Below are 54,378 nucleotides of genomic sequence, written 5' to 3'. Positions count from 1 at the left end.
CCCAGGTGCGCGGCTTCGTCCAGCGGCACCTGGGCGATGCCACGCTGAGCCCGCAGACGATCGCCGACGCGCACCACGTCTCGGTGCGTACCCTGCACCGGCTCTTCGAGGCGGAGGAGGCCACCGTGGCGTCGTACGTGCGGGACCTGCGCCTGGAGCGGTGCCGCCGCGACCTCGCCGACCCGGCGCAGGCGCACCGGCCGGTCCAGGCCGTCGCCGCCCGCTGGGGCTTCCGCGACAAGGCGGTCTTCAGCCGCGCCTTCCGCGCCGCCTACGGCGAGACCCCGCAGGGCTACCGCGCGGCCGGGCGGGAACAGGCACGGATCGTCAACGACGCGGCGTCCGTCGTCAACTCGACGTCGACATACTGACTGCGGGCCGGCGGCCGGCAGTCGCGTGTCGACCACCGGGTAACGGGGGACCGCGGCGTGGCGCCCGTGACGTCCGCGTCACGGGCGGCCGCCCCGGTGCCGCGTGGGAGACGCCGCCGCCCGGCTTTCCCCCGGCCGCACCGACCCCGGCCCCGCCGCTCACTCCCCCCCAGGACCGGCGACGGGGCCGGTCAGGCCTCCTCCAGCAGCTCCAGGACCGTCCGCTCCGCCTCGGGCTTCGGGGTGCCCGGCCGGACCGGCGCCACCACCCCGTCGTGGTAGAGGTCGACCACCCGCGGGTCCACGTAGGAGGTCCGGGCCACGGTCGGGGTGTTGCCCAGCAGCTCGGCCACCTCCTTCATCACCCCGGCGACCGCCCTCCTGCGAGCCGCCGCGGAACGCTGCACGCCGGCGGTGGCCAGCTCGGTCGCCGCCAGCACCGTCGCATGCCACGTACGGAAGTCCTTCGCGGTCATCTCCCCGCCGCTGCCGTCGCGCAGGTACTCGTTGACCTCGTCGCTGCGCACGTCGCGCCACTGCCGCCCGTCCCAGTAGCCGAAGAGGCGTTCCTCCGCCCGACGCCGCCGGCGCAGGTTGGTCAGCACCCGGCACAGCTCCGCGTCCTCGATCCGGCGGACCTGCTCGACGCCGCCCTTGGCGGGGAACTCGAAGACGACACAGCCGCCCCGGGAGCGGGCGTGCTCGGGGCGCAGGGTGGAGACCCCGAAGGTGGCGTCCTCGCCGACCGCGTACTGGTCGTTGCCGACCCGGAACATCCCCATGTCCAGCAGCCGGGCGACGGTGGCCAGCACCCGGTCCCGGTTCAGGCCGCGCTTGCCCAGGTCGTCCGCGATCCGCTCGCGCAGCACCGGCAACCGGTGGGCGACCTCCAGCACGTGGTCGAACTTCGCCTCGTCGCGCCTGCGCCGCCACTCCGGGTGGTAGAGGTACTGCTTGCGTCCGGCCGCGTCGACGCCGGTCGCCTGAATGTGCCCGTTCAGGTACGGCGAGATCCAGACGTCCTGCCAGGCGGGCGGGATGACCAGCCCGCGCAGCCGGGCCAGCTCGTCGCGGTCGCGGACCGGTCCGCCCCGGGCGTCGAGGAACACCCAGCCCTTGCCGGCCCGGCGGCGCCCGTACCCCGCCCGGCCCGGATCACTACGCCGCAATCGCACCGGAGATCCGCACCGCCTCTTCGGCCTCTTCCACGGCGGCCAACACCCGGTCCACCGGCAGCCCCGCCAACGACGGGTGGCTACCCACCCCGGGCCGGGCGGGCCAGTCCCGCGCTCCGCTCCAGAGCACCCGGTGCCGGGGCCGGCCCGCCGGCGGGCCCCACTCGGCCGGCGGGACCGGGCCGAAGAGCAGCACCGAGGGGGTGGCGTAGGCGGTGGCGAGGTGACCGACGCCGGTGTCACCGCTGACCACCAGACGGGCGTGGGCGACCAGGGCGGCCAACTCGCCCAGGTCGGTCCCGCCGGCCAGGACGGCGGACCCGGGCAGTCCGGCTTCGGCGGCCACCCGCTCCGCCAGCTCCCGCTCGTCGGCGGAGCCGGTCACCACCACCCGGTGTCCACGGTCGGCGACTCCCCGGGCGAGGGCGGCGAAGCGGGCGGCCGGCCAGCGCTTCTCGGGCACCTTGCTGCCCGGGTGGACGACGGTGACACCGGTCGGCGTCCGGCCCGCCGCCGGCCGGCGCAGCGCGAGGTCGCCGGGGTCGGCGGGGATGCCGTACCAGGCCAGCAGCCGGCACCAGCGGTGCACCTCGTGCTCCCCGGCGCGCCACCGCGGGCCGTCCAGGTGGCCGGCCTCGGGGCAGCGGAACGCCAGCAGCCGTCCCGCGCCGGCCAGCAGCCGGTGCGAGCGGGGGCCGCGCCCGTGCAGGTTGACCGCGACCGGCGGGGGCGGCCACGGCCGGGGGCCGAGGCCGTCGGTGGGCAGCAGCCGGTCGACGCCGCCGACCAGGTCGACCAGCGGCCCCAGCCAGGCCGGCGCCGCCAGCGCCAGCTCCCGGTCGGGGTACGCGACCCGCAGCGCCCGCAGCGCCGGCACCGCCGTGGCCAGGTCGCCCACGCCGAGGGCGCGGAGCACGAGGATCACGGGTACGAGCTCTCCTGCTCGGCGCAGACCACCAGCTCCCGTACCGCGCAGCCGGACGGCTGGGAGAGCGCGAACATCACCGCGGCGGCGGTGTCGGCCGGATCGTTGAGCGCGGCGTCCGGGCCGGGCCGGTACTGCGGGTGGCGCTCGTCGAAGAAGGCGGTGCGCATCCCGCCGGGGATCAGCAGGGTCACATTGACCCGGCCGGCGAGCTCGGCGGCGAGCGCGCGGGTGAAGCCGACCACCCCGAACTTCGCCGCGCAGTACGCGGTGGCGTCGCTGACCGCCTTCACGCCGAGGGTGGAAGCGACCGTGACGATCCCGCCCCGGGACGCCTCCAGGTACGGCAGCGCCGCCCGGACCACCGCCACCGTGGCGAGCAGGTCGACCGTGACGATCCGCTCCCAGGTCTCCCGGGGCACGTCGGCGAGCTTGCCGGGCACGTCCGTGCCGGCCGCGGTGACCACGGCGTCGAGGCCGCCGGAGCGCTCGGCCAGCTCCCGGGTGGCATCCTCGGCGGCCCGGGTGTCGGCCAGGTCGCACTCGATCCAGGGCACCCCGTCGCCGGGGCGGTGCCGGTCCAGCACCAGCGGCCGGCCGCCGGCCCGGGCAACCGCGGTGACCACCGCCGCACCGAGCCCGTTCGATCCGCCGGTGACCAGGACGGTCGGGCCGGCACCGGGTGGACTGCTGGTCATCGCGTTCCCTCCGCCGTCGGACGCTGCGCACCGGCTGGCCGGACGGCGCCGGTGGGGGCGGCGGGACACGCCCCGGGGCGCTCGCCGCGGGCCGCCGCGATCATGTCGGTGGTGGAGCGCCCGTCCAGGTACGGCACCACCACCGTGTGCCCGCCCCAGCGGCGCAGCGCCTCGGCCTCGGGCAGGGTCGCCGGGTCGCCGCCGCCGGTGGCGTAGTCGCCGCCCTTGACCCAGATGTCCGGGCGCAGCCAGCTCAGCGCCGCGTCGGGGGTCGGCTCGTCGAAGACCAGCACCGCGTCGACGCAGCTCAGCGCCGCGAGCAGTCGACTCCGGTCGCCCTGCGGCACGACCGGCCGCTCCGGCCCCTTCAACCCGGCGACGCTGGCGTCGGAGTTCAGGCAGACGATCAGGCAGTCGCCGAGCTGCCGGGCGGCCTGCAGGGTCGCCACGTGTCCGGCGTGCAGCAGGTCGAAGCAGCCGCCGGTGGCGACCACGGTGCCCCCGGCGGCGCGGACCTCGGCCACCACCGCGCCGGCCGCGGCGGCCCCGATCCGCTCCCCGCCACCGCCCAGCGGCAGCGGCGGGGCGGCGCGGACCTCGGGCGGCAGCGCGGCGGCCACTCCCCCGCCGGCCACGTACGCCGACGCCTCGGCCACCGCCTCCTGCACCGCCTCGGAGACCAGCGCGCCACGGGCCAGCGCGATGCTGGCCGCCGAGGCGAACCGGTCCCCGGCCCCGCAGGTGTCCCCCTCGGCGTTGACCGGGGCGGAGACCACCAGCGGGGTGGCACCGGCGTGGCAGAGCAGCGCGCCGTCGCCGCCCAGGGTCACCGCGACCGCGCCGGCCCGCCACCGCTCGCGCAGCCCCTGCGCGCCCCGGGAGGCGGTGGCCAGCCGGGACGAGCCGGGCGGGGCCTCGGTCAGGTCGCGTACCTCCGCCTCGTTCGGGGTGGCCAGGGTGACCCCGGGCACCGCCGCCGGCCCGCGCGGGTGCGGGTCCCAGACCACCGGCGCGCGGGTCGCGGCGAGCGCGGCGCGCAACGCGGGCTGCCGGGCGACGCCCCGGCCGTAGTCGCTGACCAGCACGGCGGACGCCCCGGCGATCAGCTGGAGCACCGCCTCGGTCGGCTGCCCCGGGTCGGCGGCCGAGCCGCCCCGGTCGTGGCGCAGCAGCACCCGGCCGCGGGCCCGCAGCCGGATCTTCTCCGGGGTGGCCCCCGCCAGGGGCAGCGCGTACACCTGCACGCCGGCCGCGGTGAGCAGGCAGCTGAGCCGGGCCCCACCGGCGTCGTCCGCGAGCGCTGTCACCAGCGCCACCTCCCCGGCGCCCTGGGCGGCGGCGAAGACCGCGGCCAGGCCGGCGCCGCCGGGCCGGTCGGCGTGCGTCGTCTCGTCCAGCACAGGGACGGGCGAGTCCGGGCAGAGCCGGTTCACCACGCCCTCGACGTCGCGGTCCAGCAGGGTGTCGCCGATGACCACCAGGGGTCCCCGCACGGCCGGCCTCCTCATCCCGCCTCGACCCGCCGGTCGCCACCGTCGAGCACCACCTCGACGCCGGTACGGACCGGCGTGGCGGGCCGCCCGACGGTGGCCGGCCCGGCCACCGCCAGCGCCGTCGGCAGGGCCCGGTCGACGTACTCGCAGAGCATGTGGGTGGAGACCAGGTGCAGCTCCTGCACCACCTGGCTCGCCGGCGAGGCGATGGCGAGCGCCTCGTGGCAGGCGTCGGCGAGCGGGTTGGGCGCCGGGCCGGTGAAGGCCCAGCAGCGCAGCCCGGCCTCCCGTCCGGCGCGGGCGGCGGCCAGCAGGTTGGCGCTGGCGCCGCTGGTGGACATCAGCAGCAGGATGTCGTTCTTCCGGCCGTGGGCGCGGACCTGGCGGGCGAAGACCTCGTCGTAGCCGTAGTCGTTGCCGATCGCGGTCAGCGCGGAGGTCTCCGCGTGCAGCGCGATCGCCGACAGCGGCTGCCGGTCGTCGCGGAGCTTGCCGACCAGCTCGGCGGTGAGGTGCTGGGCCTCGGCGGCGCTGCCGCCGTTGCCGGCGACCAGCAGCCGGCCCCCGCCGGCCAGGGTGCCGGCCAGCTCGGTGCCCCACCGGGCCAGCAGCTGCTCCGAGGACCGGTACGGCAGCAGTGCCTCGGCCAGCAGGGTCAGGTGCGTCTCCAGCAGTCCCTCCGTCGCCGGCGTCATCAGGCGACCACCCGGGTCGGCCGGCGCACCGCGGCGACCTCGCCGTACAGCTCCGCCAGCCGCTCGGCGGCGGTCGCCCAGGAGTAGCTGCGCCGGGCCCGTTGCAGCGCCGCCGTGGCGTACCCGAAGCGGCGGATCCGGTCGTCGAGCAGGCGCTGGATCGCCCCGCCCAGGGCCTGCGGGTCGCGGGCCGGGACCAGGTCCCCGGTCACCCCGTCGACCACGGTGTCCTTGATCCCGCCCACGGCCGTGCCGACTACGGGCACGCCGCAGGCCATCGCCTCCAGCGGGGTGAGCCCGAACGGCTCGTACCAGGGGGCGGCGACCAGCAGGTCGGCGGAGCGGTACCAGCGGCCCATCTCCTCCCGCGGCACCGCGCCGACCAGCCTGACCCGGTCGGCCACCCCACAGGTGACGGCGAGGGCGCGCAGCCGGCGGGCGTACGGGTCGGTCTCCAGCAGGCCGGCCGGCGGGCCGCCCACCACCACGCACTCGGCGTCGGGCACCAGGGCCATCGCCCGGATCACCGTCTGGAATCCCTTGCGTTCCACCAGCCGCCCGACGGTGAGGATCCGGGGCCGGTCGGGTTCCCGCTCGGCGGCCGGGCCGAGCGGGGCGAAGCTGGCGAGGTTGACCCCGGACGGGACGACCGTCATCCGGGAGCGCGGGACGCCGAGCCGGACCAGCTCGCCCACCTCGTCCTGGCACTGCGCGACCACCCGGTCGACCGAGCGCCCCAGCTCCCGCTCGTACGCGATCCGCCGCGCCGGGCTGGTGTCCTGCACGCCCTGGTAGCGCCGTTTGACCGTGCCGAGCGCATGGTACGTCTGCACCACCGGCACCCCGGTCTGGCGGCTGGCGGCCAGCGCGGCGAGCCCACTCATCCAGAAGTGCGCGTGGATCACCTCGGGCGCCCAGTCGCCGCCGCGCCACCGTTCCACCAGCCAGCGGCTGAACTCCTTCATGTGCGGCAGCAGCTCGTCCTTGGCCAGCGGCTCGGCCGGACCGGCCGGCACGTGCACCACGTCGTACCCGTCCGGGGCGCGGACCGTGACCGGCAGGTCCACGGCGTCGCGTCGGGTGTAGACCCGGACGTCGTGCCCGGCGGCCGCCAGCGCGGCGGAGAGCTCCGCGACGTGGGTGTTCTGCCCACCGGCGTCCTCACCGCCCAGAATGGCGAGCGGACTGGCGTGCTCGGAGATCATCGCGATGCGCATACTTCCTCCTCCAGCAGGCGGTCCCAGTCGGCGAGGAAACGGTCCAGGCCGTAGCGGGCCCGGGCGGCGGTGCGCGCCTCGGCGCCGGCGCGACGGGCCTCGGCGGGCTGCGCGACGAACCGCCGCGCGGCCTCCAGCAGCGCGTCGACCCGGGTGGAGAGGGCACCGGCCCCGGGCGGCACGGCCTCGACGGCCTCGGTGGTGGCCAGCGCGACGACCGGCATGCCCATCGTCATGGCCTCGACGAGGCTGAGCCCGAGCGACGTCCACCGGCACAGGTGCAGGTACGCCCGCCGCCGCGCCAGCTCGGCGTGCATCCGGTGCTGCGGCACGTCGTCGTGGCTGGTCAGCCGGTCGGCGGGGAGGCCGAGGTGCTCCGCGAGCCCGGCGACCTTCATGCCGAACACGTCCAGCGGGGCGATCTCGGCGAAGCGGGGCAGCAGGTCGCTGCCGGTGACCCGCCAGCGGCGCACCGGCTCGTTGATGACGACCGCGAGCCGGTCCAGGTCGCCGGTCCACTCCACCGCGGGCGGGACCACCCCGTGCTCGACGACGGCGGTGCGGGTGGAGCCGTTGTCCCAGAACAGCTCGTTGAATCCGGTGACGTGGGTGAGCAGCAGGTCGTCGCGGTCGGCCATCGGGTGACGGGTGTTCGGGACATCGCCCTTGGGGGTGTTGTGCTCGACGTAGACCGCCGGCACGTCGCGCCCGGGCCGCCGGCCGAGCCAGTCGCAGGCCAGGTCGAATTCCTCTGGCCGTTGCAGCAGCACCACGTCGACCTCCTCCCGGCGCAGCTGCTGCGGGGTCACCTCGACGGCGTTGTCCGGCCAGGGGTAGGTGCGGGCCCGGCCCAGCCCGTACGGGCCGCGGTCGGGGGTGACCGGCACCAGGTAGCGGTGCCTGCCGTGCACGAAGGACGTGGTCCAGGAGCCGTGCACGTGCCACACCAGGATGTTCATCGGGCGCTCCCGCCGCCGGCGGCCACCGGGTCCGCGCCGACCGTGGCCGGCACGCCGACCGGCAAGGGCGCGTCGGCGGGTACGCCGAGCAGGCGTACCGCCGCCAGGACGCGGCCCGGTTCGACGGCCGACAGGCAGGGGTGGCCGGGCACCGGGCAGCGGGTGGCCCGGGTGTCCCGGCAGGGCGCGGCGGCGTCGCCGAGGCGTACGGCCGGCACCCGGTAGGGCCCCCACTGTCCGAACGGGACGGTGGGGGCGAAGAGGCTCACCACCGGTACGCCCAGCGCGGCGGCCAGGTGCGCGGGGCCGGTGTTGCCGACCACCAGCGCGCCCGCGCCGGCAAGCACGGCGGCGAGGTCGGCGAGGCCGGTTCGGCCGCCGAGGTCGACGCCGGCGTCCCCGGCCACCCGGGCGGTCAGCTCCGTCTCGTCCGGGCCGCCGGTCACCGCCACCCGGTGTCCGGCCGCGGTGAGCACCTGGACGATCCGGGCGGCGAGCTCGGGCGGGCAGGCCCGGGTCTCCACCGCCGAGCCGGGGTGCAGCACCACGTAGCCGGGGCCGCCGAGCCGGGCCGGCGGGGGCGGCAGCCCGTCGGTCCGGATGCACAGCGCCGGATCGTCGGCGGCCGGGAGCGGGAAACCGGCGGCCGCGGCCAGCGAGAGCGCCCGTTCCGGCTCGGGCAGCCCGTCGGGCGCCCGGTGTCGGACGTCGAGCAGCGAGCCGGGGTAGTCGTCGCTGATGGCGCTGATCCTCGGCACGCCGGCGAGGCGCAGGAGCAGGGCGAGGGGTAGCGGGGTCTGGTGGAAGGAGGTGAAGATGATGGCTTCGTCGGCGCCGATGCGGGTGAGGCGGTCGGTGAGTCGGCGGATGTCGTCGGGGTCGACGGGGTGCGGGCTGCCGTCGATCCAGGGCAGGGGCCATTCGATCAGCTCGTCGACGCCGGGCAGCAGGGCGGCGGCGTCGCGGCCGCGGGGGCCGCAGAGCATGACGACCCGCTGCGCGCCGGCGGCGACGGCGCGGACGGCGGGCCCGGTGACGAGCACGTCGCCGGCGGAGTCGCTGCGGACGACGAGGACGGTGCGGGCGCGTCGGGGTGCGGTGGGGCGCAGCGCGGCTTGGCGGTGCAGGATCTCCTCGACGGCCGCCGGCAGGTCGCGGGCGACGTGCGGGGCGGCGGCCACCTCCTCGGGTCGGGTGACCGGGGTGGGGACGAGGAGACCGGTGGCGCCGGCGGCGAGCGCCGCGGTCATGTCCCGGCCGATGTCCCCCACCATCACACAACGGGCGGGGGTGGTGCCGAGCGCGGCGGCGGCCCGCTCGACCAGGCCCGGGGCGGGCTTGCGGCAGCGGCAACCGTCACCGTCGTCGTGCGGGCACACCTGCCAGGTGTCGAACGGCCCCAGCAACTCCTCCACCCGGGCGTTCACCCGACGCAGGTCGTCTGCGGTGAACAACCCCCGCGCCAGACCGGACTGGTTGGTCACCACACCCAACCGCAGGCCCGCCGCGCGCAGCCGGTCCAACGCCTCCCGCGCCCCCGGCACCGGACGCACCTTCTCCGGATCCCCGTTGTACGGCACATCCTCGACCAACGTGCCGTCCCGGTCCAGCAGCACTGCGTCAAACAGGACCGGCCGGATCACGGCTCGGTCGACAGCCGGGTCAACCCGGCCTGACCTGCGCTGATCCGGCTCCATCTGGTCCCGTCGCACGGGCGGCGGGTTCCCGGAGCCCTGGGGAGTAAACATCATCTACCCGGGGGTACGGCTCGTTGCCGCCCAGCCCGCGCAGGGGTCGCCGACCGGGCCTTACCCGTCGCCCCGGAGAAGCTAACGCGCTCACCGAGCCGGCAGAAGGCGGATCAGCGCGAGCAGCGGTGAGAGGCGGGGAGCCTCGACGGGGCCCGACGGCGCACTGGCTACCCTTTGGGGGAAAACCGTCGGCAACCAGAGGATGTCCGTCATGATCGAACCCGTGGAGCTGCCCTCGCCGTGGCGGGAAGCACGCCTGACCGTCGTGGTCCCGACCTACAACGAGGCGGGCAACCTCCCGGTGCTGGTCGAGCGGCTCCTCGCCCTGCCACTGCCCGACCTGAAGGTGCTGGTGGCGGACGACAACTCCCCGGACGGCACCGGCGAGGTGGCCGACAAGCTGGCCATCGAGCACCCCGACCGGATCCAGGTCGTACACCGGGCCGGCAAGGAGGGCCTGGGCCGGGCGTACGTCGACGGGATCGGCCGGGCGCTCGACGGCGGCGCCGACTATGTGGCGCAGATGGACGCCGACCTGTCCCACCCGCCGGAGGCGCTGCCCGGCATGCTCGGCGCGCTGCTCTCCACCCAGGCCGGCGTGGTGATCGGCTCCCGGTACGTGCCCGGTGGCGAGCTGGACGAGAACTGGCCGTTCTACCGCCGCGCGCTGAGCGGCTGGGCGAACCTCTACGTGCACACCCTGCTGCGGGTGCGGATCCGTGACCTCACCGCCGGCTTCAAGATCTGGCGGGCGGACGCGCTGCGCGACATCGGCCTGGAGCGGGTGCAGTCCAACGGGTACAGCTTCCAGGTCGAGATGCACTACCTCGCCACCAAGCTGGGGCACACCATCCTGGAGGTGCCGATCCGCTTCGAGGAGCGCCGCGACGGCGACTCGAAGATGACCACCGCCACCAAGGTGGAGAGTGCGCTGATGCCGTTCAAGCTGCGTACCCGGCACCGCAACCTGGAGCGCTGACCCGCTCCCTCCGATGCCGGACGGTCACGAACAGTGACGTCCCTGGCGGCGCGCGCTCTCGTGAGCGATATGCCTGAGAGGCACAGATATGCCTCTCAGGCATATCGCTCTCCATGACTTGCGCCTCCCCGGAGACGACACGCCGACCGGCCCAGGGCCGGGGGCCGTCGACGAGAGGCGTTCCCGCCGGCCCGGTGCATCCGATCCGGAGCCCGCCGGCCGGGAACGGCGACGCGCGCATCGGCGCCCGGCCGGCGTTGGTCCAGGTCAGCGGTAGACGGCGCGGTGCGCGGCGCCGATCGCCCGGGCGTACAGGCCGCCGGTCAGGGCGCGGTTGCGGCTCAGCGCCGCCTGCGCCGCGTTCGCGCCCGGCGCGCCGTGCACCCCGCCGCCCGGGTTCGCCGAGGCGCTGGCCAGGTAGAGCCGGTCGATCGGGGTGTCCGGCCGGCCGAGCCCGGGCACCGGGCGGAGGAAGAGCTGCTGGTACGCGGCGGACGTGCCGCCACCCACGGCGCCGCCGACCAGGCTCGGGTTGCGGTCCTCCAGGTCGGCGGGGCCGGCCACGAAGCGGCCCCGGACCAGCCCCTTGAAGCCGGGGGCGAAGCGCTCCAGCACCGCCTCCATCCGGTCCACGTGCGCGGCCACGTCCTCGGCCCGCCAGTCCCGCCGGAACGGCAGGTGGGTGTACGACCAGAGCGACTCCGTACCGGCCGGCGACCGGGTCGCGTCGGCGGTGGTCAGCTGACCGACCAGCAGGAAGGGGTCCTCCGGCACCTGCCCGCAGGCCAGCTCCGCCGCGTAGCGGGTGAGGCCGTCGACGTCCGTGGCGAGATGCACGGTGCCCGCCCCGGCGACCTGCGGGTTGGTCCACGGCATCGGCCCGTCCAGCGCCCAGTCGACCTTGACCGTCGACCCGTCCCAGCGGAAGTGGTCGAGGTCCTCGACCAGCTGGGGCGGCAGCCGGGCCGCGCCGACCAGATCGAGGTAGAGCGCGGGCGCCGGCACGTCGGCCAGCACCGCCCGGCGGGCCCGCCAGGTGGCACCGCCCTCGGTCCGTACGCCCATCGCCCGGCCCCGGGCCACCAGCACCCGGTCGACCCGGGCGGAATAGGTGATCCGGCCGCCCCGGGCAATCAGCCGCGCCACCAGCGCGTCGGTGATCCGCTGCGCGCCGCCCACCGGCACCGGCCAGCCGACCTCCTGTCCGAGCATGGCGAGCAACCAGCCGTAGATGCCCGACCCGGCGTCGTCCGGCGACAGGTCGGTGTGCAGGGCGCAGCTGGAAATCAGCGCGGTCGCGCCCTCGCCCCGGAACACCTCGCGCCCGAACTGCCGGCTCGGCAGCACCAGCCGGCGGGCCAGCCGCAGCGCGCCCGCGGTGCGGAGTCGAGCCAGCAGCTCCAACCCGTCACGGACCGGCGGGAACGGGGTGAACAGGGCGTTCAGCATTGGCCGTGAGATGGCCCGCCACTCGCCGTACGAGTCGAGCCAGCGCTGCCCGTCGCCGGGCGCGAACGCCTCCATCGACGCGGCGCTGCGGTCGGGGTCACGGTTGAGCACCGCCGCCCGGCCGTCCGGCATCAGGTGCGCCAGCACGTCGGGGGCGTGCGTCCAGGCCAGCCCGTACGCGTCGAGGCCCAGCCGGCGCAGCACCGGTGAGGCGTACCCGAGGGGGTAGAAGGAGCTGTAGAGATCGCTCAGGTAGCCGGGGGCGGTCACCTCGGCGGACCGCACCGCCCCGCCCGGGGCGCCGGTGGCCTCCAGGACCAGCACGTCCCAGCCGGCGTCGGCGAGCAGGTTGGCGGCCACCAGTCCGTTGTGCCCGGCGCCGACGACGACGGCGTCCGCGGTGTCCGTGCCGGTCGCGATCATCCGATCCGCCTACCCGGCCACCAACCGGGCGAAACGCGTTTGCCTCGCGGGGACCGGGGCATCCACTGCCGCATGTACAGGGTTGAACAGCTCATCGGTGGAGTGTGGGGCGCGGGCGGCGCGGGCGGCGAACTGGTCGTGCACGATCCCGCCGACGGCACGCCGGTCAGCACCGTCCCGCTGGCGACGGCGGACGAGGTGGCCAAGGCGGTCGAGGCGGCCCGGGGCGCGGCGGCGGAGTGGGCGGCGACCGCCCCGGCGGAGCGGGCGGCGGCGCTGCACCGGGCGGCGGACGCGCTGGCCGGGGCGGCCGACGAGCTGGCCGAGGCGACGACGGCGGAGATGGGCAAGCCGCTCGGCGACGCCCGGGGCGGCGTGGAGGCGGGCATCGGCACGCTGCGACAGTACGCCGAGTTGGGCCCGGTGCGGGGTGGACGGACGCTGCACGGTGGTAGGGACGCCATCGACTTCATGGTGCCGGAGCCGCGCGGGGTGGTCGCCGCGCTCACCCCGTGGAACGACCCGGTGGCGGTCTCCTGCGGCCTGCTCGGGGCGGCCCTGGTCACCGGCAACGTGGCGCTCTACAAGCCGAGCGAGCGGACCCCGGCCACCGGCTGGCTGCTGGCCCGGCTGCTCGACGGCGTGCTGCCCGCCGGGGTGCTGACCCTGCTGACCGGCGGTGGCGACGTGGGCGCGGCGCTGGCAGCGCAGGAGGTGGACATGGTGGCCCACGTGGGCTCCACCGCCACCGGCCGGGCCATCGCGGCGGCCTGCGCCCGGACCGGCGCGAAGGCGCTGCTGGAGAACGGCGGCAGCGACCCGCTGATCGTCGACGCCGGGGTGGACCCGGTGTGGGCGGCCGGGCAGGCGGCGATCGGCTCGTTCGCCAACGCCGGGCAGATCTGCGTCGCGGTGGAGCGGATCTACGCGCACCGGGACGTGGCGGAGGACTTCGTCGACGCGCTGGTCGAGCGGGCCCGGGCGCTGCGGGCCGGGCCGGGCCGGGACCCGGAGACCGAGCTGGGCCCGCTGGTGGACCGGCGGCACCGGGACCACGTACACGGCCAGGTGACCGCGGCGGTGGCCGAGGGGGCGACGCTGCGCACCGGGGGTGTGCTGCCGGAGGGGCCGGGGGCGTTCTACCCGGCGACGGTGGTTTCCGGCTGCCGGCACGAGATGACGCTGGTCCGCGAGGAGACGTTCGGGCCGGTGGCGCCCGTGGTGGTGGTGGACTCGTTCAGCGAGGCGTTGCGCTGCGCCGCCGACTCGCCGTACGGGCTGGCCGGCACGGTGCTCACCGCGTCGATGAGCCACGCGCAGCGGGCCTGGCGGGAACTGCCGGTGGGCACGGTCAAGGTCAACGCGGTGTTCGGCGGCGCGCCGGGCGGTGCCGCGCAGCCGCGCCGCGGCAGCGGCCAGGGCTTCGGGTACGGCCCGGAGCTGCTCGACGAGTTCAGCACGATGAAGACGGTGCACCTCGAGGCCCCGGGTGGCGGCCACTGGTGACCGACCACCACACCGCCCAACCCACCCTCGTTCACGGAAAGAGTGGTTGTTCCGTTCGGAACAACCACTCTTTCCGTGAAAGTGCGCGCCGGGTCAGTCGCCGCGGGCCCTGGCGGTTTGGCGGTCGTTGGCCTTTTCGATCGCCTTGACCAGTTCCGGCTTGGTCATCCGGGACCGGCCGGGCACGTCCAGCTTGCGGGCCACCCCCATCAGGTGGTCCTTGGTGGCGTTGGCGTCCACGCCGCCCGCCGTGGGGGCCCTTCGGGCCGGTCCGCCGCCCTGCGCCTGCTGGTCGCTGGGTCCCTTGCGTCCCTTGGGCTCCCAGTGGTCGCCGACCTTCTCGTACTCGTGCTTGACGGCGGCGAACGCGGTGCGGTGCGCCCGCTCCCCCTCGCCGTACGTCTCCACCGCCGAGTCGTGCGTCTTCTCCCAGGTGCGCTGCGCCTTCTCCGGGGAGCGCCGCAGCGTGCTGGGCAGTACCTCGCGCCCGGGCATCTCGTCCTCCTCCGCGTCGGTGTCCTCCGTGTGGACGGTTCCCTGGGGCCCCGTCGGCAAACCCGCCCGCCGGGTTTGTCGATTTCCGGTGCCGGGTACCGGCGGGGTCAGCGAATGCCGGCTCACCCGGCGAGGTCGGGCGACAGGAGCGGGACATGGCAGCGACGACGGAGCCGACCGCGGCCGCCGACGGCCGGGAGGGGCTGCGGGTCCCCCGCCGGGTCCGCCAGCTGAACTGGTCCACCTGGCGTGGCGTGCTGCTGCGCGGCGGGCGCAACTTCGTCAGGGACAACTGCGCGGACTGGGCGGCGGCGCTGACCTACTACGGCGTGCTCGCCCTCTTCCCCTCCACCGTGGTGGTGGTCGCGCTGGTCGGCCTGGTCTCCGACGGGGAGCGCACCGTCGACACGATGCTGGACCTGGCCCGTGACATCGGCGCCGGCTCGGTGGTCGCCGACGACGGCTTCGTGTCGGTGGTACGCACGGTGGTCGACCAGCAGAGCGGGGCGAAGGTGCTGCTCAGCTTCGGTCTGCTCGGCGCGCTCTGGTCGGCGTCCGGGTTCATCGGCGCGTTCACCCGGGCCTCCAACGCGATCTACGGGGTCGAGGAGGGGCGGCCGTTCCACCGGCTGCGCCCGATGCAGATCGGCCTGGCGGCCCTCTCCCTGGTCCTGCTGGCCGTGGTGGCGCTCGGGCTGATCGTCAGCGGGCCGGTGACCGACGCGGTGGGCGACCTGGTGGGCGCCGGCGGGCTGGCCCGCACGGTGTGGAGCGTGGCCAAGTGGCCGGTGCTGGCGCTGGTGATGATGACGCTGCTGTCCCTGCTGTTCTGGATCGCCCCGAACGTCCCGCAACCGCGCTTCCGCTGGCTGACCGCGGGCGGGGCGGTGGCGCTGCTCTCCTGGATCGTCGTCTCCGCCGGTTTCGGCCTGTACGTCGCCAACTTCGGCTCCTACGACGTCACGTACGGCAGCCTCGGCGCGGTCATCGCCTTCCTGGTCTGGCTCTACCTGTCCAACTGCGCGCTGATGTTCGGCGTGCAGATCAACGCCGAGCTGCGACGGGGCCGGGTGCGCCAGGCCGGGGCGGTGGACCCGGGGGAGCCCGTCCTGCCGCCGAAGGCCGCCGCCGATTCGTGACCGCGTGCCGGGTTCGGCGTTTCCCGGGGGCCGGCGGGGGTAGCACACAAGGCATGGAACGTGGCAACAGCAAACACGGACCGAGGGTCGACGAAAACATGAGTCAGGAGGTCAGCGGCCTCGTACAGGGGCCGGGGGCCGCTGGCTCCCGGGTCGAGGAGTCCCGCCAGCCGGAACCGGCCGGCGAGGACCAGCCGGAGCCGAAAACGGTGACGGCCGGCGCCTCTCGCGGCGGCAACCCGCAGGGGATGAGCGCCGACGATGTCGAGGAGCGCAGCCGACTCGGCCGGTTCATCACCATGACGGCTCTGCCCGGCGACCGCGAGACGCTGATCGAGAACGCGCGCGCCAACCAGGCGCCCGCCGACCTGATCGCGGAGCTGGAGCGGCTGCCCGACGGTACGCGGTACCGCACCGTTTCCGAGGTGTGGGCCGCACTCGGTCACAAGAACGAGACGACGCGCTGGTAAGGCGGATCGGCCCCCCGATCCGGACGAGCACCGGCGACCAGAGGAGGAATCTTCATGAGCGGCCTTACCGAGCACGTGGACGTCTCCGTCCCGATCCGCACGGCGTACGACCAGTGGACCCAGTTCGAGGAGTTCCCCCACTTCATGGAGGGGGTGCAGGAGGTCCGGCAGCTGTCGGACACGATGACCCACTGGACGGTCGAGATCGCCGGGGTCAAGCGTGAGTTCGACGCCGAGATCACCGAGCAGCTCCCCGACGAGCGGGTGGCCTGGAAGTCGACCGGCGGCACCCAGCAGGCCGGCGTGGTCACCTTCCACCGGCTCGACGAGGGCAAGACCCGGGTCACCCTGCAGATGGACTTCGAGCCGCACGGCGTGGTCGAGCGGGCCGGCGACAAGCTGGGTGTGGTCGACCGTCGCGCCAGGGGCGACCTGGAGCGGTTCAAGCAGTTCATCGAGCGCCGCGGTCAGGAGACCGGCGCCTGGCGGGGCAAGGTGGACCGCCCGCAGCCGTGATCCGCTCCCCCGGAAACTCGCGTCTCGATGGCCGCCGGCACTCCGGCGGCCATCACCGCGTCCGGGCCCCGGGCCCGATGGCCGTTTGCGATCATCAGCTCCGGGTACGGCAAGGGGATGACGGAGAACGACGACAGGGTGTGGCGGGACGAGCAGAAGACCCCGCTGGAGGAACTGGAGCGGGCGATCGCCCGGTCGACCATCGACGGGCAGGGCGACGACGTCACCGGCAACGACGCCGGCGAGGAGGCCGCCTTCGGGCACGGCCCCGAGGCGGTGGATCGGGGCGCCGGGCCGGAGGCCGAACGGCGCGAGATGACCGACTCGGAGCGGGCGTACCGCCCGTCCACCACCGGCCGGACCGGCCCCGACGTCTGACCCGCCCACCCACCGGCCCGAGCCCGACGTGGTCGGCTCCATGGCGGCGAGGTGGCGGCATCCCGGCCCCCTCCCCTGAACCGGCAAGATGGAACGCCCGGACGGGCAGGATTCCGGACAGGCCAGTCAGAATCCGCCGTTCGGCTGACGGCAAGCGGGGGCTGTCGCGCAAGACTCTCGGGATGCAACAGGGCTCCGGCTTCCTCACCACCCGTCAGCGCCGTCTCGCCTGGTTCGGCTTCCTGCTCGCCGCCGCCCAGGCCCCGGTCGCCGCCAAGCTGGTCTCCGACGACTCCTGGCTGTTCAGCCTCTGCGTCGCGCTCATGGTGGCCACGGTGATCATCGCCGACGACGCCAGCCGGCGTCGCCCGGCGGACGCGCCCTCGGCCGACTGACGTCCGGCTCACCACCCTCGCCCCGACGCGGGGACCCGTGCCGCTCGCCTCAGTCGCGGGGTGAGCCCGGCTCGGCGGGGCGGGCCTCGTGCCCGGACCTGCCCGGGGTGCGCCGCTGCTCCTTCATCTCCGCCTCGTACAGGTGCCGCCGGCCGTCGACCAGCTGGTCCCGGGCGGCGCGATCCAGCTCGCGGAAGAGCGCGTAGTAGTTGTCGTCGAAGTCCTCGACGATCTGAAACGTCCAGCGACCGGCGATCACGTTGCGGCCGAGCAGCTCGGTGGAGACCCGCTCCGCGATGTCGTCGTGGCCGGCGGCCCGGAACTGCGCGACCGCGTCGTCGAGCATCAGGTCGGCGTGCCCGATCAACTGGTGCAGTGAGTAGAGGTGCCCGCGTGCCCGCTGCACCGTCTCCAGCGCCTCGCTGAGCTTGCCCAGCGCGGCCACCGTCTCGTCGGTCACCCCGTCCGGCCGGCGGTGCCGCCGGTCCGGGCCGTCCTCGTGCTGTCCCATCCGTTCCTCCATGGTGCCGGCTGCGCCCGTTCGCGCCCGGTTCTCCCTCTGCCCGGCCTGGGCCGGGTCAATCCCCGCGGAGGAGGGTGGTTGACCGGAGGAGGACCTGGGACCGACCGAGCGGCCGAGGCCGCCGGGGCCGCCGGGTGACTAACGTGGGTCCCCATGCGTGTGCCGTACCCCCAGGTCGCGAGCCGGACCGCCGCGAGCGCGGCGCGGTCCGCCCTCGCCCTGCTCTCCACCTCGGTCGGCGCCTCCGGCCTCGCCGCGGCCGCCGCCAACCCCGGCCTGCTCGCGATGGTCGACCAGCACGCCGCGGCGGTACGCGACAGCCTCGACGGCGACCGGCGACCGCTGTCCCCGGCGGCGCTGGTCGGGTACGCCGACGGCCTCCGGGCGGGCGCACTGGAGCACGGCCTGGTCCCGCCCACCGGCGCGGTCGACTGGACGGAGCCGGACTGGCTGCGCATCCGCCTGCTGGCGGTCTGCGCGCTGGCCCGCACGCTCGACCCGCGCCACCTCGAACCGGCGTAACGCGCCCGAGGCGCCTGTCACGAGCCCGGGACATGACGGAGGGTGCCCGCGCCACGCGCGGACCCCCTCCATCGGTACTCCTCCGACTCAGGTCCCCGGACGCGGGAACTGCTGGGTCTCCTCGCCCACGTTCCCGGAGTGGTACGTCCCCCGGCCCCCGGCCGCCGTCCGGGCCTCCTCGGCGCGCGGCATGGCCTGCGTCGGCTCGCCGGCCCGGTCAGCCATCTGCCGGTTCATGTCGCCCCGCCCGGCCGCCTGCGCCTGACGGTGCTCCTGGATGGTCCGCGACTCCTGGGCCGCCCGGTCCAGCCAGCGGTCCCAGCGGCTCTGCATCGGCTTCACCAGACCGCCGCCGACGCCGACGATCAGGATGCCGGCCACCGTGGCGAGCACCGCGATCAGCACCGGCGTGGTCACCGTGGTGGCGATGCCCACCTGGTTCAGCGCGGCGATGATGCCGAGCGCCAGAATGAAGACCGCCGTCAGGTCGCCGAGGAGCCGGCCGTACGACAGGCCCCCCAGCGCGCCGGTGACCAGGTCCCGGACGGCGTTGGCGATCGCGGCCGCCACGACCACGATGATGATCGCCACGAACGCGCGCGGCAGCCAGGCCACCACGCCCCGGATCAGGTCACTGATCGCGTTCGGTCCCCACACCCCGAAGGCGAACTGCAGGGTGAACAGCAGGACCGCGTAGTACGCGAGCCTCGCCAGGATGCCACTGGCGTCATACTTCGTGCGTTCGAGCGCGCGTTTGACGCCACCCCGTTCGACCGCCCGGTCGAATCCCACCCGTTCCAGCACCGTGTCCACGACTTTGAGTACCGCTCGGGCGATGAGCCAACCCACCACGAGGATCACGATGAACGCGACCGCCCTCGGGATGAAGAGCAGCACCGAGCGCCAAAAGTCGGTCAGGGCGGGGCCGATGTTGACCTGCCTGACCGCAAGGGTTTCCGGCATGATGTCCCTCCTGTCGCATGGACTGCGCCCGCCGCATACCCGGTCGGTCGGACAGCACGCCGCGACTCCCGGGACCAATTTCCCGACATGTCCCCCGAAAGGGCACCCGACCTGCCGTAACGCCCCCCGGTCGACGAACCGCCCGGCGCGGCCGGCGGCCATGATCCAAACGACTGCGGGGCGCTCCGGCTAGGCTGCGTGACATGCCAGGCACGGTCAGGCGAGTCCCCACGCCACCAGCCGCCGCCCCCGGACCGGCCCCGGTCTCGCAGGTCGCGGCAGCCGTGCTCGCCCACCCCTGGGCGGGCACGCCGCTCGGGCCGCCGCAGCGGTGGGACCCGGCGGTACGCGCCCTGGTGGATGTGATCCTCGCCTCGCCGGTGCCGATGGCGCTCTACTACGGCGACGAGTTCGTCCTGCTCTACAACCAGGGCTACGCCGAGCTGATCGGGGACCGGCACCCGGGCGCCCTCGGCCGGCCGGCCGGCGAGGTCTTCGCGGACCTCTGGCACCTGCCGGGGGCCGGCGACGTGATCGAGCGGGCGTACCGGCGGGGCGAGTCCTTCCTCCAGCGGGAGTCCGTGCTGCCCGTCGACGCGCACCTCGCGGCCACCGGCGACCACACCGTCTTCACCCGCGGCAACTCGCCGGTGCGCGACAGCGCCGGCCGGATCGTCGGCGTGCTCACCGTCGCCGCGCAGACCACCCAGCTCACCCAGCAGTTGCAGAGCCTCAGCGATTTCGCCGCCGCGCTCTCCGGCACGCTCACCCTCGACGACGTGGCCCGGGTGACCCTGCGGTACGGGCTGCACTCCTTCGACGCCGACCGGGTGGCCTTCACGGTCGACGACGGCGCGGGCTGGCGGATGGTCCGGCGCATGCGCGGCGAACTGCTGGACGAGGCCGACGAGCGGCTGCCCCCGCTGTGGCGGCCGATCCCCGCGGACTCCCCCGCCCCGATGGTGGTGACCGCCCGCAGCGGGGTGCCGTACTTCGTCGGTGACGGCCAGCCGCTGCGGGCGAGCGCGGTCGACCGGCACGACCAGAAGATTCGCGCGCTGGCGGCGCTGCCGCTGCGCTCCTCGGTGATCAGGGGCGGGCTCGCCGTCGGCCACCAGACGCCGCACGGCTGGTCCGCCGCGGAGCGGGCACTGCTGGCCGCCTCGGCGGAGCTGGTCGGCCAGGCGGCCGAGCGGGCCCGCCGGTTCGAGACCCAGCACGGCACGGCCCAGCTGCTGCAGCGCAGCATGCTGCCGGAGCGGCTGCCGGCGCTGCCCCAGCTGCGCATCGCCGCCCGGTACGACCCCGGCGTCGACGGCAACGCCGCCGGCGGTGACTTCTACGACGCCTTCCTGCTGCCCACCGGCGACCTGGGCGTGGTGCTCGGTGACGTCGCCGGCCACGACGTGCAGGCGGCGGCCCGGATGGGGCAGGTACGGGCGGCGCTGCGCGCCCTGGCGCTGACCGACCCGCGCCCGGACGCCGTTCTGGCCGGGCTGGACCGGCTGGTGGCCAGCCTCGGCACCGAGACCGGCACCCAGGAACTCTTCGTCACCGTGGTCTTCGGGGTGGTGGACGCGAACCGGGGCGAGATCACGCTCGCCAGCGCCGGGCACCCGCCGCCGCTGGTCCGGCGCGGCCCGCCCGACGGCTCGGCGACGGCCAGCTTCGTCGAGCTGCCGACTGGCGCCCCGCTCGGGCTGGGCTGCCGGCCGCGTACCGCCACCCTGCCGTTCCACCCCGGGGACACCCTGCTGCTGTACAGCGACGGGGTGGTCGAGCGGCGCCGGCAGAGCCTCACCGCGGGGCTGGACGGGCTGGCCAGGGCGGTGGCCGGCGCGGCCAGCGGGGACCCGCGTGCGCTCTGCGCGGTGGCCACCGGCGCGGTGGCCGGAGCGACCGAGGACGACGTGGCGGTGCTGGCGGTGGAGCACGCGCTGCAGCCGAGCCGCTCGGCGAGCATGGAGATGCCCGCCGAGCCGACCGCGCCGAGCCGGGTGCGGCACTGGATGACCGCGCAGCTGACCGAGTGGCGGGTGCCGGACGCGGTGATCGGCGCGGCGGTGCTCTGCACCAGCGAGCTGACCACGAACGCGCTGCTGCACGCCGGCACGGCCGCCCGGGTGGAGATCGACCTGAGCCCGGAGCGTCTGCTGGTGTCGGTCGCCGACTCGGGCACCCGGGGCACCGTCACCCGGGCGCAGACCGACACGTTGAGCAGCCGTGGCCGGGGACTCGGTCTGATCGAGCAGCTCTCCGACGCCTGGGGGACCGACCCCACGGTTCGCGGTTCGACGGTCTGGTTCGAGATCCTCATCCCGCACGGCTGAGCATCGGGCGCCGGCCGGGGCGAGCTGGCCGGGGCGGGCGCGGTCGCCGTCTACGACGACCCGGGCGCGCTACTGGCCGCCCTCGCCGACTCCCCCCTCGTCACGCCGAGGCGGACGTCACCGGGGGACAAGACGGACACCGAGGCTTAGCCCCCCCGGGCGACGACCGACTTCCCCCAGGCCGAGCTGATCCGGGCGGCCGTCGGGCTGGTGATGATCGTCTTCGTGGTGGTGCACGGGATCGCCGCCACCCCGGTCATTCAGCTGCTGGACCGGGCGGGCGAGCGCACCGAGGACCCGGCGGAGCGGGGCGAGCCCGCGCTCCGCCGGCGTCCGGGGCTGACCCGGGTGCCGGTACGCACCCCGGCGCCGGTCAGCCCCGCACGGCAAGGACCCGCTCGGCCAGGGCCCGGCCCAGGTCCCGCCCGGAGCGCCAGGCGCTCTGCACCCGGGGCCGGCCGAACGCGTCGCCAGCCAGCCCGATGCCGTCGTCGTCGAGGTGGTACGCCCCGTCGCCGGCCACGGTCGGGCGGGCGTACGTCCAGCGGTGCACGTGCACCAGCTCGGCCGGCTCGGGCAGCCCGAGCAGGTCACGGATCGCCTCCTCGACGGCCGGCCCGGCGGCGGTGGGTTGCGCCAGGTGGCCGGCGGCGAACTCCGGGGTGGTGTGCGCGACCAGCACCGGGGCGCCGTCGCCGCGCCGGTCGCCGTCGTCGCAGACCAGCGCGAGCAGCGGGTGGTCGTTGACGAAGGCGCCGCGGAAGTCCGGCCACCGGCGGTTCGGGAAGCGCAGCACCGCGCTGAGCGTGGGCGCCCAGCGCTGTTCCTGGGCGGCGCGGGTGGCCTCGGCCAGCGCCGGGTCGAGCAGCAGCGCCGCCTGGGGACCGGGCATGCACAGGGCCACCGCGGCGCAGCCGCGACCGTCCACCACCGGGCCCGGCTCCACTGTCATGACCAGCCGGTCCACGGTCACCGGGAGGTCCCGGGCCAACTCCTCGACGAGGGAGCGCAGGCCGCGCGGGGCGGACCAGCGCATCGGGCCGGTGACCTCGCGCCGGCCGTCCGGACCGTACGCGACGAAGGTGTCGGTCCACTCCCGGACCAGCCCGGCGGCCCGCCACCGCGCCACGACCTCGGCGAAGTCGGGATCGTCGGCGGTGAGGTAGGCGGCGCCGGTGTCGGCGGGGCGGCCGTCGAACCGCCTGCTGGCCATCCGCCCGCCCGCGACCCGGCCCCGTTCCCAAACCCCCACCGGGACGCCCGCCCGGACCAGCTCCGTCGCGCACGCCACCCCGGCGATGCCGGCCCCCACCACGATCACGCCCGAGTCCACCCGGTGATCGTACGAGTTCAGCCGGTGATCACCCGTACATGGCAGCAGGCGGCATGGAGTCGTACCCGCACACGCTGGGCCCGGGAGGCCGGCGCGGAGGTGCCGGACGACCTGACCAAGGCCGAGGCGTCCCGGCGGATCGACGAGTTGCAGGAGGAGACCGGCCGGGGCCGGTGAACCTCAGCGCGGGGGCAGGCGGTGCAGTTCGACCCGGGCACCCGGGCGGGTCGTCCGTACCATGATCGGAGTGGGCGACCTGGTCCTGGAGCGCGGGCAGCCGGTGGGCCGGCTGCTGCGGCAGTGGCGGCACCGGCGCCGGCTCAGCCAGCTCGCCCTGGCGGTCGAGGCGGACGTCTCCGCCCGGCACCTGAGCTTCGTGGAGACCGGCCGGTCCACGCCGAGCCGGGAGCTGGTGCTGCGCCTGGCCGACCAGCTCGACGTGCCACTGCGCGAACGCAACGCGCTGCTGCTCGCCGCCGGGTACGCGCCGGTCTACTCGCACGCGCCGCTCGGGTCCCCGGAGCTGGGTCCGGTGCTCGACGCCGTCCACCGGGTGCTGCGGGCGCACGAGCCGTACCCGGCCGTCGCGGTCGACCGGCATTGGGACCTCGTCGCCGGCAACGCCCCCCTGGCCCTGCTCACCGACGGGGCCGCCGCCCACCTGCTCCGGCCGCCGGTCAACGCGCTACGGCTGACCCTGCACCCGCAGGGCATGGCGCCCCGGATCACCAACCTCGGTCAGTGGCGCGCCCACCTGCTCGCCCGGCTGCGCCGGCAGGCCGCGCTCACCGGCGACGCCGCGCTGGCCGCGCTGCACGAGGAACTGCTCGGCTATCCCGGCCCGTCGGCACCGGACCCGGCGCCCGGCCCGGCCGACGTGGTGGTGCCGCTGCGGCTGCGCCACGACGGCGGCGAGCTGCGGTTGCTCAGCACCGTCTCCACCTTCGGCACCCCGCTGGACGTCACCGTCGAGGAGCTGTCGGTCGAGTCGTTCTTCCCGGCCGACGACGCCACCGCCGCCCGGCTGCGCCGCACCGCCGGATGACCGGCGCGGCAGGGGCGGTCAGGCCCCCTGGCCCTGGTTCTGCATCAGGCCGCCGTCCATGAAGTACGTCGACCCGGTGACGTACTCGGCGTCGTCGCTGGCGAGGAAGACGGCCAGCTTGGCGATCTCACCGGGCTGGGCGGCCCGCTTCCACGGGATGGACTGCACCTGTTCCTCCAGGTACTGCGGGTCGTCGATGGCCCGCTGGTTGAACGGGGTGAGCACCATCCCAGGTCCGATGTTGTTGACGTTCGTCCGCATCGGCGCCACCTCGAGGGCGAGGCTCTTGGCGAACTCCAGCATGGCGCCCTTGCTGGAGTCGTAGTCCGCGCCGCCGGCCCGGGCCACCTCCTGGTGGATCGAGGTGATGTTGATGATCTTCCCGTGTCCGCCCTGGTCGCGGCGGTGCCGCACGAACCGCCGGGAGCAGAAGAACGTCCCGTAGACGTTGGTGCGGATGCACCGGTCCCAGGTCTCGGTGTCCAGGTCGGCGACGGGGATGCCGGAGGCGTCCACCCCCGCGTCGTTCATCAGGATGTCCAGCGTGCCGAACTCGGCGAGGGCCTCGTCGAACATCGCCTCCACCTGGTGCTCGACGCTGATGTCGCCCTGCACCACCATCGCCCGCCGGCCGGCCCTCTCCACCTCGGCCCGGGTGTGGTTGGCCCCGGCGTGGTCCTCCAGGTAGTGCACCACCACATCGGCGCCCTCCCGGCCGAACTCGATCGCCGTGGCCTGCCCGATCCCCGAGTCCGAGCCGGTGATCAGGGCGGTCCTGCCCGCCAGCCGTCCGGTCATCAGCGTGCTCCCTCCGTGGGCCCCGCACCGGTCGGCACGGGCTGTCGGTCGCGTGGAGTGGTCTGCCGGGCCCGCTCGTCGGCGTCGGTGAGGTGGCCCGCCGCGTTGATCAGACCGATGTGCGAGAAGGCCTGCGGGAAGTTGCCCAGCTGTTCCCCGGTCGCCTGGTCGATCTGCTCGGCGTACAGCCCGAGGTCGTTGACCCGCACGGCGAGCTGTTCGAACAGCTCGCCCGCCCGGTCCCGCTCCCCCGCCAGGGCGAGGCAGCCGACCAGCCAGAACGAGCAGATGACGAAGCCGGCCGGGTCGTCGTCCCAGCGGCGCAGCAGGCCGTCGCGGGACAGTCGCCGCTGCACCACGTCCATCGTGGAGCGCATCCGGGGGTCGTCCGCCGGCAGGAAGCCGACCAGCGGCATGATCAGCACCGAGGCGTCCAACTCGTCGGAGTCGAAGGCCCCGGTGAACGCGCCGAGCCGCTCGTTCCAGCCGCGCGCCAGCACCGCCTCCCGCACCTCGTCGCGGGCCGCCGCCCAGCGGGCCACCTCCGACGGGTCGCCGAGCCGGGGGCCGAAGCGGACCGCCCGGTCCAGCGCCGTCCAGCACTGCACCTTGGACGAGACGTAGTGGCGCTGCGCGTCGCGCGCCTCCCACATCCCGGCGTCCGGCCCTCGCCAGTCCACCACCGCCCGGTCGGTGAGCGCGCGCAGCAGGTGGCGTACGTCCGGCGACATCGGGTCGAGGTAGTGGCGCATCAGCCAGGCGGCGTCGAGGATCTCCCCCAGCACGTCGTTCTGCCGCTGCCGCCAGGCGTCGTTGCCGACGAGCACCGGCCGGCTGCCGTCGTACCCGGCGAGGTGACCGAGGGCGTGCTCGGTGAGGTCCCGCTCGCCCTCGACGCCGTACATGATCGGCACCGGCTCGTCGCCGATCCGGCCCATCGCCCGGCCCACCCAGGAGAACTGCCGGTTCGCCTCGTCCGGGCAGGCCGCCAGCCAGAGCGCCTGGAGGGTGAGGCTGAAGTCGCGGACCCAGACGAAGCGGTAGTCGTAGTTGCGGTCGCCGCCCAGCCGCTCGGGCAGCGAGGTGGTCGCGGCGGCCACCACCGCCCCGCTGGGCTGGTAGGTCATGCCCTGCACCACCATCGCGCTGCGCCGCACCGCGTCCCGGTAGCGGCCCCGGTAGTCGTGCAACGCGGCCCAGGAGCGCCAGCCGGCGACGGCGTCGGCGACCACCCGGTCGGCGTCGGGCAGCGCCGGCGCCTCGTTCTCCGAGGCAGGGGCGTACCCGAGGGTGAAGCGGTAGGTCTCGCCGGCCCGGACGGTGATCCGGGCGGTGGCGCGGCCCTCCCCGCAGGTCAGCGGGACGTCGGCGCGCAGCCGCAGCCGGCAGCCGCCGCCGACCGCGTCGATCACCCCGCCGGACTCCATCAGGTACGCGGTGACCAGCCCGTACTCGAACCGGGGCTGGTAGTCCACCAGCACCGGCACCTCGCCGGAGAGTCCCTCGACGACCCGGGCGAGCACCTGCGGGGAGCGCCGGCCGATGTCGTGCCCCCGCGCCCCGGGCTCCAGCGCCAGGGCGTCGGTGACGGCCACCGCGCCGGTCGCCGTGGTGAAGACGGTACGCAGCACCAGCGTGTCGTCCAGATAGGAGCGTTCGCTCGGGTGCCCGCCCTCCGGCCGGATCGACCAGTGCCCCGCCCGATCGTCGAGCAGCCGCCCGAACACCGACGGCCCGTCGAAGCGGGCGGGGCACCACCAGTTCACCGAGCCGGCACGGTCCACCAGCACGGCGCTGCGACCGTCGGCGAGGAAGCCGTGCTCACTGATCCGTCCGCTCTGCACGCCGGTGCCTACCCGGACCGGTCAGCAGCATTCCTCGACGCCGGCCCGAATGGGCGTTACCAGTGGGGGCCGTCGGGAAGACGGGTGGTCGATGAAGGAGGCAGCGATGACCAGACCCTCGAACCCGACCGCGGCCTGGCGTCCCGGAATGCCGGGCGGCGCCAACCTCCCGTCCGGTCCGGCCGGCCGGCCGGCCGCGCCCGGCGGCGACGGGCACGGCCCGCAGACCGGGCGTCCCACCGTGACGATCGGGTCGTACCCGGACTATCCGTCCGCCCAGCGGGTGGTGGACTACCTGGCCGACAACCGGTTCCCGGTGGAGCACACCGCGATCGTGGGCACGAACCTGACCCTGGTGGAGACGGTGCTCGGCCGGCTGACCACCGGGCGGGCCGCGTTGCTCGGCGCCGGCACCGGAGCCTGGTTCGGGCTCTTCATCGGCCTGCTGTTCGGCATCTTCACCGCCAGCAACTGGGTGGCGGTGATCCTGGTCGGGCTGGTCATCGGCGCCATCTGGGGTGCCGTCTTCGGCGCGGTCGCGCACGCCATGTCCGGCGGCCAGCGCGACTTCACCTCGGCCAGTTCGCTGCGCGCCGGCCAGTACGCCGTGACCGTGGACACCAACCTCGCCGACCAGGCGCGTCAGCTGCTGGGCCGGATGCACCTCATCCCGACCGGCACGACCGCCCGCTGAGCCGGTCCCCGACGCACCGACGCCCCGACCCCCGACGCACCGCGCCGGGGCGCCGGGGCGCCGGGGCGCCGGGGCGCCGGGGCGGATGTCAGGGCCGCCGGTACGCCAGCTCGCCGGCCCGGATCGGCACGTCGACCCGGTTCTCCGGCGGGGCGAGCGGGCAGGCCCACCGGTCGTCGTAGGCACAGCTGGGGTTGTAGAGGTAGTTGGCGTCCAGGCGTACCCTCCCGCCGGGGAGCACACTGAGTCCACGGCCGTGCGTCCCCTTGACAGTGTCGGTCAGGTACCGCCCGCCGCCGTAGCTCTCCCGGCCGCTGGTGCCGTCGTGCAGCGGCACGAAGAGCCCGCCCCCGTACGCCTCGATCCACCAGAGGGTGAGCGGGCCCCACGGGGTCTGCGCCACGGCCACCCGGCGGTAGGTCACGACGCCGTCCGGGCCGCCGGTGTCGATGCTCCCGGTGCCCGAGGCGGGGCGCAGCGGCGCCTCCACGACGGCGTCCGGGTTCGGCGGGAACCAGCCGAGCCCGGGAAAGGTGGCCCGGTCGACGGCCGGGACGGGGCTGGCCGGGTGCCGGGCGAACAGGTCGTCGCGGGCCGTCCGGAAGCCGGCCAGGTCCAGGTCGGAGAGGTAGAGCCGGGCCACCCGCTCGCGCCAGTCGAGCAGGTCGAGATCGTCCACCCGCCGAGCCTAACCGGGTGCGGGTCAGGCGTCGGTGGCCAGCCGGGCGTGCAGGTGCTCGTCGTACCGGCGGCCGTCGCCGTACCGGTGCGACTCCCGCAGGGTGCCCTCGACGGGATATCCGGCGCGGGCCGCGACCCGGCAAGAAGCGGGGTTGGCGACCGCGTGGCAGAGCTCGATCCGGTGCAGTCCGAGGTCGGCGAAGGCCCGGGCGGTCAGCGCGGTGACGGCCCGGGAGGCCACGCCGCGGCCGCGCGCGGGGGCGGCCGTCCAGTAGCCGATCGAGGCGTTGCCGGCGTGGATCTGGAAGAGCGAGGCCCCGCCGAGCAGGGTGCCCTCGGCCGCGTCGGTCACCGCCAGCGACAAGTGGCCCGCCGTGGTGCGGTCCGCGCGCCGGCGCAGCCACTCGCGGGCCCCCGCCTCGTCGCGTACGCCCTGCGGGTTCCACTGCTCCACCGCCGGCTCACGCAGCGCTGCCAGGACGGCGGGGGCGTCCTCGGCCAGCCACGGACGTAGCAGCAGGCCGGGGGCGGTCAGCTCGACGAGATCCACGGGCCGGAGTCTGGCACGGCGCGGCGCGGCCCGCCCGTGCTTTTCGCCCCCGGCAGTCGTTCAAATCGAAATGACGAGCCCGGCACGGCCTCCCGCCACCAGGTCCTACCCTCTACGGCAGGCATCTTGTTTAAATTTGAAAGAGTGCTACTGTCGTAGCCGTGACGGAGAGTCTGGACAGCGAGCGGATGGCCTCCTGGCGTGCCTACATCGAGGCGAGCCAGCGGCTGTTCACCCAGCTGGAGGAGGACCTGCGGGCCGACTGCGGCCTCACCTTCGCCGACTACCACGTGCTGGTCCTGCTCTCCGAGGCGCCGGGGCAGCGGCTGCGGATGGGCGAGCTGGCCAGCCGACTGGTCTTCTCCCCCAGCCGGCTGACCTACCAGGTCAGCTCCATGCAGCGGCGGGGCCTCGTCGCCCGACAGTCCTGCCCGCAGGACCGCCGCGGCAGCGAGGCGGTGCTGACCGCCGCCGGGCTGCTCGCCCTGCGTGAGGCCGCGCCGGGGCACCTGACCTCGGTCCGCCGGCACCTGATGGACGACCTCGACGACGCCGAGGTCGCCACCCTGACCCGGGTCTTCGAACGACTCGGCCGGCGCCTGCGGGCCGACCGCGACGCGTCGTCCACCCTGAGTGACTAAGGAGTTCGCGATGCCCGCCATCACCGTCGACGACGTCCTCGTCCTGCCGCGCCTGCCCCGGCTCGACGAGAGCACCAGCTACCGCCCGGTGCACCGCCTGATCACCGCGCCGAGCGGCTACGAGGGTGAGGGCTTCCCGGTGCGCCGGGCCTTCGCCGGGGTGCCGATGACCGAGCTGGACCCGTTCATCCACCTGGACCAGATGGGCGAGGTGGACTACGCCCCGGGCGAGCCGAAGGGCACCGCGTGGCACCCGCACCGCGGCTTCGAGACAGTGACGTACATCATCGACGGGATCATGGACCACCAGGACTCGCAGGGTGGCGGCGGCACCATCACCAACGGTGACACGCAGTGGATGACCGCGGGTAGCGGGCTGCTGCACATCGAGGCGCCGCCGGAGCACCTGGTGATGAGCGGCGGCCTCTTCCACGGCCTCCAGCTCTGGGTCAACCTGCCCCGGGTGGCCAAGATGAAGCCGCCGCGGTACCAGGACATCCGGGGCGCGGAGGCGGCGCTGCTCACCACGCCGGACGGCGGGGCGCTCGTTCGGGTGATCGCCGGCGAGGTGGCCGGGCACCAGGGTCCGGGCTCGACCCACACCCCGATCACCATCGCGCACGTGACGCTGCAGCCCGGCGCCGAGCTGAGCCTGCCCTGGCGGCCGGACTTCAACGCGCTGGTCTACGTGCTCGGCGGCCGGGGCACCGTCGGCACCGATCGACGGCCGGTGCACACCGGCCAGCTGGCCGTGCACGGCCCGGGCGACGCGCTGCGGGTCACCGCCGACGCCCGGCAGGACGCCCACACCCCGGCGCTGGACCTCTACATCATGGGCGGCCTGCCGATCCGGGAGCCGGTGGCGCACTACGGGCCGTTCGTGATGAACACCCGCGCCGAGCTGATCCAGGCTGTCGAGGACTTCCAGGCGGGCCGGCTCGGCGTCGTCCCGGCCGAACGGCTGCCGCACACCGGCGGTCAGGGCGACCGTCCCTGAGCGGCGAGGGCGCCCCGGTCCGCCGGGGCGCTCGCCGCCGGCCCTCAGGAGACGGCGAAGATCCCGGCGACCCCGAGGATCACCATGAGCAACACCGCCAGCAGCGCACCCCGTTCGCTCTCCACCGCCTGGGGGCGGTACTCGGTCACGGGGTTCGTCGTCTCGGCGGGCATGCTGGGGCCTCCTCGTGTTCGTGTCTCGGGCTGCGATGGGCCACCACCAGGGCACTCGGGACTCGCCCGGCGTGCGACCGGTGGCGGGACACCTACCGTGAGGACGGTGTCGACGACCTCGGGGGGCTGGAACGTGGCGATGCAGGAGTGGTTCCTGACCGCCGTGGAACGCGCCGACCCGGTATCGGAGTTACCCGTCTGGGCGATCGGAAACCTCGCCGAGCCGTTGATTCACTCGAGGACGCCGACCTGCTCGACCCGGAGGCGGCGGTGAAGGGCGATCACCTCGGCGGCCGACGCCCTCCAGCGCTGGTTCGACTCGGGCCGGCAGGGGCCCCGGCCACCGGGCCGGCTGCGCCCGCACCGGCCGGAGCGGCGGCCCCGGCTGACCCGGCTCTGGGCGCTGCCGGCGTACCGGCTGGTCTACGACCCGGACGGCAGGCCGCTGCGGGACCGGCGCGCCGGCACCTGGTGAGGCGTGGCCACCTGCTCCGCCCGGGCCTGCTGCCCACCGGGGTACGGGGTCAGCCCACCCGGGTACGCGAACGAGGCGCGCGGGGCGTAGAAGCCCCAGTTGATCAGTAGCGGGTTCTGCGGACGCAGCGCGTAGACGGGGTGCCCGGGGTCCAGGAACTCCACCGACTCGATCTCGAACGGGTCGACCGGCTCCGAGATGAACGGGTAGACGGCGCTGAGCAACTGCCCGGCGCAGCGGGTGAGGTAGCGGTTGTGCCCGGCGTGGACCACGTGCCCGGTCTCGCCGACCCGCGCGCGGGCCCGGATCAGCGGCATCCCGTCGGCCACGGTCTCGGCGACCAACGCCTCGCCGCGGACGTCGATGGTGGTCCGGCCGAGCGCCGCGGGGGCGCCGCGGGCGGCGGCGTACTCCCGCACCCGGGGGCTGGAGGTGACGTAGTGGGTCCACCAGCCGCCCGACGTCACCCCGTCCGGCGCGTCCACCCCGTCCAGGCCCACCCCGAGGTAGGTCAGCGAGTAGGCGCCGAAGCCGGAGGTCTGGGCGTCGTCCTCCACCACGTACTGGTTCATGAAGACCTGCCGGTCGGGGCGCGGTCGCAGCCCGGGCGGCACGAGCGCGGCGACGGCGTCCGGATCCACCGGCAGCCAGCTGATGTGCAGCATGCGACTGTCGACGACGAGTTGCGGATCCGCGGGGTCCAGCACGACGCCTCCGTACCGATGGGTGTAGGGCGACGCTACGCGTGGTCCTGTCAACGGGACAACAACGGATAACCGACAGTCGTCCGCCGTGTCGGCTCGGCGATTGACCGGTCGGTCGGGCCGGGCTGGCCGACCGGGCCGGGCAGGCGGAGATGCGCCCGACGGCCGATTGGACGAGCGACCCGGTAACGGCGATCACAAACGTGCGCGGCTATGTCTGCTAATACCCTTTCATGACTTAAGATCACTTAAGTACATCGTCCTTTCGGCTAGATTTCGCCAAGCCGACGGGGCTAAGGTGACTCCCGAACGGGCCATCTGAAGCTAAACCGAAGCGTCACGTCTTTTCATCCGCGGACGAGGTGCAGGGAGGACCACCCATGACCACGCCAGCGACCACCGAACAACCGGCCACCACCGCGACGACCACCGAGAAGCTGGACCCGCGCGCGCTCACCGACAGCGCCGCCGACCTGCTCAACGCGATGGCCGCGCTGCCCGCCAACCACCCGTCCCGGGCCGCGACGCGCGACCGGGCGATCGAGGCGTGGCTGCCACTCGCCAACCACCTCGCCCACCGCTACAGCGGCCGCGGCGAACCCACCGACGACCTGGCGCAGACCGCCGCCGTCGGCCTCATCAAGGCGATCGACAAGTTCGACCCCTCCCGCGGCGTCGACTTCGCCGGCTACGCCATCCCGACCATCATCGGCGAGCTCAAGCGGCACTTCCGCGACCGCACGTGGGACATCCGGGTGCCCCGCCGCCTCCAGGAGCTGCGGCTGGCCATCTCCGACGCCAACAGCTCGCTGCTGCAGACCCTCGGCCGCTCGCCTACGGTCGCCGACATCGCCACCCACCTCAAGCTCACCGAGGAGGAGGTCCTGGAGGGCCTGGAGGGCGCCCGCGCGTACAACGCGGTCTCGCTGTCCACCCCGACCGGCGACGGCGACCGGGCGACCGAGCTGGGCGACATGCTCGGCGGCGAGGACAGCGAGTTCGAGCTGGCCGAGCTGCGGGTCGCCCTCGGCCCGGCGCTCGCCACGCTCGACGAGCGCGAGCAGAAGATCCTCACGCTGCGCTTCTACGGCAACCTGACCCAGTCGCAGATCGCCGAGCAGATCGGCGTCTCGCAGATGCACGTCTCGCGGCTGCTGGCCCGGGCGCTGACCAAGCTGCGGGGTCAGCTCGACGGAACGTACTAGGCGGCCGGTTCGGCGGGCCCGGCCACCGTCGCGTCCGTCGGGCCCGGTCGGCGGTTCGCCGGCCGGGCCCACCAGTCCACGCCGACGCTCGGCCCAGCAGCACCGGAGGAGTCCGTCACGTCCACCACCGGCGCGTCCGGGGTACTGGCCGCCGTGGCGTGCATCCAGCGCAGCCCCCGCGCGTGGTCGGCGTCGTCGCGCAGCGGCGGCGGGTGCGCCGCGCGGCGCAGGGTCGCCACGAGGTCGTCGAGGTGAGGTGACGGACAGGGGCCCGGACGTCGCCCGGGCTCCTGTCGCGCGCGCTCAGCGGCCCGCCGGCTCCCGCCACATCGGGAAGAACGGGGTGCCGTCGGGCAGCCGGAACGGCTCGCTGCCCCGGTAGCCGTGCCGGGCGTACAGGTCGCGGCTGCGCTCGCTGCTCGCCTCCAGGTACGCCGGCACGCCCTCGGCGTCGAGCGCGGCGTGGTGGTACCGCAGCAGGGCGGTGCCGACGCCCTGCCCCTGCCGCCGCGGCGCCACCGCCAGGAACGCCAGGTGGTGGTGGTCGTCGTGCGGGTGGTGCGCCTCGAACAGCGCGTCGAGGTGCTGGAACCGCTCCGTCCACTCCCCGCAGGCCGCGGCCAGCCGCTCGTCGTACCGGGCCGGCGGCGGCGCCGGATCACCGGCCTGCGGGAACCACACCGCCACGCCGGACCGGTCGGCGGTGGCGTGGACCAGGCCGTGCCGCATGGCGTGGTCGACCAGGATCTCGAAGTTGTCCGCCAGCACGGCCTCGCGCTTGGCGGCGTCCGGTACCAGCCACCGCGTCGCCGCCAGCGTCTGGAACGAACCGGCGACCCGCTCGGCGACCGCCCGGGTATCCGCCGGCCCGAGCCGCTCGACGGTCAGCCCGCTCACCGCCCCACCCCCGACCGGGCCGGCGCCGGCTCGCCCGGATCCGGCAGCACGGTCGCGGCGGCGCTCTCCGCGCCGAGGCCGATCCGGGCGTACACGTCGGGGCGGCTGCGCCGCAGCACCAGGCCCCAGAGCACGCCGAGCAGCGCGGCGACCGGATAGACCGCGGGGATCGCCCAGCGCAGCGGGGAGTCCGGCGCGACGCCGAGCAGGTTGGCGAAGTTGTCCAGCGCCACCACGATGATCACGGCGAGCGCGACCGCCGCCAGGCCCGGGGCGATCGCCCGCCGCCAGAGGGTCTCCCGCACCCCCTGCCGGGCGAAGAACGAGATCACCGCGACCGAGGTCGACGCGATCAGCAGCAGCACGCCTAAGCCCCCGCCCGTGCCGCCCCAGTAGAACAGTTGCAGCACCGGGTCCCAGCCGTTCACCGCGTACAGCACGATCACCACGAAACCGAGGACGGTCTGCGCGAGCGACGCCACCCGGGGGGACCCGGTCCGCGGCGAGGTCTGCCCGAACGCGGCGGGCAGCACCCGCTCCCGGCCGAGCGCGAAGGCGTACCGGGCGGTGGTGTTGTGGAACGAGATCATCGCGGCCAGCACCGAGGTCACGAAGAGCGCCTGGCCGATCAGCACGGCGGTGTCGCCGAGCTGCTCGCCGGCCAGGTTGAAGATCAGCAGGACGCTGTCCTGGCCGGCCCGCTCGGCGATCCGGTCCGGCCCGGTGGCCACCGTCATCGTCCAGGACGACAGCGCGTAGAGCCCGGCGATGATCGCGACCGAGAGGTAGGTGGCCATCGGCACCGTACGGCGCGGATCCTTGCTCTCCTCGCTGAAGACCACCGAGGACTCGAAGCCGACGAAGCCGGTGATGGCGAGCACGAGCACCGCCCCGGCGCCGGGGACGAGGAAGTTCCCCGGCGACAACGCGGAGACGCTGACCTCACCGCCGGCCGGGTGGGTGAGCTGGCCGAGGTCGTAGACGAGGATCACCGCGATCTCGGTGACCAGCAGCACGGCCAGCACCAGGCCGTTGACGTCGACCCGGAGCAGGCCCAGCAGGCCGACCAGGGCCCAGGCGACCAGGGCCACCACCCACCACTGGGGATGGCCGCCGAAGAGCCGGTCGAGCACCGGCTCGGCGGCGATGCCGATGGTGCCGTAGAGCCCGACCTGGAGGGCGTTGTACGCGATCAGCGCGACCCAGGCCGAGCCGACGCCGGCCGGCCGGCCCAGCCCTCGCGAGATGTACGCGTAGAAGGCGCCGGCGTTGGCGACGCGGCGGGCCATCGCCACGTAGCCGACGGAGAAGAGCACGAGCACCGCCGCGACCGCCAGGAAGGCCAGCGGGAGGCCGGTCACGCCGGTGACCGCGTACCCGGTGGTGACCAACCCGGCGACCACCGTGAACGGCGCGGCGGCGGAGATGACGAAGAAGATGACCGAGGGGACGCCCAACCGGCCGCGGGCCAGGGCGTCCGAGACGTTGCTGGGGCGTTCCAGCGTCGACGAGGGGGGCATGGGGGCTGCTCCGGTTCGAGGGGGTCAGGGAGGTGGTGGCGCGGATCAGGGGATGCCGCGCAGCACGGCGGCGCCGACGGCGGCCTCGGTGTGCGCGACGAGTTCCTTCAGCGGGGCGGGCAGGGCGGGGATGAGCACGCCGAGCCGGTGGTGGGCCCGGGGGCCGGCGCTCCAGAGCACCTCCCTGGTCAGCCCGGCGGCGGAGACCAGGCCGAGCACGAGGGCGTCCGGCACGGCGGGGGGATCCGGCCGTTCCAGCAGGGCACGCAGCCGGGTGGCCGGCCAGGCCACCACGTTGAGGTCGGCCGGGACGTAGCTGACGCTGGTGCGCAGCAGCCGCCGGCTCTCCTGCCGGCGCAGCACGCCGGCGCGGGCCAGCCGCTCCCCCACCGACGTCGTCGCCGACTGGGCCAGAAAGCTGAGCCAGGTGCGGACCGACTGGTGCTGCGACTCGCCGATCAACTGGTCCAGCACGGTGTGCGCCAGCGCGTCCGCCGGTGGACGGCGGTCCACCACCGTGACGAGCCCGGCGGAGACGGTGATCTGTCCGAACAGGACCAGCTCGCCGAGGAGGGCGCCGGCGAGCCCCAGGCCGGTCGCGGCCGGGTGGAGCCTCGCCTTGCCCCGACTGTCGTTGTGGGCGATGAGGAAGAACTCGTCGGCGATGAGCAAACGAGCCTCCAACGCGGGTTGTCCACAAGTGATCGACGCCGGGTGACAGGATGCCTGCACCAATCCGCCAATGCAACTCCCGGATTCGATAGTTGCACTCCGTGCTGGCGCGACCTGCGGATCTTGCCGTGCCAGACTCACAGGGTGACCGCCAGCCCCACTGTCCGCCGCCGCCGGATCGCCCGAGAGCTCCGTCAACTGCGGGAGCGCGCCGGCATGACGCTCGACGTCGCCGCCCGCCAGCTCGACATGTCCAAGAGCAACCTGTCCCGGATCGAGAACGCCCAGATCGGCATCAAACCGCGCGACGTGCGAGCCGCCCTGGCGCTGTACGCGGTGACCGGCGCTGACGCGGAGGCGCTGATCGAGATCGCCCGCGGGGCGCAGCAGCGCGGCTGGTGGCAGAACTACAGCGACGTCCTGCCGGAGTGGTTCGAGTTCTACGTCGGACTGGAGGCCGAGGCGGCGGCGCTGCGCACGTACGAGGCGGAGTCGGTGCCCGGTCTGCTGCAGACCGAGGCGTACGCGCGGGAGATCTACCGGCGCACCGCGGGCGAGGAGGGGCTGGAGCGCAAGGTCGCCGCCCGGCTGCGCCGGCAGGAGGTGCTGCGGCGGGAGTCTCCGGTCCAACTCTCCGTGGTGCTCAACGAGGCGGTGCTGCTGCGCCCGGTCGGCGGCCCGGCGGTGATGGCCGAGCAGTTGATCCACATGGCCCGGGCCGCACGATCACCCAACGTGACTATTCACGTACTTCCATTCGCGGCCGGCACGCATCCGGCGATGAGTACCCCGTACGTCATCCTGAGCTTCGCCGACACCGCCGATGCCTCCGTGGTCTACCTGGACAATCTCACGATGGGGCTGGCTCTGGAGGAAGCCGGACACGTGCGCGGGTATAGCCTTGTGCACGAGGAGCTGTGCCACATGGCACTGGATCCGGCGGACTCCGTGGCCCGCCTGGAGGAGGCTTCTCGCAACTTTGCGTGACCGCCTCGCGGCACGCCCGCAGAAGACGAGAGGTACGGGGATGACCTCGCTCGACCTGTCCAGGGCGGACTGGCTCACCAGCACGCGCAGTAGTGGCAACGGCAACTGCGTGGAGGTCGCCACCGTCGACGGTCGGGTCGCCGTCCGGGACAGCAAGGACCGGGGCGGGCCGGTGCTGGTCTTCCCGTCCGCGACCTGGGCCGCCTTCGTCACCGGCGTCGACGCGGTACGCCCCGGCTGACCGCCGGGTGCCACAGTGGGCACCGTGCTCTCCGACGTATCCCTCGAACTGCCGGTCAGTCCGGTGCTGCCGACGCTGCTCGCGGCGCTGGCGGAGGCCGGCAGCGCGGTGCTGGTGGCGCCGCCCGGCACCGGCAAGACCACGCTCGCGCCGCTCGCGGTGGCCGACCAGGTCGACGGCCGGGTGGTGGTCGCCCAGCCGCGCCGGGTGGCCGCCCGCGCCGCGGCCCGCCGGATGGCCGACCTGCTCGGCGAGCGGGTCGGCGGGCGGGTGGGGTACGCGGTGCGCGGCGAGCGCCGGGTCGGCCCCGCCACCCGGGTGGAGGTGGTCACCACCGGCCTGCTGGTCCGCCGCCTGCACCACGACCCGGAGCTGCCGGGGGTCGGCGCGGTGCTGCTCGACGAGGTCCACGAGCGGCAGCTCGACGCGGACCTGGCGCTGGCCTTCGCGGTGGAGTCCCGGGCCGCCCTCCGCCCCGACCTGTGGCTGCTGGCGATGTCCGCGACGCCGGAGGCGGACCGGTTCGCCGCGCTGCTCGGCGCCGACCGGCCGGCCCCGGTGGTGCGGGCGGAGGCGGCGCTGCACCCGGTCACCCGGATCTGGGCGCCCCCGCCCCGGCCGGTGACGCCACCGGGCGCGGGCCGGGTCGACCCGGCTCTGCTCGACCACGTGGCGGCCACCGTCCGGCGGGCGCTGCACGAGCGCGACGGGGACCTGCTGGTCTTCCTGCCGGGGGCGGGCGAGATCGCCGGCGTGGCCCGGCGGCTGGCGGACCTGAGCGACGGGGTGGCCGTGCTGCCGCTGCACGGGCGGCTGCCCGGCGCCGCGCAGGACGCCGCGCTGCGTCCGGCCGACCGTCGCCGGGTGGTGCTGGCCACCGCGGTGGCCGAGAGCAGCCTCACCGTGCCCGGCGTCCGGGTGGTGGTGGACGCGGGGCTGAGCCGGGTGGCCCGCACCGACCTGTCCCGGGGGCTGGGCGCCCTGGTCACCGTCCCGGTCTCCCGGGCCGCCGCCACCCAGCGCGCCGGCCGGGCCGGGCGGGAGGCTCCCGGCCACGTCTACCGCTGCTGGTCGGCGGCCACCCACGAGCGGCTGGCCCCGCAGCCCGAGCCGGAGATCGCCACCGCCGACCTGACCGGCTTCGCCCTGGAGCTGGCGGCCTGGGGCAGCCCGGACGGCGCGGGGCTGGCCCTGCCCGATCCGCCGCCGGCGGCGGCGCTGACGGTGGCCCGGGAGACCCTGGCCAGCCTCGGCGCGGTCGACGCCGACGGCCGGATCACCGTGCGGGGCCGGGCGATCGCCGCCACCGGCGCCCATCCCCGGCTGGGCCGGGCCCTGCTCGACGGCGCGCCGCGGGTCGGCGCGGACCGGGCGGCGGAACTGGTCGCACTGCTGGCCGAGGAGGGCCTGACCGGCGGGGACGACGACCTGGTCGCCGGCTGGCGGCGGCTGCGGGTCGGCGCCGACCCGGGTACGACCACCCGCTGGCGGGCGGAGGTGCGCCGGCTGCGGACCGCCCTGCCCACCGGCGGCGGGACCGCGACCGACGGCGACCCGGCCGGCGCGGCCCCGTCCGGGGCCCGGACCGGCCCGACCGGCACCACCCGACGGGGCACCGCCGACCGTGGGGCCACCGGCCGGGAACAGCTGCCCGACGACCTGGCCGCCGGGCTGCTGGTGGGGCTGGCGTACCCGGAGCGGTTGGCCCGGGCGCGCCGGGCCGGCGGGACGTCGTACCTGATGGCCGGCGGGACCGCGGCGGAGCTGACGCCCGGGTCGGGGCTGGCCGGCCTCGACTGGCTGGCCGTCGCGGTGGCCGACCGTTCCCCCGGCGCGCCGACCGCCCGGGTGCGGCTCGCGGCCGGGCTGGACGAGGCGACCGCCCGGGAGGCGGGCGGCCCGCTGCTGCGCCAGGCGCGGGAGGTCGGCTGGACCGACGGTGACGTGGTGGCCCGGGAGGTGGTCCGGCTCGGCGCGATCGAGCTGCTGACCCGCCCGCTGGCCCGGCCGGAGCCGGCGCTGCTGGCCGCGGCGTTGCGCGACGGGCTGCGCCAGGAGGGGCTGGCGGTGCTGAACTGGACGCCGCAGGCCCGGGCGCTGCGCGAGCGGATGGCGTTCTGCCGGCGGGCGCTCGGCGAGGGCTGGCCCGAGGTAAGCGACGACGCTCTGCTCGCCGCGGCCGACGACTGGCTGGGCCCGGAGCTGGCCGCTGCCCGGCGCCGGGCCGACCTGGCCCGGGTCGACGTGGCCGCCGCGCTGCGCCGGCTGCTGCCGTGGCGGCAGGCGGCCCGGCTGGACGAGCTGGCCCCGGAGCGGATCGAGGTGCCCAGCGGCTCGAAGATCCGGGTCGACTACGCGGACCCGGCGGCGCCGGTGCTGGCGGTGAAGCTCCAGGAGACCTTCGGCTGGCCGGCGGCGCCGCGGATCGCCGACGGCCGGGTGCCGGTGCTGCTGCACCTGCTCTCCCCGGCCGGCCGCCCGGTGGCGGTCACCGCCGACCTGGCGTCGTTCTGGCGGACCGGGTACCCGCAGGTCCGCGCGGAGCTGCGCGGCCGCTACCCGCGTCACCCGTGGCCGGAGGACCCGGGCAGCGCCACGCCCACCCGGCACGCCACGCCCCGGCGACGCTGAGCCGGCTCACTCCTCGACGATGTCGGCGATCAGTACGGTGACGTTGTCCGGCCCGCCGGCCCGCAGCGCCAGGTCGATCAGGCGGCGGGCGCACAGCTCCCGGTCCGGGGTCTCGGCGAGCACCTCGGCGAGCGTGTCCGGACGGACCACGTTGGAGAGGCCGTCGCTGCACAGCAGCCAGCGGTCCCCGGCCCAGGGGACCATGGTCGCGTACGTCGGGGAGACCTCCTCGCCCTGCAACGCCTGGGTGACCACCGCCCGCCGGGGGTGGCTGGCGGCCTCCTCGGGGCTGATCAGGCCCTGGTCGACGAGCATCTGCACGAACGTGTCGTCCCGGGTGACCTGCTTGAGCGTGCCCTCGCGGAACAGGTAGGCCCGGGAGTCGCCGACGTGGGCGAGGGCCAGGCAGCTGCCGGTGCGGGCGAAGAGCAGGGCGGTCAGGGTGGTGCCCATGCCCTGCCGGTCCGGATCCTCGGCGACCGCCTGGCGGATCCGCGCGGTGGCCAGCTCGATGCCGCTCTGCAGCGCCGCCACCAGGGCGTCCTCGGGGGTCTCCACGTCCAGGGGGGCGATCGCGTCGATGGCGATCCGGCTGGCCAGGTCGCCGGCCGCCATCCCGCCCATGCCGTCGGCGACGGCGACGAGCCAGGCACCGGCGTGCAGGGCGTCCTGGTTTCCGCTTCGGATCAGCCCACGGTCGCTCGTCCCGACGGAACGAAGCTTCAGGGTCATGGGAGGCAGCCTGCCAGGCCGAGGGCGCTGTTGTCTCTAGGAGATCAGGACCGCGGGGCGTGGCGCGGCGAATCTCACTGTCGTTCACGTACCCGGCGGCCCGCTCCCGGTCCGCCGGAAGGTCATCCAGCCGGATCGATTGACATGGACGAGATGCGCTGGAAACATCGGGCTGATCTTGGGAGCGCTCCCCCGGCGCCTCTGCATCGAACCGCCATCGCGCATCCGGACGACTGCTTCCCGTTGCCCTGCGGGCCACCGGCAAAAAGGACGGCGGGCACGAGTGGACGACAGCGGCAGCGAGCGCGCCCACGTCCAGTTTCCGCCGGCGCGGGCCGGTCAGACCGGGCGACGCATGGCGATCCGGTCGGCCGGGTCCAGCCCCATCGCCGCCTCGGCCGCCAGCACCGCCGGGCTCGGGCTCACCGTGGCCGGCCTGCTGGGGCTGACCGCCGCCGTACCCCTCGGCGGCCTGGCCGACCGGCGCGACCCGCGTACGCTGCGCGCGCTGCTGCAACTGCTCCAGGCCGCGGTCGCCGCGTCGTACCTGCTGGTCGGATCGTTCCCCGCGTTCCTCGTGGTGGCGGTGCTGGACGCGCTGCTGACCTGCGGCAACCTGGCGGTACGCGCCGCCCTGGTGGCCGCCGTCGGCGGACCCGAGGGACGGGTGCACGCGTTCGCCACGCTGCGCGGGGTGGCGAACCTCGGCATCGCGCTCGGCGCCGGGCTGGCCGGGTTCACCCTCGCGGCCGACACGCACCTGGCGTACCAGGTGCTGGTGGTCGGCGACGCAGCCACCTATCTGGTGTCGGCGGCGCTGCTGATGCGACTGCCCGGCTACCGGCCCTCAGGGGCCGAGGCGCGGCCGGGGGCGCCGGGTCGGGGACGGGCGCTGCGGGACCGCCCCTTCCTGGCGGTCAGCGGGGCTTCGGCGGTGCTGGCCCTGCACTGGACGGTGCTCACCCTGGTCGTGCCGTTGTGGACGGTGAGCCGGACCGGGGCGCCGCCGGCCGTGGTGTCGGCCGTACTGCTGGTCAACACCTCGCTCACCGTGCTGCTGGCCGTGCGGCTGGCCCGGGACGCGGACACCGCCGTCCCGGCCGCGCGGGCGATGCGCCGGGCCGGGCTGGTGCTGGCGGTGGCGATGCTGCTGTACGCGGCCACCGCCGGCACGCCGGCCCTGCCGGCGACCGGCCTGCTGCTGCTCGCCACCGCCGTCTACACCGTCGGCGACCTGTGGCACGGCACCGCCGGGGCGGGACTCGCCTACGACCTGGCCGCTCCGGAGGCGATCGGGGCGTACCAGGGGGTGGACGGGGTGCTCGCCGGACTCGCCCGGGCCGTCGGACCGGGGCTGCTGACCTGGGCGGTCCTCGACGGCGGGATCGCCGGCTGGGCGGGGGTCGCCGTCCTCTTCGCCGGCGTCGGGCTGCTCGTCCCGCCGCTGACCCAGCGGGCCCTGCGGACCCGACCCGCCACGATCCGGGAGCTGATCCCCTGACCGGTGGCGGTTTCCGAAACCGTCGGGACGGGTCGCCCGATCACGTCCGCGAGCGTCAGCCGATCTCCTCGTCGACGAAGCACCAGCGCCAGGTCTCCCCCGGCTGGATCGAGCGCATCACCGGGTGGCCGCTGGACTCGAAGTGCTTCGTCGCGTGCTGGTACGGCGAGGAGTCGCAGCAGCCGACGTGCCCGCAGGTCAGGCAGGCGCGCAGGTGCACCCAGTAGTCGTTGCCGACGGCGACGCAGTCCGGGCAGGCGTCCTTGGTCTGCGGCTCGGCGTCACCCGCCTCGGCGAGGTGCTGGCAGCTCATCCGTCGGCCTCCCGGGTCAGCAACGACTCCTCCAGATCCAGGTCACGATAGGCCTGCACCAGCACCTCCTGCGGGATCCGCCCGGAGTCGCGCGCGTTCCGGAACACCTCCCGCTCCGCGTCGATCATCTCCTGCCGCAACCGGCCGTACGCCTGGGACGGGGTTTCCTGGTCGGTGCCGCCCAACCGCTCCCAGGCCAGGTTGGTCCGCGCCTCCAGCAGCCCGCGCAGCCGCTCCACCACCGTCGCGGGCGCGCTGGGCGCCAGCTCGTACAGGCGGTCCCGGGCCGCCTTGCTGGCCTGCTGCTGCACCGCGGCGGCGGAGAGCGCGTCCTGCACCGGGTCGTCCGGCGGCAGCTTGAGCCGGCGGGCCACCAGCGGCAGGGTGGCGCCCTGCACCACCAGGGTCACCACGATCACCGCGAAGGCCAGCCAGATGAACAGCTCCCGCTGGTACGGCCGGCCGCCGGCCAGGGTCAGCGGCAGGGCCAGCGCGGCGGCCAGGGTCACCACCCCGCGCATCCCGGCCCAGCCGATGACGATGGGCGCCCCCACGGACGGCGCCCCTTCGCGGCGCCGCGCCCGGGGCACCAACCGGGCCAGGTAGGTGGCGGGGAAGAGCCAGACGAACCGGGACAGGACGACGGCGAGCAGCACCGCGACGGTGACCCCGGCCAGCCGGTCGAGCGGCTCGTCGAGGGCGCGGACCACGTCGCGCAGTTGCAGGCCGACCAGCAGGAAGACCAGCCCCTCCAGCAGGAACCGGGCCAGCCGCCAGAACGCGCCGATCTGCAGCCGGGAGGCCGCCGACATCAGCAGCGGCATCCGGTGGCCGATGCCGAGCCCGGTCACCACGACGGCGACCACCCCGGAGGCGTGGATCTCCTCGGCGGCGAAGACCACCGCGAACGGCACGATCAGCGACAGCGCGTTGTCGAGTACCGCGTCGGTGGTCCGCTTGTGCAGGTAGCCGAAGACCGCCACGCCGAGCAGGCCGACCAGGACGCCGCCGCCCGTGGCGACCAGCACCTCCCGGGCCACCTGTCCGAACTCCACCCGGCCGGCGCTCGCGGTCGCGGCGATGATCGAGACGCGGAGCAGCACCAGCGCGGTCGCGTCGTTGACCAGGCTCTCGCCCTCCAGGATGGTGACGATCCGGCGGGGCAGCCCGACCCGCCGGGCCACCGCGGTGGCGGCGACCGCGTCGGGCGGCGCCACCACCGCGCCGAGAGCCAGGCAGATCGCGTACGGCAGCTGCGGCAGGAGCAGGTGCACGACGGTGCCCACCACGAACGCGGTGAACAGCACCAGCCCCACCGCGAGCAGCAGGATCGGCCGCAGGTTGAGCCGGAACGCCGGCACCGACGTCTCCAGGGCCGCGACGTAGAGCAGCGGCGGCAGGATGCCGACCAGGACCAGGTTCGGGTCGAGGCGCACCTGCGGGAAGCCGGGCAGGTAGGACAGGACGAGACCGAGGACGACCAGCAGGATCGGTGCGAGCAGGCCCAGCCGCCGGGCCAGCGCCGCGCCGAACGTCGCGATCGCGAGGATGACCACGACCTCGAACAGAGCCTCCATGGGGTACGAGCCTAGGGGCGCGCCGGCCGCGACGAGATCAGGAGGTGGTCCGCAGCTTCGGCAGCACCTGCGCGCCGAACGTGTCGATGAAGGCGCGCTGCTGGCTGGCTGGGCGCCTTGACCACACCGCACGGCAGGCCGGTGACCTGGAGGGCGGCGCTGCCGCACTACTCGGCGTGCGCGCCGGCGCCGGCCGACGCCGCGCCCTCCCCCACCCAGACGGTCTTGGTGTTGCAGAACTCCCGCATACCGACCGCGGACAGCTCGCGGCCGTACCCGGAGTTCCTCACCCCGCCGAACGGCAGCTCGGGGTAGGACGTGGTCATCCCGTTGACGAAGACGCTGCCGGCGTCCAGGTCGGTGGCGAAGCGCTCCTGCTCGTGCGGGTCGGTGGTCCAGGCGTTCGAGCCGAGGCCGAAGGTGGTGCCGTTGGCCACCTCGATCGCCTCTTCGTACGACGACACCCGGTAGAGGCCGGCGACCGGCCCGAAGACCTCCTCCGACCACATCCGCATCTGCGGGTTCAGGTCGGTGACCACGGTCGGCGGGTAGTACCAGCCGTCGCCGGCGGGCTTCTCGCCGCCGCAGAGCACGGTGGCGCCGTGGTCCACCGCGTCCTGCACCTGGGCGTGGATGTCGTCCCGGCCGCGTTCGCTGGCCAGCGGCCCGACGTCGGTCTTCTCGTCCATCGGGTCGCCGACCCGCAGCGCCGACATGGCCGCGGCGAACTTCTCGGCGAAGGAGTCGAAGACGTCGGAGTGCACGATGAACCGCTTGGCGGCGATGCAGGACTGGCCGTTGTTCTGGCAGCGGGCGGTGGTGGCGACCTCGGCGGCGCGGTCCAGGTCGGCCGAGGGCATCACCACGAACGGGTCGCTGCCGCCGAGCTCCAGCACGGTCTTCTTCAGCTCCCGGCCCGCGATCTGGGCGATCGAGCGGCCCGCCCCCTCGCTGCCGGTAAGCGTGGCGGCGCGTACCCGCGGGTCGCTGAGGATCCGGTCCACCGCCTCGGAGCCGACCAGCAGCGTGGTGAAGGCGCCCTCGGGGAAGCCGGCGCGGCGGAACAGCTCCTCCAGGTAGAGGGCGGTCTGCGGCACGTTGGAGGCGTGCTTGAGCAGGCCGGTGTTGCCGGCCATCAGCGCCGGCGCGGCGAACCGCATCACCTGCCAGAGCGGAAAGTTCCACGGCATCACCGCGAGCACCGGCCCGATCGGCTGGTACCGCACGAACGCGCGCTTCGCCTTGACCGCGCCGGCGTCGGCGGGCTCGTCGGCGAGCATCCGCTCGGCCTTGGCCGCGTAGAACCGGCAGGCGGTGGCGCACTTGGTCACCTCGGCCTTCGCCGCCGCGTACGTCTTGCCCATCTCGGTGGTCATCAGCCGGGCGGTGGAGTCGCGGTCCCCGTCGAGCAGGTCGGCCGCCGCGTTCATCCACTGGGCCCGCTGGGCGAGCGTGGTGCCGTGCAGGTCCCGGAACGCCACGTCGGCGCGTTCGATCGCGGCGTCGATCTGCTCGGCCGACATCGGGTCGTACGACGTGAGCACCTGACCGGTGGCGGGATTGGTGGTGGCGATGGGCATCTCGTACTCCTGTCACTCGAAGAGTGAGTGCCGCGCGCCCGGCTCCTCACGGCGGCGCGCGGCGCGGCGGCGCTGGATGACGACCAGGTCGACCACGGCGACCACGGCGAAGACCGCGCACGCCACGCCCAGCCAGACCACGTCGGCCCAGAACGCCAGCACCGCGAAGACGGTCATGCTGGCCAGGCCGAACAGGGCCAGCGCGAGCCGGAGGTTCAGCGCGCTGTACGCGTGGCCGACCGTGCCACGGGCGCGCCGGGGCTGCGATCTCGTCATTCCTCCGGCCTACCCCAGCAGGACCGGCCCTAACCGGCCGTCCCGCCCGCCGCCACGTCACCGCGACATGCCGCCAACCGCGCGGGCCGGCGAGCGCGGCCGAGAATCGCCCGGACGGCGGGGCGGTGATGGCGGCCACGGAGCGGGTATGCGGGGGAAGCGACCGGCGGTGGGTTGCGTTACACCGGTGCGCCACGACCGGGCCGACACCGGCGCGGGCGGGAAGGATGAGGGCATGACCATGACCCACGCGGTGCCGGTGACCGTCGCCATCGCCCGGCGCGCCGACCCCGCGCGGGCCCACGAGATGGTCGCCTGGATGCGGGCCGGCAGCGCGCTGGCCGAGAGCTTCCCGGGCTTCCTCGGGGTGGGCTGGGTGCGGAGCGGCCCAGACTCGCCGGAGTGGCACGTGCTCTACCGCTTCGCCGACCACGAGACGCTGCGCCGCTGGGAGGAGTCCCCGCAGCGGCACTGGTGGCTCACCTCGGCGCAGGGCATCGTCGAGCACACCCGGGTCGAGCGGCGCACCGGGATCGAGGGGTGGTTCGACCCGCCGGTCGACCACGTGGTCGAGACCCTGGTGCCGGCCGACGGCGAGCCGGCCGTGCCGCCGTCCCCGCCGCGCTGGAAGCAGGCGGTCACGATCTGGCTGGCGTTCTTCCCGCTGAGCCTGGCCGCCACCCTGCTCACCGCCCGGTTCATCGGCGGGGTGCCGCTGGCGGTACGGACGCTGGTCATCACGCTCTGCCTGACCCCGCTGATGACGTACCTGGTGCTGCCCCGGATCACCCGGGCGCTGCACTGGTGGCTGCACGGGCAGCGGGCACCGTGGCGGGGCGTCCGCTGAGGCGTCCTACCATATCTATGTTTCTAAATATTTACTCTGCCCGAAATCCGACACGAGCGGACCGACCCGGCCCGCCGTCCCCGTAGGGTTACCGCGCTGTCGCTCTGCGCCGCCGGACCGGGGGAAGACAATGCCTCGACGCTGGGTCGCCGCCGTCGCCTGCCTGCTGGCGCTGGTCGCCCTCGCCTGTGAGGAGGGGGGCAGCGCCTCGCCCCGGCCGTCGCGGGAGTCCAGCCAGCCCGGGCTGCCCACCACCATGGCCGCGCTCGGCGACTCGATCACCACCGGCTTCGGCTCCTGCCTGGTGCTCACCTCGTGCCAGCGCAACTCGTGGTCCACCGGAGACGGCATCCGGGTGGAGAGCCACTACCGCCGACTGCTCGACGCCAACCCGGGCATCCGCGGCCGGGCCCACAACCACGCCGTGCCCGGGGCGCGGGCCGAGGCGCTGGCCGGGCAGGCCGAGGCGGCCGTACGTGACAAGGCCGACTACGTGACCGTGCTGATCGGCGCCAACGACGCCTGCCGCGACGACATCGACACGATGACGCCGGTGGCGACGTTCCGCACCCAGGTCGACCGCGGCCTGCGGGTGCTGCGCAAGGGGCGGCCGAAGGCGCGGGTGCTGATGGTCAGCATCCCGGACCTGCACCGGCTCTGGGAGGTCGCGCACACCGAGTCGCGGGCCACCCGGATCTGGCGGGCCGGCATCTGCCCGTCACTGCTGGCCAACCCGACCTCCACCGCGCCGGCCGACCGGGCCCGCCGGGCCAAGTTCCGGCAGCGCATCGACGACTACAACGCCCAGTTGAAGGCGGCCTGCCGGGCGTACGGGTCGCGCTGCCGGCACGACGGCGGGGCGGCGCACCGGGTGCGCTTCACCCTGGACGAGGTGAACGCGCTGGACTGGTTCCACCCCAACGTGGCCGGGCAGAACCGGCTCGCCGACGTCAGCTTCGCGACCGCCGGCTGGCGGCTCTGACCGCCGTCCCGCCACCAGCGGGCGCGACCCGGGATGGACGGGTCGAGGACGTGCTCGTCGCGCCCGGTTGTCCACGTAGGTTCCAGCAGCTTCCGGACACCGGCCGGCCGGCCCGTGCTCGCCCGGACCGCTGCGGCTGACCGCCTCCGCGCACACGAAACGGCGGCACCCCGCAGACCGGGGCACCGCCGTACCGCGACGGGATCAGGAACGGCGGGGTTGCGGCACACCGCCCCGACCGGTCCGGTAGAGCACGCGGGCGCGCTCGGCGAGGTCCTTGGCGGCCGAGGAGTTCGCCCAGGTGCCGAGGATGATGGCGGCGCCCGGCACGACCTTGGCGAACATCCGCTTCGCCGCACGGACGCCGGCCATCTGGGCCAGCCGCACGCCGAGGCGGAGCATCACCTTGCCGAGCGGGTTCTGCGCGCCGTGGCCGAAGAAGGCCCCCGCGCGTTCCCGCCCCGCCGCCACGCCCAGGGCCAGCCGGGCGCTCTCGGCGACCTTGTGCACCTTCTGCAGCACCAGCAGGTCGGTGGCCCGGTCCGCGTGCACCGGGTCGACCCCGTACGCGGCGGCGATGTGCAGCACCAGCCGCGCCTGGGTCCAGGCCAGCACGCCGACGTCGATCACCGCGCCGGGCAGGCCGGCCACCCCGGAGACCGCCCCGGAGAGGCGGGCCCGGTTGACGAACTTGCGGACCGCCTGCTCGGCGAGGTCGTCGGCGGAGACGTCGGGTCGCTCGGCGCGGGCCCGGGCGGCCCACTCGGCGGCCTCCGGCCCCAGCCGGCGCACCGCCTCCAGGGCGAGGTGCTCCGGGGCGTACTGGGGGTCGTCCCGCATCCGGTCCCAGAGCCGGGCCGGCGGCGCCTCCGGGGCGTCCGGTTCCCCCGCCCGCCCGACCGGCGGGGTGACCGGCGCGGCGGGGCCGGCCGGCGACGGGGTGGGGGCGGTGGGTTCGTCGTCGACAGGCGCGGCGTCGGTCACGGGTGCTCCCGGTGTCGAGGGCGAGCGGGGGACGATCAGCGGCGGCGGCTGGAGATCCGGGCAGCCACCCGCTTGAGCCTGGCCTGGTTCTCCGGCTTGGCCAACTCGCGCCGGCCCCGGTCGACCAGCTGCTGCCCGCGCGGCGACCGCAAAAACGCGCCGATCCGCTGCACCAGTGACATGTCGTCCTCCGTTCGGTGGTCCTGCATCATGTGTACCCCGAAGCGACAACCGCGGAACCGGCAACCGTGACGGGTCAGGCCAGGATGGCCCGAACCACCTCAATCGCCCGCCACTCGTGCTGGGCGTACGCCCAGGGGAACGCGGAGACCTGTACGGCCTGGGCGGCATCGGTCAGCGGCAGGTCCTGCCAGCCGGGGATCTCCAGCAGCGCGGAGAGGAACGCCTCGGTGGCGTACGCCGGGTCCATCAGGTCGCGGACCTCGCCCCAGCCGCTGCTGGGCCGCTGCTGGAACAGCCCGACCGAGTCGTGGTCCCACCCGATGGCCTGGTGCGGGTAGTTCTGCGACTCGGGCAGCACGCCGCTGGCGTAGTTGTAGAGGTTGCTCTCCTGCATGGCGGTGGCCACGGCGATGACCAGGGCCTGCCGGGGCACGCCCATCTTCCGGCCGGCCTTGACGATGGCCTTGGCGTTGTCCATCTGGGTCTCGTCCAGGCCAGCCACCGGGGCGATCCGCTTCGGCTTCGGGTTCGGCTTGGGCTTGGCCTTCGTCGTCGCGGCCGGCGACGGGGAAGCGGTCGGGCTGGCCGCGGCGGGGGTAGGGGTGGGGGTTTCGATGACCGGGGTACGGGCCTCGCCCCGGGAGGCGGCGCCCTCCTGCGCCCGCTCGGCGAGCACCGGCTGGGCGGCGACCGGGTCGAGCCGGTCGGCCGGCAGGGCCTGCACGCCGGCGAAGGCCGCCACGCCGAGGCAGGAGACCACGCCGGTGGCGAGCGCGACCCGTCCCCGGCTGCGGGCCAGGGGGTTAACGAGGGCGCCGAGGCGGGTACGGAGAGAGCGGGTCGCCGCGGTGTCACGGAGAACGCCGACCTGAACGGACGAGGGGGTGTCGTCCGAACGGCCAGGCGTGCCCTCGTGGGCGTACTGGTCGTCGATGGTGTCGTCGTCACGCATCCGACGAGGCTAGGCAGGCGATCCGCCGGGCACCCAGCGCCAGGAAGTGGCCCTGACCACATTCCGACACCACCCAACAGGACGGGCTCGCGGCGCGGCGCACCCGAAGTGCGCAACGCCACGGAACGGGCATCTCGGGAACGCCGCCCGGGGTCGGGAGACCCGGAGCAGGCGGGTCGACACCCCCACCGCCACGGCCATGATCCACCATATCCGCCGTTGGTATGAGCGCGTGCCGACGAACGGGCAACCGCACCTCGGATGATCGCCGAAATTGCGGCGCTTCATCCACCTTTGATCACCAGGATCGCGGCGAACCGCCCGTTGACGGAATGGATACCAACGGCGGGTACGTTCGGCGAACCGGGAGCCGTGCGCGCACGGCGGCCCGTACGCGCGTTTCCTCAGGAGGTCCGACCGGTGCTCGACCCACACGAGCTCTACCAGCTCACCGACGATCTGCCCGACCTCGGACAGCCGGTGCTGATCCAGGCGCTGACCGGCTTCGTCGACGCCGGCAACGCGAGCCGCCTGGCCCGCGAGCAGCTGCTCACCTCGCTGGAGTCACGCCAGATCGCCAGCTTCGACGTCGACCAGCTCTTCGACTACCGCTCCCGCCGGCCGGTGATGACCTTCGTCGAGGACCACTGGGAACACTACGACGCACCGGAGCTGGCGCTGCACCTCCTGCACGACGACGACGAGACCCCCTTTCTGCTGCTCACCGGCCCGGAGCCGGACCTGCAGTGGGAGCGGTTCGTGGCCGCGGTGGCCGCCCTGAACGCCCGGCTCGACGTCCGGCTCACCGCCGGGCTGAACTCGATCCCGATGGCCGTGCCGCACACCCGCCCCACCGGGGTGACCGCGCACGCCACCCGGCCCGAGCTGATCGCCGGCCACGAGCCCTGGCTGCAGCGGGTGCAGGTGCCGGGCAGCGTCGGGCACCTGTTGGAGTACCGGCTCGGCGAGACGGGCCGGGACGCGATCGGCTTCGCCGCGCACGTGCCGCACTACGTCGCCCAGACCGAGTACCCGGCCGCCGCCGAGGTGCTGCTCTCCTCGGTCTCCCGCAGCACCGGGCTACTGCTGCCCAGCGACAGCCTGCGGGCGGCCGCCGAGGTGGTCCGGGTCGAGATCGACCGCCAGGTCGCGCAGACCGACGAGGCCGCCGCGCTGGTGCAGGCCCTGGAGGAGCAGTACGACGCGTTCGCCCGCGGGCGCGGCGAGAAGAACCTGCTGGCCGCCGAGACCGGGCCGCTGCCCACGGCCGACGAGCTCGGCGCCGAGCTGGAGCGGTTCCTGGCCGAGCAGACCCGACCCGGCGACACCCCGAACGGCTGACCCCGGCCGACCGCTGAGCCGGGATGCGGCGCACCACCGTCTCCGCGGCGCCGCCCGCCAACGGCCGGCTCCGAAATCGATCAAGCGGCGCGCCGGGGCGGCTGGCCCGGCGCGCCGGCGCGGGATACGGCAGGCTGGAGACATGCGCCTGGCGACCTGGAACGTGAACTCGGTGAAGGCCCGCCTGCCCCGGCTGCTCGACTGGCTGGCCACCACCGGCCCGGACGTGGTCTGCCTGCAGGAGACGAAGTGCCCCGACGGGTCCTTCCCCGTCGCCGAGGTGGGCGCGCTGGGCTACGCGGTGGCCAGCCACAGCGACGGCCGGTGGAACGGGGTGGCGATCCTGTCCCGGGTCGGCCTGGTCGACGTGGCGGTCGGGTTTCCCGGCGAGCCCGGGTTCCCCGAGCCGGAGGCGCGGGCCATCTCGGCCAGCTGCGACGGGGTCCGGGTCTGGTCGGTGTACGTACCGAACGGGCGCGCCCCCGACGACCCGCACTACGCGTACAAGCTGGCCTGGCTCACCGCGCTGCGGGACGCGCTGGAGCCGGAGCTGGCCGGCGGGGCGCCGGTGGTGGTCTGCGGCGACTTCAACGTCGCCCCCACCGACGCCGACGTCTGGGACCCGGCGCTCTTCGTCACCTCCACCCACGTCACGCCGGCCGAGCGGGCGGCCCTCGCGGCGCTGCGCGACCTCGGGCTGGTCGACGTGGTGCCCACCCCGATGAAGGGCCCGCACCCCTACACGTACTGGGACTACCGGGCCGGGATGTTCCACCAGAACAAGGGCATGCGGATCGACCTCGTGTACGCCTCCGCGCCGTTCGCCCGGGCGGTCCGCTCGGCGTACGTCGACCGGGAGGCCCGCAAGGGCAAGGGCCCCTCCGACCACGCCCCGATCGTGGTCGACGCCGACCTGGTGCCGGCCGTCGAGTCGTTCTGAGCCGAGATCGACCCGGCCGGTCCGGCGGGCGCGGGCCGGTCGGCCGGGCGTCGGGCGCGGACGGGACCGCCCGTCCGGGTGGTCGGCCGCTGGTTAGGGTGGAGCCATGGCAGTCGTGAAGATCAACGCGATCGACGTCCCGTCCGGCGCCGGCGAGGAACTGGAGAAGCGGTTCGCCGCCCGGGCCGGCGCGGTCGAGAACTCCCCCGGCTTCCTCGGCTTCGAGTTGCTCCGCCCGGTCGCCGGGGAGAGCCGCTACTTCGTCTACACCCGCTCGGAGAGCGAGGATGCGTACCAGGCGTGGGCGGCCGGCCCGTCCCGCGCCGTGCACGCCGGCGGCGAGGGCGGCGAGCAGCGGCGGCCGGTCGCCTCCGGCGCGACGCTGCTGGAGTTCGAGGTCGTCCAGCAGGTCGCCGGCAAGGGCTGACCACCCGGACCGCCGGTCAGGGCTCGCTGGTGTCGGCGAGCGAGGCAAAGGCGATGACGTTGTCCTCGTAGCCGGTCCGACCGCCGACCCACGCCCCACCGCAGGTGATCAGCCGCAGCTCGGGCGGCCCGTCGCTGCCGTACACCCGGTCGGCGGGCAGGTTCGCCTTGTCGAAGTGCTCGACCGAGTCGACCGTGAACACGGCGACCCTGCGGTCCTGGCGGGTCACCTCGATCCGGTCGCCGGGCTTGAGCTTGCGCAGGTCGTAGAAGACGGCCGGGCCGCTCTGGGAGTCGACGTGCCCGACGATGATGGCCCGGCCCGACTCGCCCGGGGTGGGACCCCGGTCGTACCAGCCGGTCTCCTGGTGCCGGCTCAGCGGTGGCACGTCGATCGACCCGTCCTTCGCCTGACCGACGGGGGCCACCGGGGCGGTCACCCGGATCGCCGGCACCGCGAGGCTCACCGGGCGGCTGGCCGGCAACCCGCCGCGCCCGGCGGCGGCGGGCCGCTCCTGAGCGCTTGCCGGGCGCTGCTGGCCGGCGGCCCAGTCCAGCGGCCCGGCCGTACGTCCGAGACCGGCGCCGGTGGCGAAGATGCCGACCAGCACCAGCGCCACCGCGACCGGCACCGACCAGGGGCTGCGTTGCAAGGTCCGGTCACGGCGGGCGGCCGGTGTGGCGGTGGGTGGCGAGGTCATCGCGCCGCTCAGCCTCGGGCGGCGCCACGGGGGCGGCGGGCCGCGACCACGCCGATGGTCGCACCGGCGATGGTCAGGGCCAGGCCGCCGGGGACCAGCAGGCCGTTCAGGCCGGTGCCGGCGGTGCCGCCGAAGCCCGTGTGCGGGCCGGGGCTGGGCTTCACCGATTTGACCACCTGGAGCATCGTCGAGGCGGTCAGGCCGTCCCGGCACTCCAGCTTGACCGGGTAGTTGCCGGGCCGGGTGCGTTCCCTCACCATCGCCGAGGCGGTGAGTTCACCGCGCTGAGAGTGCACCTGCACCCGACCGAAGGCATCGGAGACCACGGTCGCCGGGATGGAGTTGTCCCGGCAGCTGGCCCGGATGCCGACCAGGTAGCCGGGCCGCACGGGGCTCGGGCGTACCTCGACGAAGACGACGTCGGGGGCGGGCTGCGGGTCGCCCGCCTGCCCCGGCCAGCCCGGGGGGCTCGGCTCACCGGGAGCCGGGGCCAGCGCGGGTGGCTGGGCGGCGAGCGCCGGGCCCGCCCCGAGCAGCGCCGGACCGAGGGCACCGAAGGTGATCGCCAACGCGGTGCGCCGGAGCGTGACCGACATCCTGCCCCCTTCCGGCCCTCTCGGGCAGCGCCGGGGCAGCGAGCGCCGACCTGCCGTACGGGATGAATCGTCTCACCCCTGGGCGTACCTCACATCCGATACGCCGGAACCCTCGCGTACGCTCGGGTCCCAGTGACCACCACCGACCTGAACCCCGCCGTCCCGGCGGCCCCGCCGGCCGCCCGGATCCGCACCTTCCACCCCCGCCGCGGCCGGATGAGCGGCCGGCAGACCGACGCGCTGGAACGGCTCTGGCCCGGGTACGGCCTCGACATCGCCGACCTCGACGGGCCGTTCGACCCGGTCACGCTCTTCGGTCGGGGCGCCCCCGTGGTGCTGGAGATCGGTTCCGGCATGGGCGACGCCACGGCCGCGATGGCCGCCGCCGACCCGGACCGGGACTACCTGGCGGTCGAGGTTCACACGCCCGGCCTCGGCAACCTGCTGGAGCTGGTGGAACGGCACGGGCTGACCAACGTCCGGGTGGCGAAGGGCGACGCGCTGGACCTGGTCCGGGCCATGCCGGCGGACACCCTCGACGCGGTGCACGTCTTCTTCCCCGACCCCTGGCCCAAGGCCCGGCACCACAAGCGGCGGATCATCCAGCCGGACCACGTCGCGCTGCTCCGCTCCCGCCTGCGCCCCGGCGGGACGTTGCACTGCGCCACCGACTGGGCCGAGTACGCCGAATCGATGCGCCAGACGCTGGCCGCCGACCCCGGGCTGGTGGACGCGCACGGAGGCTTCGCGCCCCGACCGGCGCACCGGCCGGTGACCAAGTTCGAACGGCGGGCGCTGACCGCCGCCCGCCCGATCTTCGACCTCATCCACCACCGCCACCCCTAACCCCACCCGCCCGTCGCCCACCCACCCGCCCGCCCGCCCGCCCGGCCGCCCGGCCGCCCGGCCGGCCGCCCGGCCGCCGGGGGGGGGGCTCTGTTTGGGGGGTGCGGGGGGGGGTGGGGGAGCCGGGTGGGAAGGAGGGGT

At 74.8% G+C, this 54,378-nt stretch carries 59 protein-coding genes and 1 pseudogene (1 of these 60 only partly in view); 27 read left to right on the top strand and 33 right to left on the bottom strand.

The features are described 5' to 3' along the window. Positions 1–371, top strand: partial view of a helix-turn-helix domain-containing protein gene (locus AB0I41_RS16895; protein ID WP_357107841.1) — the 3' end only. The gene continues 658 nt to the left of window position 1, outside the view; 371 of the gene's 1,029 nt are visible here — the last part of the coding sequence; its start codon lies off the left edge, out of view; the stop codon is at positions 369–371. A gap of 191 nt (positions 372–562) precedes the next feature. Here the strand turns inward: AB0I41_RS16895 and AB0I41_RS16890 are convergent, their stop codons facing one another. The 8 genes from AB0I41_RS16890 to AB0I41_RS16855 are packed head-to-tail and all read right to left on the bottom strand — an operon-like array spanning position 563 to position 9,281. Further along, positions 563–1,546, bottom strand: a complete 984-nt coding sequence (locus AB0I41_RS16890) for a DNA topoisomerase IB (RefSeq protein WP_357107838.1) — start codon at positions 1,544–1,546, stop codon at positions 563–565. Then, on the bottom strand, positions 1,530–2,471 hold the full coding sequence (locus AB0I41_RS16885; RefSeq protein WP_357107835.1) for a glycosyltransferase family 9 protein: 942 nt from the start codon (positions 2,469–2,471) through the stop codon (positions 1,530–1,532). The genes AB0I41_RS16890 and AB0I41_RS16885 overlap by 17 nt, the downstream gene beginning before the upstream one ends. Next, positions 2,468–3,169, bottom strand: coding sequence for an SDR family oxidoreductase (locus AB0I41_RS16880; RefSeq protein WP_357107832.1), 702 nt, complete (start codon positions 3,167–3,169; stop codon positions 2,468–2,470). Before AB0I41_RS16880 ends, AB0I41_RS16885 begins: the two co-directional genes overlap by 4 nt. Next, positions 3,166–4,662, bottom strand: a complete 1,497-nt coding sequence (locus AB0I41_RS16875) for a PfkB family carbohydrate kinase (protein WP_357107829.1) — start codon at positions 4,660–4,662, stop codon at positions 3,166–3,168. Before AB0I41_RS16875 ends, AB0I41_RS16880 begins: the two co-directional genes overlap by 4 nt. Before the next feature lie 11 nt (positions 4,663–4,673). Further along, positions 4,674–5,357, bottom strand: a complete 684-nt coding sequence (locus AB0I41_RS16870; RefSeq protein WP_357107826.1) for an SIS domain-containing protein — start codon at positions 5,355–5,357, stop codon at positions 4,674–4,676. Beyond that, a complete protein-coding gene (locus AB0I41_RS16865) occupies positions 5,357–6,574 on the bottom strand; it encodes a glycosyltransferase (RefSeq protein WP_357107823.1) in 1,218 nt (405 codons plus the stop codon). Before AB0I41_RS16865 ends, AB0I41_RS16870 begins: the two co-directional genes overlap by 1 nt. After that, positions 6,559–7,533, bottom strand: a complete 975-nt coding sequence (locus AB0I41_RS16860; RefSeq protein WP_357107820.1) for a glycosyltransferase — start codon at positions 7,531–7,533, stop codon at positions 6,559–6,561. The genes AB0I41_RS16865 and AB0I41_RS16860 overlap by 16 nt, the downstream gene beginning before the upstream one ends. Next, complete coding sequence (locus AB0I41_RS16855; RefSeq protein ID WP_357107971.1) at positions 7,530–9,281, bottom strand: HAD-IIIA family hydrolase; 1,752 nt, start codon at positions 9,279–9,281, stop codon at positions 7,530–7,532. The genes AB0I41_RS16860 and AB0I41_RS16855 overlap by 4 nt, the downstream gene beginning before the upstream one ends. 214 nt (positions 9,282–9,495) lie before the next feature. On the opposite strand from AB0I41_RS16855, the gene AB0I41_RS16850 reads away from it, so the two are divergent. Beyond that, positions 9,496–10,263: a polyprenol monophosphomannose synthase gene (locus AB0I41_RS16850; protein WP_357107817.1), complete on the top strand. Its 768-nt coding sequence runs from the start codon at positions 9,496–9,498 to the stop codon at positions 10,261–10,263. A 267-nt stretch (positions 10,264–10,530) separates the two neighbouring features. On the opposite strand, the gene AB0I41_RS16845 is transcribed toward AB0I41_RS16850, so the two are convergent. Further along, positions 10,531–12,135 (bottom strand): NAD(P)/FAD-dependent oxidoreductase, encoded by a 1,605-nt coding sequence (locus tag AB0I41_RS16845; protein WP_357107814.1) that lies wholly within the window; start codon positions 12,133–12,135, stop codon positions 10,531–10,533. A gap of 72 nt (positions 12,136–12,207) precedes the next feature. Here AB0I41_RS16845 and AB0I41_RS16840 point away from each other — a divergent pair, with 72 nt between their 5' ends. Beyond that, positions 12,208–13,641: an aldehyde dehydrogenase family protein gene (locus AB0I41_RS16840; protein ID WP_357107811.1), complete on the top strand. Its 1,434-nt coding sequence runs from the start codon at positions 12,208–12,210 to the stop codon at positions 13,639–13,641. 93 nt (positions 13,642–13,734) lie between these two features. Here AB0I41_RS16840 and AB0I41_RS16835 read toward each other — a convergent pair whose 3' ends face one another. Continuing rightward, entirely contained in the window at positions 13,735–14,136 is a 402-nt protein-coding gene (locus tag AB0I41_RS16835; RefSeq protein WP_357107808.1) for a ChaB family protein, read from the bottom strand. Between the two features lie 155 nt (positions 14,137–14,291). On the opposite strand from AB0I41_RS16835, the gene AB0I41_RS16830 reads away from it, so the two are divergent. The 5 genes from AB0I41_RS16830 (at position 14,292) to AB0I41_RS16810 (ending at position 17,034) form a co-directional block, all read left to right on the top strand. Further along, entirely contained in the window at positions 14,292–15,275 is a 984-nt protein-coding gene (locus AB0I41_RS16830; protein ID WP_357107805.1) for a YihY/virulence factor BrkB family protein, read from the top strand. A gap of 53 nt (positions 15,276–15,328) precedes the next feature. Then, positions 15,329–15,745 (top strand): DUF2795 domain-containing protein, encoded by a 417-nt coding sequence (locus AB0I41_RS16825; protein WP_357107802.1) that lies wholly within the window; start codon positions 15,329–15,331, stop codon positions 15,743–15,745. 54 nt (positions 15,746–15,799) lie between these two features. After that, positions 15,800–16,261 carry an SRPBCC family protein gene (locus AB0I41_RS16820; protein WP_357107799.1) on the top strand — a complete coding sequence of 154 codons (462 nt, stop codon included), beginning with the start codon at positions 15,800–15,802 and terminating at the stop codon, positions 16,259–16,261. A gap of 117 nt (positions 16,262–16,378) precedes the next feature. Continuing rightward, positions 16,379–16,639, top strand: a complete 261-nt coding sequence (locus tag AB0I41_RS16815) for a hypothetical protein (RefSeq protein ID WP_357107796.1) — start codon at positions 16,379–16,381, stop codon at positions 16,637–16,639. Between the two features lie 182 nt (positions 16,640–16,821). After that, entirely contained in the window at positions 16,822–17,034 is a 213-nt protein-coding gene (locus AB0I41_RS16810; protein WP_357107793.1) for a hypothetical protein, read from the top strand. 49 nt (positions 17,035–17,083) lie between these two features. Here the strand turns inward: AB0I41_RS16810 and AB0I41_RS16805 are convergent, their stop codons facing one another. Beyond that, positions 17,084–17,545: a hypothetical protein gene (locus AB0I41_RS16805; RefSeq protein ID WP_357107790.1), complete on the bottom strand. Its 462-nt coding sequence runs from the start codon at positions 17,543–17,545 to the stop codon at positions 17,084–17,086. 165 nt (positions 17,546–17,710) lie between these two features. Between AB0I41_RS16805 and AB0I41_RS16800 the strand changes: the two genes are divergently transcribed. Beyond that, on the top strand, positions 17,711–18,079 hold the full coding sequence (locus AB0I41_RS16800; RefSeq protein WP_357107787.1) for a DUF6401 family natural product biosynthesis protein: 369 nt from the start codon (positions 17,711–17,713) through the stop codon (positions 18,077–18,079). 87 nt (positions 18,080–18,166) lie between these two features. Here the strand turns inward: AB0I41_RS16800 and AB0I41_RS16795 are convergent, their stop codons facing one another. Next, positions 18,167–19,042, bottom strand: a complete 876-nt coding sequence (locus AB0I41_RS16795; RefSeq protein ID WP_357107784.1) for a hypothetical protein — start codon at positions 19,040–19,042, stop codon at positions 18,167–18,169. Between the two features lie 203 nt (positions 19,043–19,245). Here AB0I41_RS16795 and AB0I41_RS16790 point away from each other — a divergent pair, with 203 nt between their 5' ends. After that, positions 19,246–21,372, top strand: a complete 2,127-nt coding sequence (locus AB0I41_RS16790) for a SpoIIE family protein phosphatase (protein ID WP_357107781.1) — start codon at positions 19,246–19,248, stop codon at positions 21,370–21,372. A gap of 373 nt (positions 21,373–21,745) precedes the next feature. Here the strand turns inward: AB0I41_RS16790 and AB0I41_RS16785 are convergent, their stop codons facing one another. Further along, complete coding sequence (locus AB0I41_RS16785; protein ID WP_357107969.1) at positions 21,746–22,693, bottom strand: FAD-dependent oxidoreductase; 948 nt, start codon at positions 22,691–22,693, stop codon at positions 21,746–21,748. A gap of 36 nt (positions 22,694–22,729) precedes the next feature. On the opposite strand from AB0I41_RS16785, the gene AB0I41_RS16780 reads away from it, so the two are divergent. Both AB0I41_RS16780 and AB0I41_RS16775 read left to right on the top strand, forming a co-directional pair. Then, entirely contained in the window at positions 22,730–22,882 is a 153-nt protein-coding gene (locus AB0I41_RS16780) for a DUF3072 domain-containing protein (RefSeq protein ID WP_357107778.1), read from the top strand. 70 nt (positions 22,883–22,952) lie between these two features. Next, positions 22,953–23,750 carry a helix-turn-helix transcriptional regulator gene (locus AB0I41_RS16775; protein ID WP_357107776.1) on the top strand — a complete coding sequence of 266 codons (798 nt, stop codon included), beginning with the start codon at positions 22,953–22,955 and terminating at the stop codon, positions 23,748–23,750. An 18-nt stretch (positions 23,751–23,768) separates the two neighbouring features. Here the strand turns inward: AB0I41_RS16775 and AB0I41_RS16770 are convergent, their stop codons facing one another. Together AB0I41_RS16770 and AB0I41_RS16765 are read right to left on the bottom strand one after the other, a co-directional pair. Next, positions 23,769–24,548 carry an SDR family oxidoreductase gene (locus tag AB0I41_RS16770; RefSeq protein ID WP_357107773.1) on the bottom strand — a complete coding sequence of 260 codons (780 nt, stop codon included), beginning with the start codon at positions 24,546–24,548 and terminating at the stop codon, positions 23,769–23,771. Continuing rightward, positions 24,548–26,392, bottom strand: coding sequence for a glycoside hydrolase family 15 protein (locus AB0I41_RS16765; protein WP_357107770.1), 1,845 nt, complete (start codon positions 26,390–26,392; stop codon positions 24,548–24,550). Before AB0I41_RS16765 ends, AB0I41_RS16770 begins: the two co-directional genes overlap by 1 nt. A gap of 106 nt (positions 26,393–26,498) precedes the next feature. On the opposite strand from AB0I41_RS16765, the gene AB0I41_RS16760 reads away from it, so the two are divergent. Then, positions 26,499–27,086 carry a general stress protein gene (locus AB0I41_RS16760; protein ID WP_357107768.1) on the top strand — a complete coding sequence of 196 codons (588 nt, stop codon included), beginning with the start codon at positions 26,499–26,501 and terminating at the stop codon, positions 27,084–27,086. Positions 27,087–27,174: 88 nt separating this feature from the next. On the opposite strand, the gene AB0I41_RS16755 is transcribed toward AB0I41_RS16760, so the two are convergent. Together AB0I41_RS16755 and AB0I41_RS16750 are read right to left on the bottom strand one after the other, a co-directional pair. Further along, positions 27,175–27,765: a DUF1684 domain-containing protein gene (locus tag AB0I41_RS16755; RefSeq protein WP_357107766.1), complete on the bottom strand. Its 591-nt coding sequence runs from the start codon at positions 27,763–27,765 to the stop codon at positions 27,175–27,177. Between the two features lie 24 nt (positions 27,766–27,789). Further along, entirely contained in the window at positions 27,790–28,317 is a 528-nt protein-coding gene (locus tag AB0I41_RS16750; protein WP_357107763.1) for a GNAT family N-acetyltransferase, read from the bottom strand. Positions 28,318–28,478: 161 nt separating this feature from the next. Between AB0I41_RS16750 and AB0I41_RS16745 the strand changes: the two genes are divergently transcribed. Both AB0I41_RS16745 and AB0I41_RS16740 read left to right on the top strand, forming a co-directional pair. Continuing rightward, a complete protein-coding gene (locus AB0I41_RS16745) occupies positions 28,479–28,958 on the top strand; it encodes a MarR family transcriptional regulator (protein ID WP_357107760.1) in 480 nt (159 codons plus the stop codon). 10 nt (positions 28,959–28,968) lie between these two features. Beyond that, on the top strand, positions 28,969–29,955 hold the full coding sequence (locus AB0I41_RS16740; protein WP_357107757.1) for a pirin family protein: 987 nt from the start codon (positions 28,969–28,971) through the stop codon (positions 29,953–29,955). 44 nt (positions 29,956–29,999) lie between these two features. Here AB0I41_RS16740 and AB0I41_RS16735 read toward each other — a convergent pair whose 3' ends face one another. Beyond that, a complete protein-coding gene (locus AB0I41_RS16735) occupies positions 30,000–30,128 on the bottom strand; it encodes a hypothetical protein (protein ID WP_257028442.1) in 129 nt (42 codons plus the stop codon). 237 nt (positions 30,129–30,365) lie between these two features. On the opposite strand from AB0I41_RS16735, the pseudogene AB0I41_RS16730 reads away from it, so the two are divergent. After that, a pseudogene (locus AB0I41_RS16730) lies at positions 30,366–30,603 on the top strand (phospholipase); the annotation flags it as partial. On the opposite strand, the gene AB0I41_RS16725 reads toward AB0I41_RS16730, so the two are convergent. Further along, positions 30,552–31,310, bottom strand: a complete 759-nt coding sequence (locus AB0I41_RS16725) for a hypothetical protein (RefSeq protein ID WP_357107754.1) — start codon at positions 31,308–31,310, stop codon at positions 30,552–30,554. The pseudogene AB0I41_RS16730 and the gene AB0I41_RS16725 overlap by 52 nt on opposite strands. A gap of 482 nt (positions 31,311–31,792) precedes the next feature. Here AB0I41_RS16725 and AB0I41_RS16720 point away from each other — a divergent pair, with 482 nt between their 5' ends. After that, positions 31,793–32,512, top strand: coding sequence for a SigB/SigF/SigG family RNA polymerase sigma factor (locus tag AB0I41_RS16720; protein ID WP_357107967.1), 720 nt, complete (start codon positions 31,793–31,795; stop codon positions 32,510–32,512). On the opposite strand, the gene AB0I41_RS16715 is transcribed toward AB0I41_RS16720, so the two are convergent. From AB0I41_RS16715 to AB0I41_RS16700, 4 genes are all read right to left on the bottom strand, one after another. Then, on the bottom strand, positions 32,509–32,751 hold the full coding sequence (locus AB0I41_RS16715) for a hypothetical protein (protein ID WP_357107753.1): 243 nt from the start codon (positions 32,749–32,751) through the stop codon (positions 32,509–32,511). The genes AB0I41_RS16720 and AB0I41_RS16715 overlap by 4 nt on opposite strands. 64 nt (positions 32,752–32,815) lie before the next feature. Next, complete coding sequence (locus tag AB0I41_RS16710; protein ID WP_357107751.1) at positions 32,816–33,409, bottom strand: GNAT family N-acetyltransferase; 594 nt, start codon at positions 33,407–33,409, stop codon at positions 32,816–32,818. Beyond that, positions 33,406–34,929 (bottom strand): APC family permease, encoded by a 1,524-nt coding sequence (locus tag AB0I41_RS16705; protein ID WP_357107749.1) that lies wholly within the window; start codon positions 34,927–34,929, stop codon positions 33,406–33,408. Before AB0I41_RS16705 ends, AB0I41_RS16710 begins: the two co-directional genes overlap by 4 nt. A 45-nt stretch (positions 34,930–34,974) precedes the next feature. Beyond that, positions 34,975–35,601 (bottom strand): GPP34 family phosphoprotein, encoded by a 627-nt coding sequence (locus AB0I41_RS16700; protein ID WP_357107965.1) that lies wholly within the window; start codon positions 35,599–35,601, stop codon positions 34,975–34,977. A gap of 144 nt (positions 35,602–35,745) precedes the next feature. On the opposite strand from AB0I41_RS16700, the gene AB0I41_RS16695 reads away from it, so the two are divergent. Genes AB0I41_RS16695 through hrpB form a run of 3 tightly spaced genes read left to right on the top strand, consistent with a single transcriptional unit; the run spans position 35,746 to position 39,460 of the window. Then, the gene (locus AB0I41_RS16695; protein ID WP_357107746.1) at positions 35,746–36,588 is read left to right on the top strand and encodes a helix-turn-helix transcriptional regulator; all 843 of its coding nucleotides are present in this window, start codon (positions 35,746–35,748) and stop codon (positions 36,586–36,588) included. Positions 36,589–36,628: 40 nt separating this feature from the next. Beyond that, entirely contained in the window at positions 36,629–36,829 is a 201-nt protein-coding gene (locus AB0I41_RS16690; RefSeq protein WP_357107743.1) for a DUF397 domain-containing protein, read from the top strand. Positions 36,830–36,853: 24 nt separating this feature from the next. After that, positions 36,854–39,460, top strand: a complete 2,607-nt coding sequence (hrpB, locus tag AB0I41_RS16685) for an ATP-dependent helicase HrpB (RefSeq protein WP_357107741.1) — start codon at positions 36,854–36,856, stop codon at positions 39,458–39,460. Positions 39,461–39,466: 6 nt separating this feature from the next. On the opposite strand, the gene AB0I41_RS16680 is transcribed toward hrpB, so the two are convergent. After that, positions 39,467–40,192 carry a protein phosphatase 2C domain-containing protein gene (locus AB0I41_RS16680; protein WP_357107739.1) on the bottom strand — a complete coding sequence of 242 codons (726 nt, stop codon included), beginning with the start codon at positions 40,190–40,192 and terminating at the stop codon, positions 39,467–39,469. Positions 40,193–40,475: 283 nt separating this feature from the next. Between AB0I41_RS16680 and AB0I41_RS16675 the strand changes: the two genes are divergently transcribed. After that, a complete protein-coding gene (locus AB0I41_RS16675) occupies positions 40,476–41,693 on the top strand; it encodes an MFS transporter (protein ID WP_357107736.1) in 1,218 nt (405 codons plus the stop codon). A gap of 55 nt (positions 41,694–41,748) precedes the next feature. On the opposite strand, the gene AB0I41_RS16670 is transcribed toward AB0I41_RS16675, so the two are convergent. The 4 genes from AB0I41_RS16670 to AB0I41_RS16655 form a co-directional block, all read right to left on the bottom strand. Further along, positions 41,749–42,006 carry a UBP-type zinc finger domain-containing protein gene (locus AB0I41_RS16670; RefSeq protein ID WP_357107734.1) on the bottom strand — a complete coding sequence of 86 codons (258 nt, stop codon included), beginning with the start codon at positions 42,004–42,006 and terminating at the stop codon, positions 41,749–41,751. Beyond that, positions 42,003–43,583, bottom strand: a complete 1,581-nt coding sequence (locus AB0I41_RS16665; protein WP_357107732.1) for a Na+/H+ antiporter — start codon at positions 43,581–43,583, stop codon at positions 42,003–42,005. Before AB0I41_RS16665 ends, AB0I41_RS16670 begins: the two co-directional genes overlap by 4 nt. Before the next feature lie 167 nt (positions 43,584–43,750). Next, on the bottom strand, positions 43,751–45,163 hold the full coding sequence (locus AB0I41_RS16660; RefSeq protein WP_357107730.1) for an NADP-dependent succinic semialdehyde dehydrogenase: 1,413 nt from the start codon (positions 45,161–45,163) through the stop codon (positions 43,751–43,753). A gap of 12 nt (positions 45,164–45,175) precedes the next feature. Next, positions 45,176–45,439, bottom strand: a complete 264-nt coding sequence (locus tag AB0I41_RS16655; protein ID WP_357107727.1) for a DUF6343 family protein — start codon at positions 45,437–45,439, stop codon at positions 45,176–45,178. A gap of 235 nt (positions 45,440–45,674) precedes the next feature. Between AB0I41_RS16655 and AB0I41_RS16650 the strand changes: the two genes are divergently transcribed. After that, entirely contained in the window at positions 45,675–46,286 is a 612-nt protein-coding gene (locus AB0I41_RS16650; protein ID WP_357107725.1) for an antibiotic biosynthesis monooxygenase, read from the top strand. A 130-nt stretch (positions 46,287–46,416) separates the two neighbouring features. Then, positions 46,417–47,268, top strand: coding sequence for a GDSL-type esterase/lipase family protein (locus AB0I41_RS16645; RefSeq protein WP_357107723.1), 852 nt, complete (start codon positions 46,417–46,419; stop codon positions 47,266–47,268). Positions 47,269–47,472: 204 nt separating this feature from the next. Here the strand turns inward: AB0I41_RS16645 and AB0I41_RS16640 are convergent, their stop codons facing one another. From AB0I41_RS16640 to AB0I41_RS16630, 3 genes are all read right to left on the bottom strand, one after another. After that, positions 47,473–48,252, bottom strand: a complete 780-nt coding sequence (locus AB0I41_RS16640) for an EcsC family protein (RefSeq protein WP_357107720.1) — start codon at positions 48,250–48,252, stop codon at positions 47,473–47,475. Positions 48,253–48,287: 35 nt separating this feature from the next. Then, positions 48,288–48,434, bottom strand: a complete 147-nt coding sequence (locus AB0I41_RS16635) for a hypothetical protein (RefSeq protein WP_357107718.1) — start codon at positions 48,432–48,434, stop codon at positions 48,288–48,290. Between the two features lie 74 nt (positions 48,435–48,508). Further along, a complete protein-coding gene (locus AB0I41_RS16630) occupies positions 48,509–49,387 on the bottom strand; it encodes a peptidase M23 (protein ID WP_357107716.1) in 879 nt (292 codons plus the stop codon). A 420-nt stretch (positions 49,388–49,807) separates the two neighbouring features. On the opposite strand from AB0I41_RS16630, the gene AB0I41_RS16625 reads away from it, so the two are divergent. From AB0I41_RS16625 to AB0I41_RS16615, 3 genes are all read left to right on the top strand, one after another. Beyond that, entirely contained in the window at positions 49,808–50,728 is a 921-nt protein-coding gene (locus tag AB0I41_RS16625; protein WP_357107713.1) for a PAC2 family protein, read from the top strand. Between the two features lie 142 nt (positions 50,729–50,870). After that, positions 50,871–51,668 (top strand): exodeoxyribonuclease III, encoded by a 798-nt coding sequence (locus AB0I41_RS16620; RefSeq protein WP_357107710.1) that lies wholly within the window; start codon positions 50,871–50,873, stop codon positions 51,666–51,668. A 106-nt stretch (positions 51,669–51,774) separates the two neighbouring features. Then, entirely contained in the window at positions 51,775–52,095 is a 321-nt protein-coding gene (locus tag AB0I41_RS16615) for an antibiotic biosynthesis monooxygenase (protein WP_357107707.1), read from the top strand. Between the two features lie 16 nt (positions 52,096–52,111). On the opposite strand, the gene AB0I41_RS16610 is transcribed toward AB0I41_RS16615, so the two are convergent. Next, positions 52,112–52,795 carry a class F sortase gene (locus tag AB0I41_RS16610; protein WP_357107704.1) on the bottom strand — a complete coding sequence of 228 codons (684 nt, stop codon included), beginning with the start codon at positions 52,793–52,795 and terminating at the stop codon, positions 52,112–52,114. Positions 52,796–52,803: 8 nt separating this feature from the next. Further along, positions 52,804–53,391 carry a hypothetical protein gene (locus tag AB0I41_RS16605; protein ID WP_357107701.1) on the bottom strand — a complete coding sequence of 196 codons (588 nt, stop codon included), beginning with the start codon at positions 53,389–53,391 and terminating at the stop codon, positions 52,804–52,806. Between the two features lie 216 nt (positions 53,392–53,607). On the opposite strand from AB0I41_RS16605, the gene trmB reads away from it, so the two are divergent. After that, positions 53,608–54,237 carry a tRNA (guanosine(46)-N7)-methyltransferase TrmB gene (gene trmB / locus AB0I41_RS16600; protein ID WP_357107962.1) on the top strand — a complete coding sequence of 210 codons (630 nt, stop codon included), beginning with the start codon at positions 53,608–53,610 and terminating at the stop codon, positions 54,235–54,237. The last annotated feature ends 141 nt before the right edge of the window (positions 54,238–54,378 follow it).

It is taken from the genome of Micromonospora sp. NPDC050200, from assembly GCF_040656135.1.
GTDB lineage: Bacteria > Actinomycetota > Actinomycetes > Mycobacteriales > Micromonosporaceae > Micromonospora.
Note: the sequence above shows the minus strand (reverse complement) of the source record. Positions and strands in the feature narration are given on the sequence as shown.

Bases quoted from the DNA above. Each gene is read 5' to 3' on its own strand.
- AB0I41_RS16880 (WP_357107832.1), bottom strand. From the start codon at position 3,169: ATGACCAGCAGTCCACCCGGTGCCGGCCCGACCGTCCTGGTCACCGGC.
- AB0I41_RS16870 (WP_357107826.1), bottom strand. From the start codon at position 5,357: ATGACGCCGGCGACGGAGGGACTGCTGGAGACGCACCTGACCCTGCTG.
- AB0I41_RS16865 (WP_357107823.1), bottom strand. From the start codon at position 6,574: ATGCGCATCGCGATGATCTCCGAGCACGCCAGTCCGCTCGCCATTCTG.
- AB0I41_RS16860 (WP_357107820.1), bottom strand. From the start codon at position 7,533: ATGAACATCCTGGTGTGGCACGTGCACGGCTCCTGGACCACGTCCTTC.
- AB0I41_RS16855 (WP_357107971.1), bottom strand. From the start codon at position 9,281: ATGTTTACTCCCCAGGGCTCCGGGAACCCGCCGCCCGTGCGACGGGAC.
- AB0I41_RS16850 (WP_357107817.1), top strand. From the start codon at position 9,496: ATGATCGAACCCGTGGAGCTGCCCTCGCCGTGGCGGGAAGCACGCCTG.
- AB0I41_RS16845 (WP_357107814.1), bottom strand. From the start codon at position 12,135: ATGATCGCGACCGGCACGGACACCGCGGACGCCGTCGTCGTCGGCGCC.
- AB0I41_RS16840 (WP_357107811.1), top strand. From the start codon at position 12,208: ATGTACAGGGTTGAACAGCTCATCGGTGGAGTGTGGGGCGCGGGCGGC.
- AB0I41_RS16835 (WP_357107808.1), bottom strand. From the start codon at position 14,136: ATGCCCGGGCGCGAGGTACTGCCCAGCACGCTGCGGCGCTCCCCGGAG.
- AB0I41_RS16830 (WP_357107805.1), top strand. From the start codon at position 14,292: ATGGCAGCGACGACGGAGCCGACCGCGGCCGCCGACGGCCGGGAGGGG.
- AB0I41_RS16825 (WP_357107802.1), top strand. From the start codon at position 15,329: ATGGAACGTGGCAACAGCAAACACGGACCGAGGGTCGACGAAAACATG.
- AB0I41_RS16820 (WP_357107799.1), top strand. From the start codon at position 15,800: ATGAGCGGCCTTACCGAGCACGTGGACGTCTCCGTCCCGATCCGCACG.
- AB0I41_RS16815 (WP_357107796.1), top strand. From the start codon at position 16,379: ATGACGGAGAACGACGACAGGGTGTGGCGGGACGAGCAGAAGACCCCG.
- AB0I41_RS16810 (WP_357107793.1), top strand. From the start codon at position 16,822: ATGCAACAGGGCTCCGGCTTCCTCACCACCCGTCAGCGCCGTCTCGCC.
- AB0I41_RS16805 (WP_357107790.1), bottom strand. From the start codon at position 17,545: ATGGGACAGCACGAGGACGGCCCGGACCGGCGGCACCGCCGGCCGGAC.
- AB0I41_RS16800 (WP_357107787.1), top strand. From the start codon at position 17,711: ATGCGTGTGCCGTACCCCCAGGTCGCGAGCCGGACCGCCGCGAGCGCG.
- AB0I41_RS16795 (WP_357107784.1), bottom strand. From the start codon at position 19,042: ATGCCGGAAACCCTTGCGGTCAGGCAGGTCAACATCGGCCCCGCCCTG.
- AB0I41_RS16790 (WP_357107781.1), top strand. From the start codon at position 19,246: ATGCCAGGCACGGTCAGGCGAGTCCCCACGCCACCAGCCGCCGCCCCC.
- AB0I41_RS16770 (WP_357107773.1), bottom strand. From the start codon at position 24,548: ATGACCGGACGGCTGGCGGGCAGGACCGCCCTGATCACCGGCTCGGAC.
- AB0I41_RS16760 (WP_357107768.1), top strand. From the start codon at position 26,499: ATGACCAGACCCTCGAACCCGACCGCGGCCTGGCGTCCCGGAATGCCG.
- AB0I41_RS16740 (WP_357107757.1), top strand. From the start codon at position 28,969: ATGCCCGCCATCACCGTCGACGACGTCCTCGTCCTGCCGCGCCTGCCC.
- AB0I41_RS16735 (WP_257028442.1), bottom strand. From the start codon at position 30,128: ATGCCCGCCGAGACGACGAACCCCGTGACCGAGTACCGCCCCCAGGCG.
- AB0I41_RS16720 (WP_357107967.1), top strand. From the start codon at position 31,793: ATGGCCGCGCTGCCCGCCAACCACCCGTCCCGGGCCGCGACGCGCGAC.
- AB0I41_RS16705 (WP_357107749.1), bottom strand. From the start codon at position 34,929: ATGCCCCCCTCGTCGACGCTGGAACGCCCCAGCAACGTCTCGGACGCC.
- AB0I41_RS16690 (WP_357107743.1), top strand. From the start codon at position 36,629: ATGACCTCGCTCGACCTGTCCAGGGCGGACTGGCTCACCAGCACGCGC.
- AB0I41_RS16680 (WP_357107739.1), bottom strand. From the start codon at position 40,192: ATGACCCTGAAGCTTCGTTCCGTCGGGACGAGCGACCGTGGGCTGATC.
- AB0I41_RS16670 (WP_357107734.1), bottom strand. From the start codon at position 42,006: ATGAGCTGCCAGCACCTCGCCGAGGCGGGTGACGCCGAGCCGCAGACC.
- AB0I41_RS16665 (WP_357107732.1), bottom strand. From the start codon at position 43,583: ATGGAGGCTCTGTTCGAGGTCGTGGTCATCCTCGCGATCGCGACGTTC.
- AB0I41_RS16660 (WP_357107730.1), bottom strand. From the start codon at position 45,163: ATGCCCATCGCCACCACCAATCCCGCCACCGGTCAGGTGCTCACGTCG.
- AB0I41_RS16655 (WP_357107727.1), bottom strand. From the start codon at position 45,439: ATGACGAGATCGCAGCCCCGGCGCGCCCGTGGCACGGTCGGCCACGCG.
- AB0I41_RS16650 (WP_357107725.1), top strand. From the start codon at position 45,675: ATGACCATGACCCACGCGGTGCCGGTGACCGTCGCCATCGCCCGGCGC.
- AB0I41_RS16645 (WP_357107723.1), top strand. From the start codon at position 46,417: ATGCCTCGACGCTGGGTCGCCGCCGTCGCCTGCCTGCTGGCGCTGGTC.
- AB0I41_RS16635 (WP_357107718.1), bottom strand. From the start codon at position 48,434: ATGTCACTGGTGCAGCGGATCGGCGCGTTTTTGCGGTCGCCGCGCGGG.
- AB0I41_RS16630 (WP_357107716.1), bottom strand. From the start codon at position 49,387: ATGCGTGACGACGACACCATCGACGACCAGTACGCCCACGAGGGCACG.
- AB0I41_RS16620 (WP_357107710.1), top strand. From the start codon at position 50,871: ATGCGCCTGGCGACCTGGAACGTGAACTCGGTGAAGGCCCGCCTGCCC.
- AB0I41_RS16615 (WP_357107707.1), top strand. From the start codon at position 51,775: ATGGCAGTCGTGAAGATCAACGCGATCGACGTCCCGTCCGGCGCCGGC.
- AB0I41_RS16610 (WP_357107704.1), bottom strand. From the start codon at position 52,795: ATGACCTCGCCACCCACCGCCACACCGGCCGCCCGCCGTGACCGGACC.
- AB0I41_RS16605 (WP_357107701.1), bottom strand. From the start codon at position 53,391: ATGTCGGTCACGCTCCGGCGCACCGCGTTGGCGATCACCTTCGGTGCC.
- trmB (WP_357107962.1), top strand. From the start codon at position 53,608: ATGAGCGGCCGGCAGACCGACGCGCTGGAACGGCTCTGGCCCGGGTAC.